A 53314-nucleotide genomic window follows, 5' to 3' on the forward strand; every position below is an offset into this window, starting at 1 on the left:
GCGAACAGATCGAGCCCGCGACGGCTCGCGCGCGACAGCCCGTCCGCGCCGGCGGCCGCGGGCGCCGGCTCGACGGTCGGCTCGCGCAGCCGGACCGGACGGGCGCGGACCTCGTGGTCGAGCCTCGCCTGGCGCTGCGCCTCGCGGGGGGGGATGACGCGGCGGTCCTTCGGTCGCGCCACCGTCACTTATCGGGCACCTTCTCGGCGGCCGGCTTGTCCGCGGGCTTCGCGGCAGGCGCGGGCGCGGGCGGCGCCGGCACGGCGGCAGGCGCCGGTGCGGCCGTGGGGGCGGGCGCGGGCTGGGCGGCGGCCGGTGCCGTCGCCTGCTCGCCGTCCGGGCCGGGGCTCGCCGGGCCGAGGACCACGATCGGCTCGCCGGCCTTGTACTCGGGCGAGACGCGGACCTGATTGCGGCTCAGCTGCAACGACAGCCGCCCGACCTTGCCGTCGGAGGTGAAGCGGAGCGCCCGCCAGTCGACCGCGATCTTGCGCGAGCCGACGCCGAGGAAGCCGCCGAAATCGATGATCGCCGCGCGCGGGCGCCCCTCCTTGTCGATGATCAGGTCGATCACCCGGCCGAGCTCGTCGCCGTTGGCGCTGCGCACGCTCTTTCCCAGCACGCTCTCGTAATCCTGGGTGTCGAGGACGGTGGCGGGGGTGCCCTGCTGGGCCTGCGGCGGCGCGGTCGGGGCGACCGGGGGCGGCGCGGCCGGTGTCGCCGGCGCGGTCTCGCTGCCGGCCGGCGGGGTCTGCGGCGCGGGCGTCTGCGCCATCGGCGCCTGAGCCATGACGGACGCGCTCCCGAGGAGGGCGGTCCAGAGGGTGATCGTCGCGGTCGCGATCATCCGGATCGGTGTGGTCACGCAAGGTCCTCAAGTGCTGGCGTCGGCGCGGCGCGGCCGTGGCGACGCGCGGGTGTCTCCGCCGCATCGTCACGGGTTACGAGAGCACGACCTTCGCATGCCGTTCGACCAAGGCGAAGTTGTGAATCGCGTCCGGTCGCCCGACCCGCACGTTTTGGTGTGCAGGTTTCGCGCCGCACGTTTCGGGCCGCGTGCATCCGCTCCGATGCTCCCGATCGGTCGGCGAAGGCCTCGCGCCGCGTCCCGGGATGGACGCGGCGGCGTCTGGTTTTCGCCCAAACTGCATCGTAGAGAGACCGTCAACGACATGACGGCGGCCCGGTCCCACCTTGGCCGCCACGAGAAGACAGGACTTCACCGCCCATGGCCGCCTCGCCTCTGCCTGCCTCGCCTTCGACCGCCGCGGGTCGCCTCCGCCGCCCGCTCGCGCTGACGGCCACCGCCCTCTGCCTCGGCGCGGCCCTGGCCGGATGCCAGGCGCTCGGCGGGGCGCTGGGCGGCGGCGGCGGCGTGATGCCGGCGGCCGAGGTCGGGCCGCCGCCGTCGCTGCGCGGCGCCCTTCCGGGCCGCGAGGCGCGCATGGCCAACGTCGATTCCGACGGGCGCCCGCTGGCGACGGCGCCGACCCGGACACTCGACCTGCCCAAGGACAAGCGCAACGACGCGCGCGCCGCGAACGACGGCGCGCGCCGCATCCGCCGCGAGGAGATCGACGGCGAGCCCACCAGCGGCGGGTCGTCGGGCGGCATGACGCCGTCCCTGACGCCCGGCGGCAGCGTCGGCCTCGGCGGCAAGTTCTGATCGTCAGGCCGCTTTCGGGCCGCGACCGTAATAGTCGTCGAGCCGGCCGCCATAGGCCGGATCGGCGAAGCCGTCCTCGCCGGCGCCGTGGCTCGGCGCGCCGGCGAGCGTCGCCGCGTCGATATCCACCACGTAGCCGCCGAGCGCGACGCTGTAGGTCAGCGCCTTCCACGGCAGCGGGTGGTGGTTCTCGCCGAGCCCCAGGAACCCGCCGAAGGCGAGCACCGCGTAGGCGACCTGGCCCGAGACCTTGTCGACCATGAAGTTGTGCACCGCGCCGAGGTGCTTGCCGGCGGCATCGTAGACCGCCGTGCCCTCGACCTTGTTGGAGGCGATCAGCCGGACGGTCTCGTCGATGGCGACACCCTCGGCCGAGGGGTCGAGCTCCATCGAGCCGGCCTTGCGGATGCTGCGCTCGTTGGGAAGATCTGTCGGCATCGCGATACCCTTTCGCAGGACTGCACGGACCCGGCATCCCGGGCGTTCGCAGGGGAAAGCTCGGACCCGCGATGGGTTCCGCGGGCCCCTTCAGCCTTCCGGGCCGGCTTCCGCCTCAGCGCGCCGCAGGGCGACACGGTTGCGCACGCCGCGGCTCGCGAACAGCATCTCGGTCCCGAAGGCGACCAGCGCCAGGAGCGTGCACAGGATCGCCGTGCCGAACAACGCGAACAGCACGCCGGCCACGGTGGCGTCGCGCAGCGCGCCGACGAACAGCGTCAGGACGGCGCCGCAGGTCGAGACCCCCGAAAGCGCCGCGAGCACCACCGCCGCGTCGAGCAGCAGCGCCCGCAGCCGCAGGCGGTCGAGCCGGTGGCCGAGGCGGCGGCGCTCCGCCTCGCTCGCGCCCGCGAGCAGGCTCGACGCCCGCTCCGCCTGATCCGACACGCGGGCGAGGCGCGCGCCGAAGACGTTAAGCAGGGTCGCCACCCCGGACAGCAGGAACACCGGCGTCAGCGCCACCTGGATGATGTGCGCGATGCCGTCGAGGGTGTTCGGCTCGAGGCTCGACATGGGCAGAGGTTTCCGCGGCGCGAGGAGGAAGGCGGGAGGGCCGTCCTCCGACGCCGCCAACGTCCGGGCGGCCGGACGGTTCGCGAGGATCCGGCGTCCGCTCCGGCCTTCGCGCCCTCAGATCAATCCGCCGCCATGCGGGTGATCGCAAGCATTCGGCTCGGCGGCGATGCCGATGCCGAGCCCGAGGACCAGGGCGAACGCGGAGACGAAAGCGAGGGCGAGGGCGGTGCTGACCATGCCCGGATCTGTCCTCCGGTTGGGTGAAGAAAGGGTTTCGCGGCGCGAAAACCGGTGCCGAAGCCGCCCGCCGGCGCCACACCCTGTGGATGATGAAGGGAACTGTTCCAGTTTTCCCTTGGAACGGCTGCGCTAGCCCTTAGTTCTTGCTGCTATGCTCACCCCTGCTGCGGGGATGTCACGTTCACGCTCGCAGCGAGAACCGGAGGAACCCCATGGCAACCAAGACGACGGAAAAGGCCGCCCCGAAGGCTGCGAAGGAGACCAAGGACGCCAAGCCCGCGAAGGCTGCAGCCCCCAAGGCGACCAAGGCCGCCGCCGGCGCCAAGCCGAACGCCCTGCAGCAGCCGCTGAAGCCCTCGGCCGATCTCGGCGCCATCGTCGGCACCAGCCCCATCCCGCGCGGTGAGGTCGTCAGCAAGGTCTGGGAATACATCAAGAAGCACAACCTCCAGAACCCGGAGAACAAGCGCGAGATTCTCGCCGACGACAAGCTCAAGAAGGTGTTCGGCAAGGACAAGTGCAGCATGTTCGAGATGAACAAGCACCTCGCCGCCCACCTCAAGGCCTGAGCCGCGCCGGACCCGTCGTCGGGTCGATCCGGAGACGCGGTTCCCGGATCGTCCTGCTTCGACGGTGCGCTCGAACGGGGCGGCGCCACGCCGCCCCGCGCGACCCGATCAGGCGTCAGGCGATGTTGCGCAGGACGCCGCCATCCACCCGAAGCGCCGCGCCGCTGGTCGCGCTCGCCGCCGGGCTGCAGACGTAGGCCACCATGTTGGCCACTTCCTCGACGCTGGCCAGCCGCCCGATCAGCGACGTCGGGCGGTGCTCGGCGACGAACTGGCGGCCGAGGGCGTCGAGATCGGCCTCGCCCGATCCGCCGGCCATCTGCTTCATGAAATCGGCGACGCCCTCCGACAGGGTCGGCCCCGGCAGCACGCTGTTGACCGTGACGCCGGTGCCCGAGACCGTCTCGGCGAGCCCGCGCGAGACCGCGAGCTGCGCCGTCTTCGTCATCCCGTAATGGACCATCTCGACCGGGATGTTGATGCCCGACTCGCTGGCGATGAAGACCACGCGGCCCCAGCCCCGCGCCACCATCCCCGGCGCGTAGGCGCGCGACAGCCGCACGCCGCTCATCACGTTGACGTCGAAGAAGCGCTGCCAGTCGCCATCGGGGATGTCGAAGAACGGCTTCGGCTCGAAGATCCCCGTGTTGTTGACCAGGATGTCGACGTCCGGCAGCGCCGCGACCAGCGCGGCGACCCCGTCGGCCGTCGCCACGTCGCCGACCGCCGCGAAGGCCTCGCCGGCCTGGGTCTTCCCGCGCAGGGCCGCGATGGCCGCCTCGACCCGTTCCGCGGTGCGCCCGTTGATGCCGACGCTGGCGCCGAGGTCGAGGAGCGCCTGGGCGATCCCGAAGCCGATGCCGCCGGTGGAGCCGGTGACGAGGGCGCGGCGGCCCTTCAGGTTCATGTCCATTTCGGTCGATCCCTGGTTGCCGCGATGTCTCGCGATGCCGATCAACGCGCCGGTCCGGCCCCGGGTGGCATGCAGCCTATCCGGCTCTGCCCCGCCGCAGAACGCTGGCGCAGCCGCCGAACACGGCGAGCGCTACCGCGGACCACAGCGCCAGCGACACCGCCCGCTCCGGCCCGGCGCCCTGGGTCATCCCGAAGATCACCGCCACCATCGCCGCGCCGAGGGACTGGCCGGTGAGCCGCGCCGTCGACTGCATGCCGCTCGCCCCGCCGCTGCGCTCGCGCGGGGCGGCGGTGATAATGACCTTGTTGTTCGGCGTCTGGAATAGGCCGAAGCCGAGGCCGCTCAGCGTCAGCCGCCAGACGATGTCGAGGGTCGCCGGGTGCGCCGGCAGCAGCGCCATCGCGGCGATGCCCGACGCCATCAGCGCGAGGCCGATGCCGCCGAGCAGCCCCGGCGGGTAGCGGTCGGCGAGCCGCCCGGCGACCGGCGCCATCGCCGCGATCGCGATCGGCCAGGGCGTCATCAGGAAGCCGGTCTGCGTGCCCGAGAGGTGCAGCACGTCCTGGAAATAGAAGGGCAGGGCGATGTAGGCGCTCATCTGCGCCGCGAACGAGGCGATCGAGGTCGCCATCGACAGCGCGAAGGCCGGGATCCGCAGGAGGTCCACCGGCAGCAGCGGAGCCCGCAGGCGCAGCTGGTACAGCACGAACACCGCGCCGACCGCGACGGCGCCCGCGATCTCGGCGAAGGCGATCGCCCGTCCGTCGGCGTCGCCGAGGCGGTCGACGCCGACGATCAGCAGGCCGAAGGTCAGCGCGTTCAGCACCGCGCTCAACGCGTCGAAACGCGCGCCGCTGCGCGGCGTCGCCGGCAGCGTCCGCGAGGCGACGAGGAAGGCGAGGCCGCCCACAGGCAGGTTGACCAGGAACAGCCACGGCCAGGACGCCACCGAGAGGATCGCGGCGGCGACAGTCGGGCCGGCCGCGGAGGCGACGGCGACGACGAGCGCCACGTTGCCGACGCCGCGGCCGATCATCCGGTGGGGATAGATGAAGCGCACCAGCGCGATGTTGACGCTCATCACGCCGGCGGCGCCGAGCCCCTGCGCCAGGCGCCCGGCGATCAGGAAGCCGAGGCTCGGCGCGAAGGCGCAGGCGAGCGAGGCCGCAACGAACGCCGCCAGCCCGGCGAGGTACACGCGCTTGTAGCCGAGGATGTCGCCGAGGGAGGCGAAGGGCAGGAGCGCCGCCGTCACCGCGATCTGGTAGCCGTTGACCACGAAGATCGCCGCGGCCGGATCGACCGCGAGGTCCTTGGCCATCACCGGCAGCGCCACGTTGACGATCGCCCCGTCGAGCACCGCCATGGTCATGGCGAGCGACACCGCCGCCATCGCCAGCAGGCGCTCGCGCGGGGGAAGCCCGTCGGCCGGCCTCGCGGCGGCCGGGCTCCCGTCGCCGAGGCCGCTTGCCGCCTGCGCTTCCTCCTCCGCCCCGCGGATCGCGCGTCGTCCGGACGATCCGGCCGTCTCGGTCATCGTCGAAAACCTCGTTCTGGGCCGACCCCGGCCGGGCCCGCCGCCGTGGGTTCGCCTGGCGCTTGCGCCCGCACATAGCGGCTTCACGCAGGCTTGAGCAGCGCGCCGGTGACATGGCCGCGGGATCCTTCGCCCGTGCGCCGCTTTTCCGCCTTCGCGACGCGCCATCGCGTCGTCGCCTCGATCCGACGGATGACGCCCCGATGCCGACGATGACGCGGACCACCGCCCTGCTGCTCGCCCTGTTGCCGCTGATGCCGATGGCGGCGCCGGCGCAGGAGGCACCGCCGCTCGGGATCGGGCTGGAAGGCTTCGGCTACCCGTATCCGGTGCGCTTCCTCGCGCTGTCGCGCGACGGCGAGGCCCAGCGCCTCGCCTACATGGACGTGGCGCCGACCGGCACGGCCAACGGCCGCACGGCATTGCTGCTGCACGGCCGCAACTTCCCGGCGAGCTACTGGGCGCCGGTCGTCGCGGCGCTGACGGGCGCGGGCTACCGCGTGGTCGCGCCCGACCAGCTCGGCTTCGGCAAGTCCTCGAAGCCCATCGGCCCGTTCACCTTCGACGCGATGGCCGCCGACACCGTCGCGCTGCTCGATCACCTGGCCCTACGCCGGGTCGACGTGGTCGCCCACTCGATGGGCGGGATGCTGGCCGTGCGGTTGGCACGCAACGCCCCCGACCGGGTCAACAGCCTCGTCCTCGAGGCGCCGCTCGGCCTGGAGGATTACCGCTTCAGCGTGCCGCCGGTCGCCAACGACACCCTGCTCAAGCGCGAGGGCGAGCTCACGGCGGCCGCCTACCGCCGGCAGCTGATGACCAGCTACGCGCTCTCGCTGCCGGAATCGGCGATCGAGCCGTTCGTCGAGGTGCGCGAGCGGGTGAAGGGAGCGGGCGAGTATCCGCGCTGGCTGCAATCGTTCGTGAACTCCTACACCATGATCTGGGGCCAGCCGGTGGTGCACGAGATCCCGCTGCTCCCGATGCCGACCCTGTTCGTCATGGGCGGCGCCGACCACAACGCGCCGGGCAAGCCCTACGCCCCGCCGGACCTCGCTGCGAGGATGGGCCGCAACGCCGACAACGCGACGGCGCTGGCCGCGAGGATGCCGAACGGCCGGGCGATCGTGTTCGCGGGCATCGGCCACCTCGTCCACATGGAGGCGACCGACCGCTTCGACGCCGCGATGCTGGAGTTCCTCGACGGGCATTGACCACCCGGTGTCGCGGCGAGGGCCCGCGAACGGAGGAAGGCCGGGCACGATGCCCGGCCTCGGAGCCGCCCCGGAAAGCCCGGCGGCTCAGGCGGCACGAACGGTGGCGAGGAAGCGGGTGACCTCCGAGCCCAGATGCTCCGACTGACGCGACAGTTCGGACGCCGAGGCCAGCACCTGCGCGGCCGCGGCGCCGGTCTCCTCCGAAGCCTGCGCGACGCCGGCGATGTTGCCGGTGACCTCGCTCGTGCCGGCGGAGGCCTGCGCGACGTTGCGCACGATCTCCTGGGTCGCCGCACCCTGCTCCTCCACCGCCGCCGCGATCGACGCGGCGACCGCGTCGATCTCGCGGATGCGCGTCGAGATGGTCCCGATCGCCTGCACCGCCCCTTGCGTCGAGGTCTGGATCTGCGCGATCTGGCTTCCGATCTCGGCGGTGGCGCCGGCCGTCTGGTTGGCAAGCTCCTTCACCTCGGCGGCGACCACCGCGAAGCCGCGGCCGGCCTCTCCGGCGCGCGCCGCCTCGATGGTGGCGTTGAGTGCCAGCAGGTTGGTCTGCCCGGCGATGTTCGAGATCAGCCCCACCACGTCGCCGATCTTGGCGGCCGCCTGGCTCAGTTCGTGAACCAGGCGTCCGGTCTGCTCCGCTTCGGAGACCGCCGTCTGCGCGAGGTCGGCCGAGCCGGAGACCTGCCGCCCGATCTCCTGGACCGACGAGCCGAGCTCTTCCGCCGCCGCCGCCACGGTATTCACGTTGGAGGCCGCCTCCTCGGCGGCGGCCGCCACGGTGGACGATTGGCTGGCCGTCTCCCGTGCGGTCGCGGTCATCGTCTGGGCGGTGGCCTGCAGCCCGGTGGCGGAGGAGGACACCATGCCGACGATGCCGCCGACCGCCCGTTCGAACCCGTCGGCCAGCTCCGTCATGACGCGCTTGCGCTCGGAGGCCGCCGCCGCGTCAGCGATGCCCTTGATCTCCGCCTGCTCGGCGGCCTTCCGGGCAACCATGGCCGTGATGCCTTCGACGGCCCGGCCGACGGAGCCGACCTCGTCGCCGCGGCGCGCCTCGGCGATCTGCGCATCGATCTCGCCGTTTTCCATACGTTGGAGGACGACGACCAGCCGACCCAGCGGACGCGTGATGCCGACGATCGACACCAGGGTCGCGGCGACGAGGCCGACCAGGAGGCCGAGAGCGGCCAGCGCCATCAGGGTGTAGCGCGTCGCATTCGTCTGATCAGTCAGGACGTCGGATTGATGCTCCATATAGGCGGCAATGTCGTGCGCGAGCCTGCTGCCTTCGTCCGTCATGGTGGCGAAGGTCGGATCGATGGCGCTGTGCACGAGGGCTATGGCGTCCGCGTTCTCGTTCGCGGTCCCGAGCCTGCGCACCTCGGTCACGTCCTTGAGGAACCGGTCGACCCGGGCGTTCTGCGCCTCGACGCGCGCGCCGAAGGCAGGCGCCTGCTCACGGAGGGCGGCCAGCGCCTGCCGCATGTTGGGCAGCACCGCCTCGAAGCCCGCATTGGCGCTCCTGATCTGGGCCTCGTCGGTCTCGGCGATGATGCGGTAGACCCAGTAGTTGAGCTCGAACATCAGGCCGTTTGCCCGGCGCACGCTCGCGACGCCTTTCGCCTCGTGGACGATCAGGAGGCTGTAGGCGTCGTCGATCGTGGTCATGCGCGCCTGCGCATACCAGACGCACCCACCGACGACGACGGCGATCGATGCGATCACGGCAATGAGCTTCGGCAGGATTTTGATGTTTGAAAGACGGAGCATCGATCTATCCGATCACGTTGGACAGCCGAAGATCGCCCGAGATCGCTTAAATCGCGGTTAACCAATACCTCTGCAGATCTTGAGGCGGGCTTACGAATGCTCACGGGTTCGTGAGAAGATGCACGATCGACGCGATCGATGTCCGCCTCGGCTCGATGCCGCCCGGCGCGGTCGACCGATCAGCCGGCTCCGAGGCGGCCCCGCCTGAGCAGGAACACCCCCTGCGCGCCGATCAGGTTCCAGAACCACCACGGCATCGAGAAGCGCATCGGCCGTCCGCGCGCGTCGAGCGCCGCCGCCTTCTCGATGTGGGCGTCGACCGCCCGGCACAGCTCGACGAAGTCGCGCATGGTGCAGTGGTGGATGTTCGGCGTCTCGTACCAGGCTTCCGGCAGGATCTCGGTGATCGGCATCCGCCCGCGGAAGGCAAGCTCGGCCCGCACCCGCCAATGACCGAAGTTCGGGAACGAGATCACCACCTGCCGGCCGATGCGAAGCAGGTGCTCCAGCACGATGCGCGGGTTGCGCGTCGCCTGGATGGTCTGGGACAGGACCACCACGTCGAACGCGTCGTCGGGGTAGTTCTCGAGGTCGGTGTCGGCGTCGCCCTGGATCACCGGCAGGCCGCGCGCGAGGCAGGCGTTCACGCCCTCGCGCGACAGCTCGATGCCGCGTCCGTCAACGCCGCGCCGGTCTCGCAGCAGCGCCAGCAGCGAGCCGTCGCCGCAGCCGATGTCGAGGACGCGCGCGCCGGGCGGCACCAGCCCGAGGACCACGAGGTGGTCGACGCGGGCGCCGCCGGATTCGGGCGTGCGCGGCAGGTCGTCCGCCGCCTCCCAGGGCGTGCCGGAGGCGGCGTCGCCGAAGGACAGGTCCTCGCGCCCGCTCACAGCCCGCGCGCCCGGGCGGCCGCGTCGATGAACCCGCGGGCCGCCGAGAACAGCGTCGGCTCGTCGAGGAGGAACGCGTCGTGGCCCTTGTCGCTCTCGACCTCGACGAAGGCGACCGGGGCCGAGGCGGCGTTCAGCGCGTGCACGATCGCCCGGGAATCGGCCGTGGGGAACAGCCAGTCGGAGGTGAACGAGATCACGCAGAACCGCGTCTTCGTGCCCTTGAAGGCGTTGGCGAGCACGCCGCCGTGGTCGGCGGCGAGGTCGAAGTAGTCCATCGCCCGCGTCAGGTAGAGGTAGGCGTTGGCGTCGAACCGCTCGACGAAGCTCAGGCCCTGGTGGCGCAGGTAGCTCTCGATCTGGAAGTCGGCGTTGAACGAGAAGGTCGGCGCCGAGCCGCCCTGGAAGCGCCGCCCGAACTTCCGGTGCAAAGCCGGCTCGGACAGGTAGGTGATGTGCGCGCCCATCCGCGCGACGCCGAGGCCCTTCGAGGGGCGAGTGCCGGCCTCGAGATAGCGACCGTCGGCCCAGGCGGGGTCGGCCATGATCGCCTGCCGGCCGACCTCGTGAAAGGCGATGTTCTGCGCCGAATGGCGCGCGCCCGTGGCGATCGGCATCGCCGCGAACACGCGCTGAGGGTAGAGCGAGGCCCATTGCAGCACCTGCATCCCGCCCATCGAGCCGCCGATGCACAGGAACAGGTCCGCGATGCCGAGATGGTCGAGCAGCATCGCCTGGGCGCGGACCATGTCGCGGATCGTGACCAGCGGGAAGTCGAGCCCGTAGGCCGAGCCCGTCGCGGGGTCGATCGAGGCCGGGCCGGTCGAGCCCATGCACGAGCCGATCACGTTGGAGCAGACGACGAAGTAGCGGTCGGTGTCGATCGGCTTGCCCGGGCCGACCAGCGTCGTCCACCAGCCGGGCTTGCCGGTGACGGGATGGGGGTGGGCGAAGTGCTGGTCGCCGGTGAGCGCGTGGCAGATCAGCACCGCGTTGGTGCGCGCGGCGTTGAGGGTGCCGGCGGTCTGGTAGGCGACCTGGAACGGCGCGAGCGCGGCGCCCGAATCCATGGTCAGCGGCTGCCCGGCCTCGAACCGCGCGACGAGCCCCGCCGGGTCGCGCGCCTGCGACGGCTCGCGGCTGCGGATCTCGGGCTCCGTCGCGGAGGCGGCCGTGACGGCCGTATCGAGGGGATTGTCCATGAGGCGTCTGGAAACGGCTTCTCGCGCGCCGAAGGGGCCGAAGGAATCGCGAGGCCGCCCGCTTCCCGCGCCCGCCGCTGCACCGGACGTAGTGTGCCCGCCGCCGAGCGTCAACGAAAGGGGCCGCCGGAAGGCCGTTCATCCGCCCTCCGTTGTCGATCGCACGGCCCTGCTGCGCTGGCCCTTCGGCGCGGCGGGCCGTAAACACGCGCGAGCAGCCCCGTCCTCAGCTTGTCGAACCATGCGCTTCCCCAAACGAGCCGCGCCGCCGATGGAAGACCTCGCCGCCCTCCGGGCCGAGATCGATCGGATCGACGCCGAGATGCACGCGCTGCTGATCCAGCGCGGCGGGATCATCGACCGGCTGATCGCGGTGAAGGGCACGTCGGCCTCGGGCTCCGCCTTCCGTCCCGGTCGCGAGGCCGCGATGATGCGGCGCGTCGCCGAGCGCCACCGCGGGCTGCTGCCGCTCGACACCGTCGAGGGGATCTGGCGGGTCATCATCGCGACGTTCACCTACGTCCAGGCGCCGTTCTCGGTGCATGCCGACATCTCCGCCGGCGATCCGGCGATGCGCGACTCCGCCCGCTTCCACTTCGGCTTCACCGTGCCCTACCGGCCCCACCCGACCTGCGCGGCGGTGATCGAGGCGGTGGCGGCCTCGCGCGGCGACCTCGGCATCTTCCGCTTCGACCCGCGCGCCGCCCAGGTGCCCGCGAAGGGGTCGGCGAAGGGAGAGGCCTGGTGGGAGGGCCTGATCGGCGCAGGCCGGCCGAAGGTGATCGCCCGGCTGCCCTTCATCGAGCGGCCGGCCCACCCGGCCGGCACGCCGGTCTTCGTGGTGGCCAAGCCCCTCGACGATCCGGCGGCGGCGCAGCGCGACTGGGTGCTGTGGGCGGTGCGCTGCGGCGCCTGGACGGAGGAGGCCGAGCGCGCCGTGCAGGGGCTCTACGGCGAGGTGGTGGCGCGGGCCAAGCCCAAGGGCGAGGTCGAGCGCCTGCTGCTGGCGGTGCCGGGCGGCGTCGGCACGCGCCAGCTCGCCGAGGCCCTGGACGGGGCGGGCGCGGCGGTATCGAGCCTCGACGAGACCGGCAGCCACGCGGCGCGGTTCCGGGTGTGAGGGCCGCCGGGCGGCCGATCCGGTCGCGCCCCGCTTCATCGCGGCGCGAAATGCTGTAGACGGGCGCCACCCGCGTTTCTTCTGCAGGCTGCGAACACCAATGTCCGCCTCTCCCCGTCTCCGCCCGGTGCCCCGTCCGGGCGTCCTGGCGATCGACCCCTACGTGCCCGGCAAGAGCGGGGCGCCGGGTCACGCCAAGATCCACAAGCTGTCGTCGAACGAGACGCCGCTCGGCCCGAGCCCGGCGGCGATGGCGGCGATGCAGGCGGCCACGGCCAAGCTCGAGAACTATCCCGACGGCACCTCCACGCTGCTGCGGACTGCCATCGCGGCGCGCTACGGCATCGACGCGGGCCGCGTCGTCTGCGGCGCGGGCTCGGACGAGCTGCTCTCGCTGCTCGCCTACGCCTATATCGGCCCCGGCGACGAGGGCGTCTTCTGCGAGCACGGGTTCCTGGTCTACCGCATCGCCATCCTGGCGGCGGGCGGCACCGCCGTGGTCGCTCCCGAGCGCGACCTCACCGCCGACGTCGACGCGATCCTCGCCGCCGTGACCCCGCGGACGAAGATCGTCTACGTCGCCAACCCCAACAACCCGACCGGCACCTACCTGCCGCTGGCCGAGGTGCGGCGCCTGCATGCCGGCCTGCCGGGCGACGTGCTGCTGGTCCTCGACGGCGCCTACGCCGAGTACGTCCAGGCGGACGACTACGCGGCCGGGCTCGAGCTCGCGCGCGACGCCGACAACGTCGTGATGACCCGCACCTTCTCGAAGATCCACGGGCTCGCCGCCCTGCGCGTCGGCTGGATGGTCGGGCCGGCCCACGTGATGGACGCGGTCAACCGCATCCGCGGGCCGTTCAACCTGTCCACCGCCGGCATGGCGGCCGGGGCGGCGGCGCTCGCCGACGAGGCGCACGCCGCGACGGCCGCCGCCCACAACGCCGAATGGCTGCCGCGGATGATCGCGGGCGCCCGCGCGCTCGGCCTGACCGTGACGCCGAGCGTGGCGAACTTCATGCTCGTGCACTTTCCCGACGTGCCCGGCCGCACGGCGGCCGACGCCGACGCCTTCCTGACCGGGCGCGGGGTGATCGTGCGCCGGGTGGCGGCGTACGGGTTGCCGAATGCGCTCCGCGTGACGATCGGCAGCGTCGAGAGCAACGAGGCCTTCCTCGGCGCACTCGGCGCCTTCGTCCGAGGCGACCATGCCTGAGGCCGCGCCGCTCGGCTGCCTCGCCATCGTCGGCCTCGGCCTGATCGGCTCGTCGATCGCCCGCGGCGCCCGCCGCTACGGGCTGGCCGAGCGCATCGTCGCGATCGACGCGGACGCCGCCGTCCGCGCGCGGGTGCTCGATCTCGGCATCGCCGACGACGTCACCGGCGATGCCGCCGCAGGCGCGGCGCAGGCCGACCTCGTGATCCTGTGCGTGCCCGTCGGCGCCATCGGCCCGGTCGCCGCCGCGATGGCGCCGCACCTGAAGCCGGGTGCCGTCGTCTCGGACGTCGGCTCGGTGAAGGCGTCGGTCGTCGCGGCCGTCACCCCGCACCTGCCCGACGGCATCGTGTTCGTGCCCGGCCATCCGGTGGCCGGCACCGAGTATTCCGGGCCGGATGCCGGGTTCTCGACGCTGTTCTCCGGCCGCTGGTGCATCCTGACCCCGCCGGAGGACGCGCCCGAGGCCGCCGTCGCGCGGGTGCGCGCGCTGTGGCAGGGGCTCGGCGCCGTCGTCGAGACGATGACGCCGGAGCACCACGACCTCGTGCTCGCCATCACCAGCCACGTGCCGCACCTGATCGCCTACAACATCGTCGGCACCGCCGCCGACCTCGAGCAGGTGACGCAGTCCGAGGTGATGAAGTTCTCGGCCGGCGGCTTCCGCGACTTCACCCGCATCGCCTCCTCGGACCCGACGATGTGGCGCGACATCTTCCTGAGCAACCGCGAGGCGGTGCTGGAGATGCTCGGGCGCTTCAGCGAGGACCTCTCGGTGCTGACCCGCGCGATCCGCTACGGCGACGGCGCGGCCCTGCACGACCTGTTCACCCGCACCCGCGCGATCCGCCGTGGCATCGTCGCGCAGGGGCAGGAGACGGCCGAGGCCGATTTCGGCCGCGCGCGCGCGGCCGAGGGCATTCCCAAGGCGGGGTGACCCGCGATCCCGGTCGCCGCCTTGCCGCCGGCGCACCGCCATGCTGGAACGGCCGTCATGACCGCGATGACGCTTGCCGAGACCCGCGACTTCCTCGACCGGGAGTTCCCGCAGATGCAGGCGGGCGGGCGCGCCTACCACCTGGAGGCCGTCGGCCCGCTGACCGCGCGGATGCGGCTCGACGGCGACGCGCGCTTCCTGCGCCCGGGCGGCACGCTGTCCGGCCCGTCGATGATGGCGCTGGCCGACTATGCGCTCTACGCGGCCATCCTCGCCCAGATCGGCCCGGTGGCGCTCGCGGTGACCACGAGCCTGACCTTCAACTTCCTGCGCAAGCCCGCGGGGCTGGTGCTGATCGCCGACGTGACGCTGCTGAAGCTCGGCCGGCGCCTCGCCGTCGGCGAGGTGCGGATCACGGCGCCGGGCTCGGACGACCTCGTCGCCCAGGCGAACGGCACGTACTCGATCCCGCCGCGGTGAGGGCCTACCGCTCCGCGTAGCGGGACCACAGCATGACGCCGAAGCCGACGGCGACCGCCATCAGCGGCGCGACGACGAAGGCCACGATCTGAATGTCGGCCATGGCTGCAGCCTTCCACGAATGATGCGCGCGCACCCGTGGAGGGCGATGCTCGCAAGGAAGAAGATCGCGATGCCTCCCGACAGCGTCAACGCCGACAGGTTGGACCGTCCCGAAACCCCGAAGACGGTCGCAACGAGCGCCGCGACCACGCCCGCGGTGAACAGGCCGCCCGCGGCGGTGTTCAGGTAGGCGGCGGAGAGCTTGATCCGCTCGTTCGGAACGAGGCTTACGCCGCGCTCCCGCGGCCCTCCGCGAGCCGCGCCGCGTAGCGCGCGATCAGGTCGACCTCGAGGTTCAGCCGGTCGCCGGCGCGGCGCTCGCCCCAGGTGGTGACCTCCAGCGTGTGCGGGATCAGCAGGACCGAGAAGGTGTCGCCCTCGACCGCGTTGACGGTCAGCGACGTGCCGTCGAGGCAGACCGAGCCCTTCTTGGCGATGAAGTGGGCGACCCCGGCGGGCGCCCGCAGGGTGAACCGTTCGCTCGCGCCCCAGGCGCCGGCGGTGACGGTCTCGCGGGCGAGGATCTCGGCGACGCCGTCGACGTGGCCGGTGACGAGGTGGCCGCCGAGCTCGTCGCCGATCTTCAGCGAGCGCTCCAGGTTGATTCGGGTGCCGGCCTCCCACCCGCCGACCGTGGTCAGCGCCAGTGTCTCGGCGGCGGCGTCCACTGCGAAGACGCAGCCGTCCTCGGCCGGCTCGATCGACACCGCCGTGAGGCAGGGGCCGGAGCAGGCGATCGAGGCGCCGAGCGCGATCGTGGCCGCATCGTAGGCGGCGCGGATCGTGAGGCGGCGCATCCGCGCATCGCCCGAGACCGAGAGCACCGTTCCGACGTCGCTGACGAGACCCGTGAACATCGCTTAAGCCTCACTCCGTTCGTAGGTCACGGCCCGGTCCGCCCCGAGGTCGAGGGACTGGGCGATCCGGAACCGTCCGCTCTCCAGCGCCTGCCCGAGATGCGGGCCGACCGCCGGCAGGCCGCCCTGCGGACCGCAGGTGCCGGGCCCGGTGATCAGGGTGCAGGAATCCACGAGATCGGCCTCGGCCAGCGCGTCGGCAAGGTGAGGGCCGCCCTCGCTGCAGAGCCGCGTCAATCCGCGCTCGCCGAGCATCGCCAGCGCCGCGTGCAGGTCGACCCGCCCGCGCGCATCGGCGGCGACGCGCACCACTGCGACGCCGAGCGATTCAAGCATCCGCTTGGCATGGGCCGGGGCGATCCGCGTCGTCACGACCAGCGTCGGGACGTCGTGGGCGCCGCGCACGAGCACGCTCGACGGCGACAGCCGCAGCTGCGAATCCAGCACCACCCGCAGCGGCGAGCGACCGCCGAGGCCGGGCAGGCGCACGGTGAGCGAAGGGTCGTCGGCGCGCGCCGTGCCGATGCCGATCAGGATCGCGTCGGCATGGGCCCGCCACAGGTGCACCGCGCCGTCGGCGATCGCGCCGGTGATGCGCAGGCGCGCCGTGTCGGAGGCGGCGGCGAACCCGTCCCGCGTCCGGGCGAGCTTGAGGTGGAGGTGGGGCCGCCCGTGGGTGATCCGCGCCACGTGCCCGGCATGGTCGCGCCGGGCCTCGGTGCCCAGCAGCCCGGTCTCGACCCGGATGCCGGCCGCCCGCAGGAGCGCGTGGCCGCGGCCGGAGACCCGCGTGTCGGGATCCTCCATCGCGCTGACGACCCGCGCGATGCCTGCCGCGACGATCGCGTCGGTGCAGGGCGGCGTGCGGCCGTGATGCGAGCACGGCTCCAGCGTGACGTAGAGGGTCGCGCCCCGGGCCGCCGCGCCGGCATCGGCGAGCGCCAGGGGCTCGCCGTGCGGGCGGCCGCCGGGGGCGGTGACGCCCTGGCCGACGATCCGCTCGGCGCCCGGCCCGCCCGCGACCACCACGGCGCCGACCGAGGGGTTCGGCCAGGTCCGCCCGAGGTTGCGCTGCCCGAGCGCGAGGGCGAGGCGCATGAAGCGCGCGTCGGCCGTCACGAGCGCGACCGTGCCGTGCGCGGCTTGCCCGCCGCGACGCCCTCGGGCGGCTCGACGCCGGCCTCCGCCAAGGTGCCGAGCAGGTCCTCGAAGTCCTTGGCCTCGCGGAAGTTCTTGTAGACGGAGGCGAAGCGCACGTAGGCGACGTCGTCGAGGCCCTTCAGGCCCTCCATCACCAGCTCGCCGATCGCCTCCGAGGTGATCTCGGCCTCGCCGCCGCTCTCGAGCTGGCGGGTGATGCCGCTGACCAGCCGCTCGATCCGCTCGGGGTCGACCGCGCGCTTGCGCAGGGCCACGCCGATCGAGCGCTGCAGCTTGTCGCGCTCGAACGGCACGCGCTTGCCCGAGCGCTTGAGCACCACGAGCTCGCGCAGCTGCACGCGCTCGAAGGTGGTGAAGCGGCCGGCGCAGTCCGGGCAGACCCGGCGGCGGCGGATCGCGGCGCCGTCCTCGCTCGGCCGCGAATCCTTCACCTGCGTGTCGGAGCCGCCGCAATAGGGACACCGCATCGGGCGGACCTTCTCATCGAGCCGGAAAGACGGCGGCCTCTCGGGAAACGAGAACGGCCGCGGATCGAGGCGATCCGCGGCCGTCTCTATCGTGTTGCAGTGCACGCCGGAAGGCTTCCCTTCCGGCGGCGTCCGGATCAGCCGTAGATCGGGAACCGGTCGGTGAGGGCGTGGACGCGGGTCTTGACCGAGGCCTCGACCGCGGAATCCCCGGCCTCGCCGTTCGCCACGAGCCCGTCGAGCACCTCGACGATGAAGCCGCCGATCTGCTTGAACTCGGCGACGCCGAAGCCGCGCGAGGTGCCGGCCGGCGTGCCCAGGCGGATGCCCGAGGTGATCGTCGGCTTCTGCGTGTCGAAGGGGACGCCGTTCTTGTTGCAGGTGATGTCGGCCCGCGAAAGCGCGGCTTCCGCCGCCTTGCCGGTGAGGCCCTTCCGCTGCAGGTCGACCAGCATCAGGTGGTTGTCGGTGCCGCCCGAGGTGATGTCGTAGCCGCCCGACATCAGGGTGTCGGCCAGCGCCTTGGCGTTCTCGATCACCTGGCGGGCGTAGATCTTGAACTCGGGCTTCAGGGCCTCGCCGAAGGCCACGGCCTTGCCGGCGATGACGTGCATGAGCGGGCCGCCCTGCAGGCCGGGGAAGATCGCCGAGTTGAACTTCTTGGCGAGCGCCTCGTCGTTCGTCAGGATCATGCCGCCGCGCGGGCCGCGGAGCGTCTTGTGGGTCGTCGTGGTGGCGACGTGGGCGTGCGGGAACGGCGACGGGTGCACGCCGGCGGCGACGAGGCCGGCGAAGTGCGCCATGTCGACGAAGAAGTACGCGCCGACCGCGTCGGCGATCTCACGGAACTTGGCGAAGTCCCAATGGCGCGGATAGCCCGAGCCGCCGGCGATGATCACCTTCGGCTTGTGCTCGTGGGCCAGCGCTTCGACCTGCTCCATGTCGATGCGCTGGTCGTCGCGGCGCACGGTGTAGGAGACCGGCTTGAACCACTTGCCCGAGACGTTCGGGGGCGCGCCGTGGGTGAGGTGGCCGCCGGCGGCGAGGTCGAGGCCGAGGAAGGTGTCGCCCGGCTGCATCAGGGCCATGAACACGCCCTGGTTCGCCTGGCTGCCGGAGTTCGGCTGCACGTTGGCGAAGCCGACGCCGAACAGGCGCTTGGCGCGCTCGATGGCGAGGTTCTCGGCGATGTCCACGAACTGGCAGCCGCCGTAGTAGCGACGGCCGGGATAGCCCTCCGCGTACTTGTTGGTCAGCACCGAGCCCTGCGCCTCGAGCACGGCGCGCGAGACGATGTTCTCGGAGGCGATCAGCTCGATCTCGTGCTGCTGCCGGCCGAGCTCCTGCTCGACGGCCTTGGCGATCTCCGGATCCGCGTCGCTCAGCGGGGCCGCGAAGAAGGAGTTCGAGAAATGCTTGTCGGAAGCGGTACCGGCGCTCATGGATGGCCTCTGTTCTTGTATGCGGGCGAAATCGGCGCGCTCGTCCCGTCAGCGTGCACGGGCGAGCCTTCGTAGCGCTACTCTCTACACGCGTGCGTGGAAGCCGCCAACACAGGCCTTTTTGCCGCGGGGGCAAGAAAAGTTGAGGCCGGGCGCCCGGCAGCGTCAACTGCACGCTGATAGCACGGCTGGGCGATCGGCCGTGCCTCGCTCCGCAGCGCTATAGGAAAATTGACTTTATTAGGAATATATGGCAAGGCCTCTTCGGGGGAGCTTTGGCATGAACGAACGTCGAGACCAGCTTCGATTCGCGCACAGAGTTGCAGAGATCCGCCTGCGGATTGCGATGCTGTCCGTGCTCAGCCATTCCCTCAAAGCCGGCTTTCGCCCGGATCAACCCCGAGGCCCGGATGGTCGCTGGACCGGCGGCGCCGGTCAGATCGTGCGCAGCCAGATAGAGAAAACCGGGAATGCAAGGATCGACGCGAAGACCGAGCTTCTTGTGGATGTCGTCAAGGAGGCAATCTCGATCTCGGGAGATGTCCGTGTGCTGGCCTACGGCGTCCGACTGCATGCTGCGACCGCTCGATTGATTCACAATCTGGATATTCCAGGTATCGGCCGGCACGGCGTCGAGCAAAGCTTCAGCCTGGGCGATAGTGTTCGTTATGGGCTGGAGGGAAGCGTACGAACCGACGTGGTCTTGCGCGATGGAAGAACATCCTCGGCCCCGATATTGGCGGTATGGGACTTCAAGACGGGAAATGCGCGTCTGACACCAGCGCGCGTCCGGGAGATCCGTGAAGGTCTCGGGGTCGGCTCCGATGTGCCGGTGATCGAAATCCATGTTCGACGCGGTGTCGCGGTCAAATCACATGCCGCCACGACGAAGATAAGCGTTTTTGCCGACATCCACTGGTTTTGAGGGACAGAACATGACGATGGAAGCCTACGCGTTCTGCGCCCGTCCGATCAAATCGATCGAAGACTGGCAAGCGTCGATCGATGCCCTCGGGTTTGATCTGAGATTGAGATCGACTCGCGATCTCGCGGATCATCGGGGGCACCTTCCGGCGCTTTGGCGTGGCCGAGAAGCCGGGTTCGAGTTCGGCGCTTGCGCGTTCGCGGAACTGGCGGAAACGTACGACGACATCGATCTCGGCGGGCCGTGGCCCTACGCCTACGCCTTCTATTTCGCGGCTTTGCCGAGTTGCGTCGGCACGTGGCTGGCGCTGGCCGCCTGCCTGACGCTGACCGACGGCGTGGCTTTCGACCCGCAAGAGGGAAGAATTCTTCGACCCGGAGAGGCCGCACGCTATGCGCAGGATACCGAGAACGAGGTCGATCGGATCGAGTCAGGGGAGGTCGGTCGCACGCCTTCATAGATGTCGAAGGTTGGAGGGGCCCGCCGACATGGGTCGCGTCGAACGACGGACCCATCCGCCGGCCTCACGCCGACACGTTGGTCTCCACCAGCACCGTCTCCGTCTCGAACTTCGCCGCGTGCCACGCCTCCGCGGGGAAGTGGAACACGCTGCCGGGGCCGAATGCCGCACGGCCCTGCTCGGTCTCCAGGATGCCTGAGCCGGAGAGCACCTGCACGAACTGCTCGTGCGCGTGGCTGTGCCGCGCCGCCGAGGTGCCCGCTGGGACGACGATCCGCACGAGGCTGGCGCCCGCGCCCGGGATCGTGCGCTTGGCGACGCCGTTCTCCGCGACGGTCTCGTCGCGTTCGTCCCAGGCGAGCAGGTGGTCGGTCATGGCGGCCTCGTGGTCAGCCCTCGAACATGATGCAGGCGCGGTCCCGGTCAACGCACGATGCGATCAGGGCCACACCTTGATCGCCACCGGCCGCCGCAGCAGGTCGCGGTCCGAGGTGATGGTGCAGCCCTCCGTCCGCAGCGTGACGTAGGTGAGGATCGCGGTGTCGCCGACGTCGTCGAAGTTCCGGCCCTCGGCCCTGGGGTCGAGGAGGGACGGGTAGGCAATCAGGCCGCCCGGCGCCGCGCAGGGGTCGTCATAGAGCGTCGCCCCGGCGACGAGCAGCCGCGGCACGTCCCAGGTCAGAAGGTCGCGCGAGCTCGTCCAGTAGAAGCCCGATTGCGCGAACCCGTCACCCGCCTTGGCCATGAACAGGGCGACGAAGGCGCCGGTGCCGCGATGGCGCACCACCGCCCCGACGGGCGTTGGGAACGGCGCCACCAGCTTGCAGGCCTCGGCCCGCGCGCCCTTGGTGCGATACGGATCCGGGAAGGACGCGGTGAAGCCGGTTCCGGTCCAGGCGCGCCAGCTCGCCGCATCGCCGGGCGTGGCGGTGCGGAACAGGCACACCCCGGCCTCCTGATCCCCGGGCCGGTCCCAGCCGGTGGTCGAGACGAAGACGTAGCGGAAGCGCCCGTCGGCGAAGACGTTCGACGGGTTGAAGAAGCCGCGGTGACGCCCCTGGCCGACCTCCTGCCGGAACGGGGCCGCCATCGCCACCGCGGGCGGGGTCGTGCGCAGGAAGCTGCGGCCGCCATCCGCGGAGGCGGCGGCGGTGATCGTGTTGTACCAGCAGGCCTCGTAGGTCTCGGCCGTGCAGCGGCCCGGATGCTCGTTCGCCTGGTACTCGTGGTGCACCAGCGCGGCGATTCGGGCGCCGTCCTCGGTCCAGGTGGCGGTGATCCAGGAGCGGTCGTCGTAGAGCGCCGGGTCGGCCTTCTCGCCCGAGTCGAGCACCACCGTGCAGTCGAGCTTGAGGTGGTCGAGGTCCGGCCCGCGCAGGGCCCGGTTGCGGTAGTGCATGCCGAACAGGGCGACCGCACCGGTGGCATCCCGGAACGCGCGGGCCGAGGCGTCGGGCACGTCGGCGCCGTCGCAGGCGTCGCGCCCGGCCTTGAACACGATGCTCGGCGGCCCGACCAGGGTCAGGCTCGACAGCGGCGGCTCGGCGGCCGCCTGCGCGAGCGCCGGCAGCGACAGGAGAAACAGCGCGAGGCGGAGCCGCATGGGACGAGACCGGTGGGTGCGCCGAAAGCGCACTTGGACGAGGAGCGCGCACGGACGGCGGTCGCGCGCCTGGACAAACCACGGGAGTTTCTGTTCAGAACCGTTACAGAATGGCTTCCCGCCGGTGCGGGGGCCCGATCCTCCCGAGCCGAGTCCCCATCCATGCTGATCCTGATCCTCGGGCTGGTGCTGTTCCTCGGCACCCACGCCTTCTCGATGCTGCGCGCCAAGCGCTCCGAGGTCGTCGGCCAAGTCGGCGAGGGCAAGTACAAGCTCGGCTACACCCTGCTCTCGGTCCTCGGCCTCGTGCTGATCGGTGTCGGCTTCCACAACTATCGCGTCGACGGGTACATCCCGGTCTGGGATCCGCCGGTCTGGACGCGCCACCTGTCCCTGGTGCTGGTGCTGCTCGCTTTCATCGTGCTGGCCTCGGCCTACCTGCCGGGCCACATCCGGGCGAAGGCCAAGCACCCGATGCTGCTCGCCGTGAAGATCTGGGCGACGGCGCACCTGCTCGCCAACGGCGACCTCGGCTCGATCCTGCTGTTCGGCTCGTTCCTGGCCTGGGCGGTGATCGCCCGGATCAGCGCCAAGCGCCGCGCGCTCACGGCGGGTCAGGTCGTCGCGCAGCACGGGGGCGCCGCGGCCCCTGCGGGCTGGCGCAACGACGCGATCGCGGTGGTCGTCGGCGTCGTCGCCTGGTTCGTGTTCGGCAAGTATCTCCACCCGATCCTGATCGGCGTCTACGCCTGGCCGGGCCAGGCGTAGACGCCGCCCGGTCGCCAAACCGGCGCCCGCGTGCTAGGCGCGGGGCCAATCGAGATGCTTCAGGTCGTCCGGCTCGCGCGCCGGACCGGGATACGATGGCTGAGAACAACGAGTTCATCCGCGAGGTCAACGAAGACTATCGCCGCGACAAGGTCGCCGAGATCTGGCGCCGCTACAGCGGCGTGATCATCGCAGTGGCGATCCTGGTGGTCGCCGGCGTCGGCGGCTGGCGCTACTGGCAGACGGCCCAGCGCAACGCGGCCGAGGCCGCCTCGCAGCAGTTCGACGAGGCCAACCGCCTGGCCCGCGACGGCAAGGTGGCGGAGGCCGACAAGGCGTTCGACGCCCTCGAGGCGCAGGGGCCGGCCGGCTACCGCCTGCTCGCCCAGTTCCGCTCGGCCGCCGAGACCGCCAAGCGCGACCCGGCCGCGGGCGCCGCAGCGTTCGAGGCGATCTCCGGCGACACGGCGCTCGGCGACGGCCTGCGCGACCTCGCGCGGCTCCGCGCGGCGCTGATCCGCCTCGACCTGCCCGATCCGGCGCCCGCGCTCGCCAGCCTGCAGAGCCTGGCCGCCGGCACGCCGTTCCGCTTCACCGCCCGCGAGATGCTCGGGCTGACCGCCCTGAAGAACGGCCAGTACGACGAGGCCGGGCGCTGGTTCGACCAGCTCAACATGGACCCCGAGACGCCGCAGAACCTGCGCCAGCGCATCGAGGTCTACGTCGCCCTGGTCGCCGGCGGTCCCGTGACGGTGACCGAGGCGAAGCCCGAGCCCGCCGCGCCCCCGCCGCCGATCACGCGCTGATCGCTCGACACGCCAGTCCAAAACCTCCGGCGCGACTGGCTCGCACCGGAGGTTTTGGGCATTCTCCGGACCTTCGCCGCCCGGCCAGCCCGGCGGCTCGACCGAACATAGAACGGACCACCCCATGGAACTGCCGACCGTCGCGATCGTCGGACGGCCGAATGTCGGCAAGTCGACCCTGTTCAACCGCCTCGTCGGCAAGAAGCTGGCGCTGGTCGACGACCGCCCGGGCGTCACCCGCGACCGCCGCGAGGGCGACATCGCCTTCGGCGGGCTGAACTTCCGCATCATCGATACCGCCGGTCTCGAGGAGGCCGATTCGGCCACCCTGCTCGGCCGGATGCGGATGCAGACCGAGGCCGCGATCCTCGAGGCGGACGTGGTGCTGTTCGTCATCGACGCGCGGGCCGGCATCCTGCCCGCCGACCAGCCCTTCGCCGAGCTGGTGCGCCGGGCCGGCTGCAAGGTGATCCTCATCGCCAACAAGGCCGAGGGCGGCGCCGGCATGGCCGGGGCCTACGAGTCGTTCCGGCTCGGGCTGGGCGACCCGATCCCGTTCTCGGCCGAGCACGGCGAGGGCATCGGCGAGCTGCACGAGGCGCTGAAGGAAGCCCTGCCCGAGACCGACGAGGACGAGGACGACGACGACCCGCGCGGCAAGCCGCTCAAGGTCGCCATCGTCGGCCGCCCCAACGCCGGCAAGTCGACCCTGATCAACCGGATGCTCGGCGAGGACCGCCTGCTCGTCGGCCCGGAGGCCGGCATCACCCGCGATTCGATCTCGCTCGACTGGGAATGGCGCGGGCGCCGAATCAAGCTGCACGACACCGCCGGGATGCGCCGCCGCGCCCGGATCGAGGACAAGCTCGAGAAGCTCGCGGTCTCGGACGGCATCCGCGCCGTGCGCTTCGCCGAGGTGGTGGTGGTGCTGCTCGACGCCACGATCCCGTTTGAGAAGCAGGACCTCACCATCGTCGACCTCGTCGAGAGCGAGGGGCGCTCGCTGGTGATCGCCCTCAACAAGTGGGACCTCGTCGCCGACCAGCCGGGCCTGCTCAAGTCGCTGCGCGAGGACTGCACCCGCCTGCTGCCGCAGGTCCGCGGCGTCGCGGTGGTGCCGCTCTCGGGGCTCGCCGGCGACGGCGTCGACAAGCTGATGCAGGCGGTGGTGCAGGCGGCCGAGGTCTGGGACACCCGCATCTCGACCTCGCGGATCAACGACTGGCTCTCCGAGGCGACGCAACGCAACCCGCCGCCGGCCGTATCGGGCCGGCGCATCAAGATCCGCTACGCGACGCAGGTGAAGAGCCGCCCGCCGCACTTCGCCCTGTTCGGCAACCAGCTCAACGCGATGCCGAAGAGCTACACCCGCTACCTCACGAACTCGCTGCGCGAGGCGTTCGCCCTGCCGGGCACCCCGATCCGGCTCTCCCTGCGCACCTCGTCGAACCCGTTCGACAAGGGCTGAGCACCGGCCCCGCGCGACGACGCCTCAGCCCCGGGTCGTCCGCGCCAGCCATTCCACCACCTTGTCCAGCGCCTGCCGGTTGCTGTGCCCCGCGTCCCGCGCGGTCTCGAACGCGGCGATCTGGCCGTCGGCGCTGGTGCCGCCCGAGACGATGGTCCGCGCATGCGCGACCTCGGCCGCGCAGCCGAGCGCCGCTGCATCCTCGGCGACGAAGTCGAGCACCGTCTCCAAGGCGTCGGCGAAGGGTAGGGCCGCCTCGCGGGCTTCGTCGATCAGCTCGGCGCCCACGCCGCTGCGCTGGGTGCGCCAGAGGTTCTCGTCGGCGAGTGCCCGGGAGACGCCATCGAGCCCGGCATTGAGGTCCGGCCGGCGCACCACGCAGCGCACGAGGCAGCGGAACAGCGCGGCGATGGTCAGCGCGTCGGCCAGCCGCGTGCAGCTGTCGGCGATGCGCAGCTCCAGCGTCGGGAACTTGATCGAGGGCCGGAGCGACCACCACAGGAAGCTCGCATCCTGGATCGAGCCGGCCTCCGTCATGATCCGCACGTAGCGCGCATAGGCGGCGGCATCGGCGAAGAGCTCGGGCAGGCCGGTGCGCGGCAGCTCGCCGAAGGCGCTCAGGCGGTAGGCGGTGAGCCCCGTCGGCTTGCCCTGCCAGAACGGCGAGGAGGCCGAGAGCGCGAACAGCAGCGGCTGGAACGGCAGCAGCCGGTTCATCAGGTCGACCCGCGCCTTCGGGTCCGGCACCTCGACGTGGACGTGCATGCCGCAGATCAGGCTGCGGCGCCCGGCGAGGCCGACGTCGCGCAGGATGCCGCGGTAGCGGTCGCCCTTGGTCGGCAGTTGCCGCGACCAGTCGGCCACCGGATGGGTGCCCGCGGCGAAGATCAGCAGCTCGTGCTCGGCGGCGAGGTCCGCGAGCGCGCCGCGCTGCCGGGCGAGCGAGTCGCGCGCCTCGGCGAAGGCGGTGACGGGCGGGGTGCAGACCTCGACCTGGCACTGCAGCAGCTCGCGCCCCGCCTCGGGCAGGCGCTCGGCCGCCTCGACGTGGAACGGCTTGACCGAGCGCCGCGGCGTGCCGCGCGTCTCCGCATCGGCCAGGAAATATTCTTCTTCGATGCCGAAGCGGTAGCTGTGGGCGGTCATTGCATCCCTTCGCGTTCGGCGCGTGCGCGGAAACGCAACAGGCGCGCGGAGGGGGCCGTTCCACCGAGCGATGTCTCGGCCCGGGGCTATTCGCGCAGGGCGCCCCCGACGAGCCAGGCCGGGTCGAACCAGCGGTCGGCCTCGCCGTCGTAGGGCAGGCGGGTGACGTCCCAGTTCTGGATGTACTTCGCGTAGACGTTCCAGACCGCGATGCCGCCGCCGACGAAGATGCGGCGACCGGGATAGCGGGCGAGCACCGCCTCCGGGTCCTCGTGCGACCGGATCACGTCGATGGTGCGGTCCTTGAACGCGAAGGCCGGCACCGAGGCCACCGTCTTCGGGCCGGCGATCAGCACATGGCCCATGGTTAGCGCGAAGAACCGCGTCACGTCCTCCACGAAGAGCGGGTCGGTGTTGCCCTCCCAGGGGAGCTGGCCGTTCAGCCCGAGCTGGCCGCGCTGGCCGATCGCGCAGATGCAGCGCACGTCGATCATCAGGATATCCGGAAAAGTGCGGGCTCGGCCCCGACCGCTCAGCGCGGCACTTGCGGGCTCACGGTGCGGTCGGTGGGGAAGTCGTAGATCAGCCCGGTTTCGCTCGAGGCGGGGCTCGCCAGCCGCACGAAATGCGGGGCGAGGTCTTCCGGCGTCCTCAGCGTCTCCGGGTCCTCGCCCGGCATCGCCGCGCGGCGCATGTCGGTGCGCAGGGGGCCGGGATTGAGGAGCATCGCTCGGACGTTGGTGGTCTCGTTCTCGGCGGCGTAGGTCCGCACCAGCGCCTCGAGCGCCGCCTTCGACACCGAGTAGGGCCCCCAGTAGGCCCGGCACTTGCCCGCCGCCCCGGAGGTGACGAAGATCGCCCGGCCGGCATCCGACATCCGCAGCAGCGGGTCGAACGAGCGGATCAGCCGCCAGTTCGCGGTGACGTTGACGTCCATCACCTGGCCCCAGACCTTCGGGGTGATGTGCCCGATCGGCATGAGATTGCCGAGGATGCCGGCATTGCCGACGACGATGTCGAGGCGCTTCCAGCGCTCGTTGATCGCCGCGCCGAGCCGGTCGATGCCGTCGTAGTCGGTCAGGTCGAGGGGCACGAGGGTCGCGCTCGAGCCGACCCTGCGGATCGCGTCGTCGAGCTCCTCCAGCGCGCCCTGCGTGCGCGCCACGGCGATGACGTGCGCGCCGGCCTCCGCCAGGGCCAGCGCGGCGGCCCGGCCGATCCCGCGGGACGCGCCGGTGACGACGGCGACGCGTCCGTCGAGTGAGGTCTTCGTATCGGTCATGCGCGAGGGGTCAGTCCGCTTCGGCGAGCATCGCGAGGCGCTTCGGCCCGGCAATGGCGAGGTCCGTCAGACCGGTCGGGTAGTCGCCGGTGAAGCAATGGTCGGTGTATTGCGGGCAGGCCTCGATCCGCTCCGCCTCGCCCATCGCCCGGTAGAGCCCCGGGATCGAGAGGAAGGCCAGCGAATCCGCGCCGATGTAGCGGCGCATGCCTTCGAGGTCGTGGGTGGCGGCGAGCAGCTTCTCGCGCTCCGGCGTGTCGATGCCGTAGAAGTCGGGATAGGTGATCGGCGGGCTCGCGATGCGGAAGTGCACCTCCGCCGCGCCGGCCTCGCGCATCATCCGCACGATCTTCACCGAGGTGGTGCCGCGCACCAGGCTGTCGTCGACCAGCACGATGCGCTTGCCCTCGATCGCCGCCCGGTTGGCCGAATGCTTCATCCGCACGCCGAGCTCGCGCACCGACTGGGTCGGCTGGATGAAGGTGCGGCCGACATAGTGGTTGCGGATGATTCCCATCTCGAACGGGATGCCGGTCTGCTGTGCGAAGCCGAGCGCGGCCGGCACGCCGGAATCGGGCACCGGCACCACCACGTCGGCCGGCACCGCAGCCTCGCGGGCCAGCTCGACGCCGATGTTCTTGCGCACGGCGTAGACGCTCTTGCCGTTCACCACCGAATCCGGCCGGGCGAAGTAGATGTACTCGAAGATGCACGGCCGCATCGGCACCTTGTCGGCGAAGCGGATCGACTCGATGCCGTCCTCCGAGATCACCACGACCTCGCCGTTCTCAACGTCGCGCACGAACTTCGCGCCGATGATGTCGAGCGCGCAGGTCTCCGAGGCCAGCATGTAGCAGCCGTCGAGCTCGCCGAGCACCAGCGGGCGGATGCCGAGCGGGTCGCGGGCGCCGATCAGCTTCTTGTTCGTGAGCGCGACGATGGCGTAGGCGCCCTGGATCGCCTGCAGCGCGTCGATGAAGCGCTCGACGATCCGCGGCTTTCGCGAGCGCGCGGCCAGGTGCAGGATCACCTCCGTGTCGGAGGTCGACTGGGTGATCGCGCCGTCGCGCACGAGATCGCGTCGGATCGAGAGCGCGTTGGTGAGGTTGCCGTTATGCGCCACCGCCAGGCCGCCGCCGGCCAGCTCGGCGAAGAGCGGCTGGACGTTGCGCAGGATGGTGCCGCCGGTGGTCGAGTAGCGCACATGGCCGATCGCGGCGCGGCCCTTCAGCCGGGCGATTGTGCCGCCGTCCGAGAACGAGTCGCCGACGAGGCCGGGGCGCCGCTCGGAATGGAAGACCTCGCCGTCGAAGGCGACGATGCCCGCCGCCTCCTGGCCGCGGTGCTGCAGGGCGTGCAGCCCGAGCGCGACGATCGCCGAGGCGTCGGGATGCCCGAAGATGCCGAAGACGCCGCATTCCTCGCGGAGCGTATCGCCGTCGGTCTCGGGGTCGAACACGGAATCCACGGTTGCGGCGCGGTGTGACATGGCCTGAGGTCGATCCCTGGTTGCCGTCCGCCCGCAAGCTGCCCGGACCGCGTCCGCGCGGCCGGCCCCGCGGCGCCGTCGTCAAGGCGTTATCTGAGGCCTCGCGGCATCGCAACCAAGCCGGACCGGACGCAGGTCAGGGTCACCGCGGCAACATATGCTGAGCCGGCCTTCCTTCCCAGACGAGCGGCGCCCTCAGCGCCGCGGCGCGGGCACGACGGGCGTGGTCTGGCGCGGGGGCACCTCGGTCTCGGCCGGTGCATCCACAGGTTCGTTCTGCGGGGTGTCGACCTTCGGCTTCTTGAACTGCTTCAGGAAGCCTTCCGGGTTCTCGGGCAGCTGCGCCACCAGCGCGTCGCCGGACTTCTCCAGCATCGGCCGGGTGCGCGCCTCGGCGGCCCAGGTCGGGACCTTGCCCTGCACCAGCCAGGATAGGAACACCCAGCCGATCACGCAGATCAGGAAGCCGCGGGCGGCGCCGAACAGGAAGCCGAGGGAGCGGTCGATCGCGCCGATGCGCGAATCGAGCACCACGTCGGAGATCTTCACCGTGATGATCGAGACGACGATCAGCGTACCGAGGAAGATCGCCGCGATCGAGGCGACGAGGGCGACGGTGTCGCTGGTCACGTGCTGCTTCACCGTTGGCAGCAGCATCGGATAGAGCGACCACGCCACCGCGGCGGCGGCGACCCAGGCGATGATCGCCAACACCTCCCGCGTGACGCCGCGGACGGCCGCCAGCAGGGCGGACACCACGACGATGCCGAGCACCACGAGATCGAGGACGGAAAACGGCATCTGCGGGTTCGGATCGGATGGGGAGATGCCACGACGAAAGCGATGCGGTCTGCGGCTCCCCTGGACCGCGGGCGCCTTATATCGCGGTCAAACTCGGCCGTCACCCTCGGTGGCGACTGCCGGCCGCCGGAACCCGCCGGTTGCAGACGGGCTTTCACCGCCCTTCCCAAGCCGCCGGCGCGGCACAGGTCGTCCTGAGAACCGCGCTCAGCCGGTCGCCTAATCCGCATCCTCGTCGTGGGCCGCATGGCGGCGCTTGCCCGAGGCGACCCGGCGCGGCCCGTTCGCGGCGATGCCGGCCACGAGGTCGGCGATGTGGCGCAGCGACTCCGTGGCGAGCGCGCGGTCGGTGGTCTCGCCGCGCCCTTGCGGCGTCATCGCCTTGGCGAAGCCGAGCTTCTGCGCCTCCTTGAGGCGCGCGCCGGCCTGCGCCACCGGCCGGATCGCGCCGGACAGGCCGATCTCGCCGAAATACACGGTCTCCGGCGGCAGCACCGCGCCCGACAGCGACGAGACCAGGGCGGCGGCCACCGCCAGATCCGCCGCGGGCTCGGAGATGCGCAGGCCGCCCGCGACGTTGAGATAGACGTCGTGCGTGCCCAGGCGGATGCCGCCATGGGCTTCGAGCACCGCGAGCACCATCGAGAGCCGGTTCGGGTCCCAGCCGACCACGGCCCGGCGCGGCATGCCGAGCGACGAGGGCGCGACCAGCGCCTGGATCTCCACCAGCAGGGGCCGCGTGCCCTCCATGCCGGCGAAGACCGCGGTGCCGGCGGCCTGGTGGTCGCGTCCCGCCAGGAACAGCGCCGAGGGGTTCGGCACCTCGGCCAGCCCCATGTCGGTCATCTCGAACACGCCGATCTCGTCGGTCGGCCCGAAGCGGTTCTTCACCGCCCGCAGGATGCGGAAATGGTGGCCCTGGTCGCCCTCGAACGAGGCCACCGCGTCGACCATGTGCTCGACCACCCGCGGGCCGGCGATCTGCCCGTCCTTGGTGACGTGGCCGACGAGGATCACCGCCGTGCCCGTGGTCTTGGCGAAGCGGATCAGGGACTGGGCGGAGGAGCGCACCTGCGTGACCGTGCCGGGCGCCGATTCGACGGTCTCGGTCCACATGGTCTGGATCGAATCGATGATCGCCAGCGCCGGCGGGCGCCCCTGCGACAGGGTCTCGACGATGTCCTCGACGTTGGTCTCGGCCGCCAGCTCCACCGGGTGGCCCGACAGCCCGAGGCGCTCGGCGCGCAGGCGCACCTGCCCCACCGCCTCCTCGCCGGAGATGTAGGCGACGCGCTCGCCGGTCTTCGCCATCGCGGCCGAGGCCTGCATCAGCAGGGTCGACTTGCCGATGCCGGGATCGCCGCCGAGCAGGATCACCGAGCCGCGCACGAAGCCGCCGCCGGTGACGCGGTCGAGCTCGCCGATGCCGGAGGGGATGCGCGGCGCTTCCCGCGCCTCGCCGGTCAGGCCCTCGAGGGGGAACACCCGCCCGCGGGCCCGGCCGGGCCGGGTCGCGGCCGGGCCCGATTGCGGCCCGGAGCCCCCGGGCGTCTCCTCGACGATCGTGTTCCAGCCATTGCAGGCCTCGCAGCGCCCGCGCCAGCGGTTGTAGACCGCGCCGCAGGCCTGGCAGATGAAGGTCTGGTGGATCTTTGCCATGCGCTCGCAGCGGGTTCGGGGCCGGATCCGCTCGGGGCGGACGGCGTCACGCCCCGATATACGTGCGAACGTAACGAGAACCCAGCCCCGTCAGGATCTCGTAGCCGATCGTGCCGGCGGCGCGTCCCACCGTGTCGACGTCCAGCCCATCGCCGATCAGCGTGGCGACGGTGCCGCGCTCGGCCTCGGGCGCATCGGTGACGTCGAGGATGATCAGGTCCATCGAGACGAGGCCGAGGATCGGGCAGGACATGCCGGCGACGAGCCCGTGGCCGTGCCCGCTCGCGGCCCGGGGATAGCCGTCGGCGTAGCCGAGCGACAGGGTCGCGAGGCGCCGGGGCGCGGGTGCGGTCCAGCGCCCGTTGTAGCCGGCCTGCGCGCCGGCGGCGACGTGCCGGATCTGCAGGATCGTCGCCTCCAGTCGCACCACCGGCCGCATCGGGTTGGCATGGCGCGTGGGGGTCGGGTTGCCGCCGAACAGGGCGTAGCCGGGCCGCAGCAGGTCGTGGTGCGTCGCCCCGTCGAGGAAGATGCCCGACGAGTTGGCGAGCGAGCCGGGAATGCCGGGAAACGCCGCCCGCACCGTCGCGAAGTCGGCGATCTGCCGGGCGTTGATCGCCTCGTCGGGCAGCTCGGCGCTGACGAGGTGGCTCATCACGAGGTCGATGCCGGCGGCCCCGATCCGTGGATCGCCGGCGAGCGCCAGCGCCTCCGGGACGGCGAGCCCGAGGCGGTTCATGCCGGTGTCGACGTGGAGCGCGGCCGCACGCATCCCGCGCGAGGCCGCCGCCCAGTCCGACACCTCCTCGACCGAGCCGAGGACGGGGCGCAGGTCCATCGCCAAATAGGCCGGGGCGGAGCCGGGCGAGAGCCCGTTCAGGACGTAGATCGTGGCCTCGGGCAGCGCGCCCCGCACGCGTGCGGCCTCGCCGAGATGCGCGACGAAGAACGTGCGGCAGCCCGCTGCCCAGAGCGCCCGGGCGACCGGCTCGGCGCCGCAGCCATAGGCGTCGGCCTTCACCACCGCGGCGCAGGCGCGGCCCGGTGCCTCCGCCGAGAGGCGGCGCCAGTTCTCCGCGATGGCGCCGAGATCGACGATGAGGCGGGCGCCGTGCCCGATGGCGTCGGTCGCGACGGTGCTGTCTCGGGAAATCGTCGGGCTCCGATGTTCCGCCGCGCGTGCGTCGCCGTCCGCGCAGCCTGACGGGTCAGGGCATGCCATTACCGCGCCAGCGGCCGGAAGGCACGAGGCCTGCAACGCAAGACCTGCAACACGGGGCTTGCGGCGCGCGCAGCCTTCCGAGGAGACAGCCAATGGCGTTCGCCTGCACGATCCCGGCGATTCCCACCGTCCAGCAGGACGACGCGACGCTTCGCATCACCCGCTGGGATTTCGCCCCCGGCGCCGTAACCGGATGGCACGAGCACGGCTGGCCCTACTTCGTGGTGATGCTGGTGGCCGGAACGCTCCGGGTCCATGACGGCGAGCAGGTCGGCGAGATTGCGCTCGCCGCGGGGCAGGCCTACAGCCGCCCGGCGGGCATCCGCCACGACGTGATGAACGGCTCGGACCACCCGATCGCCTTCGTCGAGATCGAGGTCAAGCAGCCCGGCGCGCTGGTGACGCTGTAGCGTGGGCGCCGAGCCCGCCTCCGGCTCGAGCGGCCAGGCGATCGCGCGGGTCATGATCGCCTCGTGGGAATAGGGGCAGGCATCGGGGAAGATCGATTCGTCGAGGCCGGTCTCGCCCGCGGCCTCGATCCGAGCGTCGTCGTAGGCTTCCCGGGTGGCACCGGACAGGCGGCTCGTGAGGCCGGGGTTGCGTTCGAGAAGCTTCGCTGCGGCCCGGCGCCCGGTCCGGATCGACAGCGCCCAGCTTCGCGTCCGCTTCTCGGGCTGAAAATCCCATGTCAGCAGATGGATCAGCGTGATGCGGAGCGCGCTTTCCAGACGGTTGTAGATCTCGGTGCCCGAGTCCTCGATCTCCTCGGCCAGGTTGAGTGCGTCGAGGGACGAGAACTGTCCGCGCCGGAGACGCTGGGCCTGCGCGAAGGCCCATGCGTAGACGTCGCGGAGATAGGGGTCGGGGCGGTCGCGGATGTCGGCCGCGGCAGCGAGACGCCGCGCGAGCGGTTCGGCCTCCGATGCCGCAGGCGCGCCCGCGATCCGCGCCGCGAGATAGGCCTCGGCCGGCGTTCCGTCCGGCCCCACGTCGGCGACCCGCGGCAGCACGGCCGCGAGGGTGATCGCCTCGCCGGCCGCCACGAGGGCGCCCGCGACCTCGAACACGCCGCGATGGAGCGGATGGGTCCAATCCTCATCGCGGAGGATCTGGGCCATCACTCCGTAGGTGGCAGGGTCGGCGAGGATCAGCCCGACGAGGCCGCGCTAGGCCTCGAACACGTCAGTCAGGGTGGTCGTCTCGCGGGGCCGAGCCTGCTTCGCCAGCGCCATGGGGCGTCTCCGATCGGGCGGAGCTCGCACCCTATCACATCTGCTCGGGCAGCCGGTCGCTCTGCGCGAGGTTCGAGAACCGGGTGATGTTGGCGTCGAACTGCAACTCCACCGTGCCGGTCGGGCCGTGGCGCTGCTTGCCGAGGATCACCTCGGCCTTGCCGTGGACGCGGTTCATCTCCGCCTCCCAGGCGAAGAACTCCTCCGTCCCCTCGCGGGGCTTCTTGTTGTTGACGTAGTATTCCTCGCGGAACACGAACATCACCACGTCAGCGTCCTGCTCGATCGAGCCCGATTCGCGCAGGTCCGAGAGCTGCGGGCGCTTGTCGTCGCGGTTCTCGACCTGACGCGACAGCTGCGACAGGGCGATGATCGGAACCGAGAGCTCCTTGGCCAGCGCCTTCATGCCGGTGGTGATCTCGGTCATCTCCTGCACGCGGTTGTCCGAGCGCTTGCCCGAGCCCGCCAGCAGCTGGAGGTAGTCGACGATCAGCACGTCGAGGCCCTTCTGGCGCTTGAGGCGCCGGGCGCGGGCGGCGAGCTGCGCGATCGAGATGCCGCCCGACTGGTCGATGTAGAACGGGATCGTCTGCATGTCGCGGGCGGCGTCGGTGATCTTGTAGAAGTCCTCCGGCCGGATGTCGCCGCGGCGGATCTTATAGGAGGGCACGCCCGACTGCTCGGCGATGATGCGGGTGGCGAGCTGCTCGGCCGACATCTCGAGCGAGAAGAACCCGACGATGCCGCCGTTCTTGGTCTTAATCGTGCCGTCGGCCTGCTTCTCGCCCTGGTAGGCCTTCGCGATGTTGAAGGCGATGTTGGTGACGAGCGAAGTCTTGCCCATGGCCGGGCGGCCGGCGAGGATGATCAGATCCGAGGATTGCAGGCCGCCCATCTTGGCGTCGAGGTCGGAGAGCCCCGTGGCCAGCCCCGAGAGCTTGCCCTCGCGCTGATACGCCTTGGCCGCCATGTCGACGGCGGCGGTGAGCGCGTCCGAGAACTTCTGGAAGCCGCCGCTGTACTTGCCGGCCTCGGCGAGCTCGTAGAGCCGGCGCTCGGTGTCCTCGATCTGGTCGCGCGGGGCCTGCTCGACCGGGGCCTCGTAGGCGCCGTTGACGAGGTCCTCGCCGATGGTGATCAGCCGGCGGCGGATCGCGAGGTCGTAGATCGTGCGGCCATACTCACCGGCGTTGATGACGGTGGTGGCGTCGGCCGCCAGCCGCGCGAGGTACTGCATCACCGTCTGGCCGCCGAAATCGGCGTCGCCGAGATAGGTCTTCAGGGTGATCGGGGTCGCGAGCTTGCCCGCCTTGATCAGCGAGGTCGCCACCTGGAAGATCTGCTGGTGGGCGTCCTCCATGAAGTGCTCGGGCAGCAGGAAGTCCGAGACGCGGTAGTAGGCGTCGTTGTTCACCAGCATCGCGCCGAGCAGCGCCTGCTCCGCGTCGATGTTGTGCGGCGCGACGCGGTACTCCGCCTGCACGGCTTCGAGCTTGGCCGCTAGGGCATTGGGCAGGGCCATCGGCGGTCGCTCCGAATCGATGCGGGCCGGGCCGGCGCCGCATCCCAGACATGATCCGACGACCATGGCACCAGTCGGGTTGACCGATGCTTAGCCGCCGGCGTCCGCGTCACCGTGCCCGGAACGCGAGGACGCCCGCCCCTCGGTGCGAGGAACGGGCGCCCATCTTGGAACAAACGAGGAACGCGTCAACCCTCCCGGGCCGCCTTCCCCGCTGTCACCGCCATTCACAGCCCGCCCCTCCCGCGTGGGGAGGGGGCAGGGCGATGCGATCAGCCGCGGTCGTCGGCGCCTTCGCCGGCCTCGGCCAGCGCCATGCCGACCTCCAGGCCGAGGTCGTCGAGGTTGAACGCCTCGCGCTCGGTGACCGACTCGCCGCGGGCCTGACGCTCGGCCTCTTCCGGGCTGCGGGCGACGTTGACGGTGACCTTCACGTCGACCTCGGGGTGGAGCACCACCGGGATCACGTGCAGGCCGAGCGTCTTGATCGGCTGGTTCAGGGTGAACTGGCCGCGCTCGACGGTGAAGCCTTCCTTGGTCACGACCTCGGCGAGGTCGCGGGTCGAGACCGAGCCGTAGAGCACGCCCGACTCGCCCGACTGGCGGATGAGCACGAAGGTCTGGCCGTCGAGCTTCTCGGCGACCGCCTCGGCGTCCTTCTTGCGGTCGAGGTTCTTCGCCTCGAGCTGCGCGCGCTGGGTCTCGAAGTGCTTCTTGTTGCCTTCCGTCGCGCGCAGCGCCTTGCCGCGGGCGAGGAGGAAGTTGCGGGCGAAGCCCGGCTTGACGTTCACGGTCTCGCCCATCTGGCCGAGCTTGGCGACGCGCTCCAGCAGGATCACTTCCATGGTCTTCGTCCTTCTTCAGGTAAGGCCGCCGATGAGGGCCGGCCGGGGTCTCAAGGGGTCGCGCCGTTGGGGCGACGGCGCCGGTTGAGCGCGGTGTCGGCAAGGCCGAACAGGGTGAGCACGATCAGGGCGATGCCCTGCGTGAAGAACAGGATCAGGTAGAGGCCGAACAGCATCATGCCGCGCGCCGGCCGGCCGCGGCTGCGGTCGTGGAAGGCGGCGAGCCCCTGCAGCGCGAAGACCGCGCTCACCGAGCCGACCAGGGCCGTGCCGAGCACGCCCGCGTAGCCCGGCGCGAAGGCGAGGATCACGGCGAGGCCGAGCAGCCCGAGCATGGCGCGCGGCATCACGGTCGACGGGATGTCCGGCCAGGGCCGCGGCAGGCGGCCCGAGAGCTGGACGATGCGGGCGGAGGCCCAGAGGTAAAAGGTCAGGAGCAGGGCGAGCCCGTTGGCGGCGAAGGCGGGCACGGTGCGCGCCAGCGCATCGACCAGGTCGTCGTGCGCCTCGGATCCCGCAGGCGCGGCATCGGCCGCGTCGCTGGGCTTTTCGGGGGCCGCCGGCTTTTCACCGACGGGCTTGTCAGCGACGGGCTCGTTCGCGTCCGGTCGGGCGGCATCGGGCTTGGCCGGCGCGCTCGGCAGGCCGCGCATCTGGGCGCGGACGATGGTACCGGCCAGACTCTTCAGCTGTCCCTCGAACGCCTCGTGGCTCGGCGCGGACAGGACGGCGATGGCGATGAAGGCCAGCGCCGCGGTCGCGCCGGTCCAGCCGAGGAGGCGGCCTGTCGGATACCATTCGAGGCTGCCGTCGGCGTTCGGCCGGCCGAGCAGGGCGAGATAGGCGAGCCACCACGCCGGCACGGCGAGGTAGGCGGCGAATCCGAGGCCAAGATAGGGGGAGACGACGAGGGCGAGCGCGAGGCTGCCGGAAGCCGCCGCCGCGAGCGCGGCGCGGGAATTCCAGCCGAGTCCCACGATGAGGATCGGCAGGGGCGCCAGGAGATAGAGGACGATCGCGAGCGGGGTGGCCTTCAGCAGCATCCCGAACAGGAGTGCCGAGACGAGGCCCGCGCCGATGCCGATGCCGAGGTTCTGAACCATGAGATCCGCTGTCCCGCCGCCGCGCAGGAGTGCGGGCGGGGTTAGAGGCGAGGCGCCCCAACGATCGGGCGGCGGAGACCGTCGCCTGAAGGATGGTGGCCGACCCTGGCGGACCAGGGCCGGCAGGTTTCCGAAGAGCCTACTTGATGACGTAGGGGAGCAGGCCGAGGAAGCGCGAGCGCTTGATCGCCTGGGCGAGCTCGCGCTGCTTCTTGGCCGAGACCGCGGTGATGCGGGACGGAACGATCTTGCCGCGCTCCGAGACGTAGCGGGACAGCAGCTTCACGTCCTTGTAGTCGATCTTCGGCGCGTTGGCGCCGGAGAAGGGGCAGGTCTTGCGACGACGGAAGAACGGACGACGGCCACCGCCGCCGGCGGCTCCACCAGCACTTGCACCGAATGCCATGGCTTAGTTCTCCCCGCCGAAGTTGCGCTCGGGCCGGTCGCCGCGGTCGCCACGATCCCCACGGTCGCGGTCGCCGCCGAAGCCGCCGCCACCACCGAAGCCCTCGTCGTCGCGACGACGGCCGCGCTCGCGATCCTTGCGGTCGTCGCGGTCGCGCTTCTGCATCATCGCGGACGGCTCGTGCTCGAGCTCCTCCACGCGGATGGTCATGAAGCGCAGCACGTCTTCCGAGATCTGCATCTGGCGCTCCATCTCTGCCATGGCGGCCGGGGGGGCGTCGATGTTGAGCAGGGTGAAGTGCGCCTTGCGGTTCTTCTTGATCCGGTAGGCGAGGGACTTGACGCCCCACATCTCGATCTTCTCGAAACGTCCGCCGTTCTGTTCGATGACGCCCTTGTAGGTCTCGATCATCGTCTCGACCTGCTGGGACGTCACGTCCTGGCGTGCCAGGAATACGTGCTCGTAGAGAGGCATTACGGGCCCTTCAGCTTGAATGAGGCCCGGACATGCAGATGCACGATGAGTTCCGGGCCGGTTCGGTTCGCGAGATCGCCCGGCGCCAAGCCCTCCGAGCCGTTTCAACGGGCCCGAGCGGTTGATCGAAGGCGGAGACACGGGACGACGGCTCGTTCGATCGTCGCCAGGCGACGCGGAAAAAAGCCTGTGCCGCGAACGGCACCGTCCGTTCAGCCCCCAGCCGGAGCGAACGCGAGTGGCGGCGGATAGTCGGTTTCGGGGAAAATCGCAAGGCTGCATCGCACGGCCGGGCACGTCGGGCCGTCCCGTCGCCTGCGTGCCGGCGATCGAACGCCGCGATGCGCTTCCGGAGGGCGGCGACGATTTCCGTTCCCCGGAAAGCGCAACGGGACCAGGCCCCTGGGCGCGGCTCGCACGCACCGGGAGGTCGGCCGCGCGAAGTTTCTCCGAACCATCCCCGGGCCGCGACGTTCCTCCTCCCACACCGACCACACGAAGGATCCGTCCCATGCGTAAGACACTCATCTCCGCCACGGCTCTCGTGCTCGCACTCTCGGGTGCGGCGTTCGCGCAGTCCGCGACCGGCAACATGAACAATCCCGGCAGCGTGAAGAGCCCGTCCGAGAAGACGATGGAGAAGGGCGGCACGATGCGGGGCGACATGCCGGCCACAACCGGCACCGCTCCGGGCGCCGCCAACGCGATGCCGGCCGGCCGCGAGGACGGCGCCCGCACGGTTCCGGGCAACGCCGGCGCCAACCCGGTCCGCTGAGCACCAACGACGGACGAGCCTTCGGGCTTCGTCGAAGGGAGGCCGGGCCGTCGTGCCGGGCCTTTTCGCGTTCGAGGGCCCTTCGCAGGAGGCCGCGACCATCCGACCCGCGCCGCGTCGCCTTCGAAACAGCACGGGTCGGGAGATTTCTCGTGGCGGCGAGGCGCCAGGGCGGCCCGATCTGGGCTAAGCACGACGCGATCACCTCGAAGCCACGCGAAAAGATCGGCGCATGTCGGCACATCCTCTCCGCCTCGGCGTGAACATCGACCACGTCGCCACCGTCCGGAACGCCCGCGGCGGCAGCTATCCCGACCCGGTGCGGGCGGCGCTGCTGGCGGTCGAGGCCGGTGCCGACGGGATCACGGCCCACCTGCGCGAGGACCGGCGGCACATCCGCGACGCCGACATGGCCGCGCTCGCCCGGACGCTGACCGTGCCGCTCAACTTCGAGATGGCGGCCACCGACGAGATGGTGGCGCTCGCCCGCACGCTGAAGCCGCATGCCGCCTGCCTCGTCCCCGAGAAGCGCGAGGAGCGCACCACGGAGGGCGGCCTCGACATCGTCGGCGGGCGCGATCACCTCGCGCCTCGCATCCGCGCGCTGGCCGAGGCCGGCATCCGGGTGTCGCTGTTCGTCGAGCCGGACGCGGCGGTGATGGAGGCGGCCCACGCGCTCGGCGCTCCGGTCGTGGAGCTTCATACCGGCAGCTACTGCGAGGCCACGGTCGCGGGCGATGCGGCCGCGACCGCGCACGAGCTCGCCCGGATCGTCCGTGCCGCCGAGCACGGGCAGGGGCTCGGGCTGGAGATCCACGCCGGCCACGGGCTGACCACCGACAGCGTCGGGCCGATCGCGCGGATCCCGGAGATCCGCGAGCTCAACATCGGCCACGCGCTCATCGCCGACGCGATCTTCGTCGGGCTGCCCCGTGCGATCCGCGACATGCGCGCGGCGATGGAGGCGGCCCGGGCGGGGAGCCGGGGCCGATGATCCTCGGGATCGGCTCCGACCTCTGCGACATCCGCCGGATCGAGCGCTCGCTCGCGCGCTTCGGCGAGCGCTTCACGCACCGGGTGTTCACCGACGGCGAGCGGGCCCGGTGCGACCGCAAGGCGGCCCGCGCGCCGTCCTACGCAAGGCGCTTCGCCGCCAAGGAGGCCTGCGCCAAGGCGCTCGGCACCGGCCTCGCGCACGGGGTGTTCTGGCGCGACATGGAGGTCGTGAACCTGCCCGGCGGGCAGCCGACGCTGCATCTCACCGGCGGAGCCCTGGACCGGCTGGCCGCGATGCTGCCGGCCGGGCACGCGGCGCGGTTGCACGTCACCCTCACCGACGACCCGCCGATGGCACAAGCTTTCGTGATCATCGAGGCCGTGCCGGAGGGCACCGGGCGGGGTTGACGCCACCTCCCGCCGCGTTGCGGGGGAACCCGGCTTGGTCTAGACCGCCGCGACGCAACGGACACGGTGGGGCGCCGCGGGCAGCGCCCGCGCGGGCCGTCGGCCTCGTCCCAGACGGATCGACAGATGGAACGCGCGCGCTTGGATCGGGACGGCAAACACGAGGTCCGGGCGCAACCGGGGACCTGGGCCAGCATCCGCGAGACCCTGAAGGTCGGGATCCAGGCGCTGCTCATCGCGCTGGTGGTGCGCACGCTGCTGTTCCAGCCGTTCAACATCCCCTCGGGATCGTTGATCCCGACGCTGCTGATCGGCGACTACCTGTTCGTGTCGAAATATTCCTACGGCTACTCGAAGTACTCGCTGCCCTTGAGCGAATACCTGCCGACCAAGGCGGAGGGGCGCATCTGGGCCGCCGAGCCGAAGCGCGGCGACATCGCGGTGTTCAAGCTGCCCAAGGACAACGCCACCGACTACATCAAGCGGGTGATCGGCCTGCCCGGCGACAAGATCCAGATGATCGACGGCGTGCTCAACATCAACGGCAAGCCGGTCAAGCGCGAGCGCATCGCCGATTACGAGACCATCGACCCGTACGGCCAGGCGACCAAGGTGCCGCAGTACAACGAGACGCTGCCGAACGGCGTCGTGCACCACACGATCGAGCGCGACGGCGACAACGGGTTCTGGGACAAGACCGAGCTCTACACCGTGCCGCCGGGGCACTTCTTCATGATGGGCGACAACCGCGACAACTCCACCGACTCGCGCGACCTCGCCAACGTCGGCTACGTCCCGTTCGAGAACTTCGTCGGCCGCGCCGAGATGATCTTCTTCTCGATCGACGAGGGCACGCCCGCCTGGCAGATCTGGAACTGGCCGGCCCACGTGCGCTGGGGCCGCCTGTTCTCGACGATCCACTGACCCCCGCCTTGCCCGACGAGGCGCGCCCCTCCGCCCGCGCACGGCGCATCACCCGCCCGAAGCCCGACCTGTCGGTGTTGGAGGCGCGCATCGGCCACAGCTTCGCCGATCCGTCGCTGCTCGCCCGCGCGGTGACGCATGTGAGCAAGGCGGCGGGCCGCGCCGGCAGCTATCAGCGCCTCGAATTCCTCGGCGACCGCGTCCTCGGCCTCGCCATCGCCGACCGGCTCTACGCCGCCTTTCCGCAGGCCGACGAGGGCGACCTCTCGCGCCGGCTGGCGGGGCTGGTCCGGCGCGAGACCTGCGCCGCCGTCGCCACCGCCTGGGACGTCGGCCCGCACCTCGTCCTCGGGCAGGGCGAGGTCCTGGGCGGCGGCCGCCGCAACCAGACCATCCTGGCCGACGTCTGCGAGGCGATCCTCGGCGCGGTCTACATGGATGCCGGCTACGAGGCCGCCCGGGCGCTGATCGAATCCGCCTTCCGCCCGGCCGAGCCGACCGGCGCGCCGCGCGGCCGCGACGCGAAGTCGGCGCTGCAGGAATGGGCGATGGGCCGCGGCCTCGCGATTCCGGCCTACGACGTCGTCGAGCGCTCCGGCCCCGACCACGCGCCGCATTTCCGCATCGCCGCCCGCGTCGAAGGGCTCGAGCCGGGGGTCGGCGAGGGGCCGTCGAAGCGCCTCGCCGAGCAGGACGCCGCCCGCACCGTGCTGGCGCGCGAGGGCATCGGCGACGGCGCCGGCCCGGGCGGAGACGGGGCAGGGCGGGATGCCGGCCAGGGGGCCGGCGAGCGGCCGAGCGAGGACCGGACATGAGCGCGATGCCCCACGACGAACCCGAGGACGGCCCGCGGGACGAATTCGAGGCGGTGCCGGAGCGCGCCCCCCCGAGCCTGCTGCCGGGCACCCCGGCCGATGCCAAGGCCGGCTTCGTCGCGCTGATCGGCGTGCCGAACGCCGGCAAGTCGACGCTCCTGAACAGCCTCGTCGGCACCAAGGTCTCGATCGTCTCGCGCAAGGTCCAGACCACGCGGGCGCTGGTGCGCGGCATCCTGATCGAGGGCTCGGCCCAGGTGGTGCTGGTCGACACCCCCGGCATCTTCCAGCCCAAGCGCCGGCTCGACCGGGCGATGGTCCACTCCGCCTGGAGCGGGGCGGCCGACGCCGACGCGGTCTGCCTGCTGGTCGACGCGCGCAAGGGGATCGACGAGGAGCTGGAGACGATCCTGGCGCGCCTGCCGGACGTGCGCCGCCACAAGATCCTGATCCTCAACAAGATCGACCTGATCCTGCGCGAGAAGCTGCTCGCGCTCGCCGAGGACTTGAACAAGCGCATCCCGTTCGCCGACACCTTCATGATCTCGGCGCTGAACGGCGACGGCATCGCCACGCTCAAGCAGGCGCTCGCCAAGCTGATGCCCTCCGGCCCCTGGCTCTACCCGGAGGACCAGGTCTCGGACGCCCCCATCCGCATGCTCGCCTCCGAGATCACGCGCGAAAAGCTCTACGATCGGCTGCACGAGGAGCTGCCCTACCGCTCCACCGTCGAGACCGACCAGTGGCAGGTGCGCAAGGACGGCTCGGTGCGGATCGAGCAGACCATCTTCGTCGAGCGCGAGAGCCAGCGCTCGATCGTGCTCGGCAAGGACGGCCAGACCATCAAGGCGATCGGCACGGCGGCCCGCCGCGAGATCGCCGAGGTCGCCGAGACCACGGTCCACCTGTTCCTGCACGTGAAGGTGCGCGAGAACTGGGCCGACGACCCGGCCCGCTACCGCGAGATGGGCCTGGAATTCCCGCGCGGCTGATCCGTTTCGGTTTCCGGCTTCTCGAATCGCGCGAAACCGCGTGTTGATGCGCCGGGCTCCCCGTGCCGATCCGGCCGCCCCCCGAACCGCTCGCGCGGGGTCGCCCAAGGCGCGGCGTTTCCCCATTTTCCAAGGCCGCTTCGGCGGCCCGGTCCCGAAATTCCCTCACCCATGCCCGAAACCGCCATCTCCGACGCCGTCTACGGCCTGCCGCCGGCCGAGCTCGCCGAGATTCCGCCGGATGCCGTCCAGCTCTCGCCCCTCGTTCCCGGGTCCGCCCGGCTGGAGGATTGCGCGGATGCGAGCCTCGCGCAGGTTCGGATGCTGGCGCCGCCCGGCACCGTGGAACGCCGCTTCGTGCTGGCGCAGGCGCTGCGGGCGCTGCGGCCCGGCGGCGAGCTCCTGACGATGGCCCCGAAGGATCGGGGCGGCGCGCGGCTGGCGCGCGAGCTGACGGATCTCGGCTGCACCAGCGCCGAGGAGGCCCGTCGCCATCACCGGATCTGCCGCGTCGTCCGGCCCGAGGGCGACCTGCCGCTGGCCGCCGCGCTGGAGGAGGGGGCACCGCGCCACATCGACAACCTTTCCTTGTGCACGCAGCCCGGCATCTTCTCGTGGGACCGGCTCGATCCCGGCAGCGCGCTTCTGCTCGCGACCCTGCCGGCGCTGAAGGGCGGCGGCGCCGATTTCGGCTGCGGCCTCGGCATCCTGGCGCGCGCGGTGCTGGCCTCGCCCGCCGTCACCGCGCTGACGCTGATCGACATCGACCGCCGCGCCGTCGAGATGGCGCGCCGCAACGTCGGCGACCCGCGCAGCACCATCCGCTGGGCCGACATCCGCGCGGCGGATCCCGGCCTGACGCGCCTCGACTTCGTGGTGACCAACCCGCCGTTCCACGACGGCGGCGCCGAGGACCAGAAGCTCGGGCAGGTCTTCATCCGCCGTGCCGCGGAGGCCTTGCGCCCCGGCGGCAGCCTGTGGCTGACGGCCAACGCGCACCTGCCCTACGAGCGCGTGCTCGCCGAGGCCTTCAAGGCCGTGACGGTGAAGGCGTCCGCCCACGGCTACAAGGTGTTCGAGGCGCGCAAATGAGCGCCAAGGCCCCGACCGCCCGGCTCGACAAGCTGCTGGCCAACCTCGGCTACGGCTCGCGCCGCGAGATCGCCGCCCTGGCGCGGGCCGGACGCATCGTTCTGGACGGCGCGGCCCTCGCCGACGCGGGCGCCCGCATCGCCGTGACGCCGGACCTGCCCACGCGTCTGGCCGTCGACGGCGCGGGCATCGACCCGCCCCCCGGCCTCGCGCTGATGCTGCACAAGCCGCTCGGCGTCACCTGCTCGCACAAGGAGGCCGGCCCGCTGGTCTACGGGCTCCTGCCCGAGCGCTGGCGCCGCCGCGACCCGGCGCTTTCCACCGTCGGCCGCCTCGACAAGGAGACCTCGGGCCTGCTGCTGCTCACCGACGACGGTGCGCTGCTGCATCGGATCATCGCGCCCAAGGCCAACGTGGCCAAGCGCTACCACGTGACGCTCGACCGTCCGCTGAGGGGCGACGAGGGCGCAATCCTCGCCGCCGGCACCCTGGTGCTGGAGGACGACGACAAGCCGCTCCTGCCGGTGGGCTTCTCCGCCGAGGACGCGACGCATGCCACCGTGACCCTGCACGAGGGCCGCTATCATCAGGTCCGCCGCATGTTCGCGGCGATGGGCAACCACGTCACCGCGCTCCATCGCGACCGGATCGGCGGCCTCGCCCTGCCGGCGGACCTGCCGGCGGGGGCGTATCGGGTGATGGACGCGGCGGACGTGGCGAACGTCTTTTCCGCCGCCTGATCCCGGCCTCGAGTCCGCTGCCTGGGGTTTCCGGCGCCCCGGCGATACCGTTGCCCTGGCGGCCAACCTCTGCTAAGGCCCCGCCCATTCCACACGCGGAGCCGGCCCCATGCCTGAATGGGGCGTTTCCGGTGATCGGCCGATCCGTCGGCCGGTCGCTACCTCCGCGGCGGCATAACCGGAAAGAAAGCGAAAGACTCATGGCCGTCGATTTCACCATGCGCCAGCTCCTCGAGGCCGGCGCCCATTTCGGGCACCAGTCGCACCGCTGGAACCCGAAGATGCAGCCCTACATCTTCGGCACCCGCAACAACATCCACATCATCGACCTCGCCCAGACGGTGCCGGCGCTGCACACCGCACTGCAGGCGGTGAGCGACACGGTCGCCAAGGGCGGCCGCGTGCTGTTCGTCGGCACCAAGCGCCAGGCGGCCGACACGATCGCCGAGGCCGCCAAGCGTTCGGCCCAGTACTACGTCAACTCCCGCTGGCTCGGCGGCATGCTGACCAACTGGAAGACCATCTCCGGCTCGATCTCGCGCCTGCGCAAGGTCGACGAGACCCTCGACACCGGCGGCCCGGGCCTCACCAAGAAGGAGCGCCTGATGCTGTCCCGTGAGAAGGACAAGCTCGAGAAGGCGCTCGGCGGCATCAAGGACATGGGCGGCGTGCCCGACCTGCTGTTCGTGATCGACACCAACAAGGAGCAGCTCGCGATCAAGGAGGCCCAGCGCCTCGGGATCCCGGTGGCCGCGATCGTCGACACCAACTGCAACCCGGACGGCATCACCTACGTCGTCCCGGCCAACGACGACGCTGGCCGCGCCATCGCGCTCTACTGCGACCTGATCGCCCGCGCCGCCATCGACGGCATCTCGCGCGGCCAGGGCTCGTCGGGCGTCGACCTCGGCGCCTCCGAGGAGCCGATGGCCGAGGAGCTTCCGTCGGACGAGGCCGCCGCCGTCTCGGTGGAGTCGGGGGCCCTCGATCCGGCCGACGTCGCGATGCTCGCCGAGTCGACCGAGCATTTCGAGCTGCTCGCCGCCCCCCGCGGCGCGCCGGACGACCTGTCCAAGCTCCACGGCGCCGGCCCGCAGATCGTGCAGAAGCTCAACGACGCCGGCATCTACCACTACTGGCAGATCGCCGCGATGAGCCCGGAAGACGTCGCCAAGGTCGACGCCGACCTGAAGCTCAACGACCGCTTCGGCCGCGACGGCTGGGTCGCCCAGGCCCGCGGCTTCGTCGAGGCCCAGGCCGCCGCCTGATCGCCCGCCGGGATCGCGGCGGCCCCATCCGGGGCGCCGTGATCCGCACCACCACATTCGGGCCCGGCGTTCACCCCTGGACGTCGGGCTCCTCTCATCTGAGATGACGAAAGGACCGGCCATGGCCAACATCACCGCCGCGATGGTGAAGGAACTCCGCGAGAAGACCGGCGCGGGCATGATGGACTGCAAGGGCGCGCTCAACGAGACGCAGGGCGACCTCGAGGCCGCCGTCGACTGGCTCCGCACCAAGGGCCTCGCCAAGGCCGCCAAGAAGGCCGGCCGCGTCGCCGCCGAGGGCCTCGTCGCCGTGGAGTCCTCCGGACACCACGCCGCCATCGTCGAGGTGAATTCCGAGACCGACTTCGTCGCCCGCAACGACGCCTTCCAGGCCTTCGCCCGCGAAGCCGCCAAGATGGCGCTCGATTCCGACGGCACCCTGGACAGCCTCCAGGCCGCGCACTTCCCCGGCGGCAGCGAGACCGTCTCGGAGAAGCTGCAGAACCTCATCGCCACCATCGGCGAGAACATGAACCTGCGCCGCGTCGCCAAGCTCGACGTGCCCAAGGGCGTGATCGCGAGCTACGTCCACGGCCAGATCTCCGAAGGCCTCGGCAAGATCGGCGTGCTGGTCGCGCTCGAGTCGGAGGGCGACGTCGAATACCTGTCGACGCTCGGCCGCCAGATCGCGATGCACGTCGCCGCCACCAACCCGGTGGCGCTCGACGCCTCCGGCGTCGACGCCGCCACGTTGGAGCGCGAGTCGAACATCCTGCGCGAGAAGAACGCCGGCAAGCCCGACCACGTGATGGCGAAGATCGTCGAGAGCGGCCTGAAGAGCTACTACAAGGAGGTCACCCTCCTGGAGCAGCCCTTCGTGCACGACGGCTCGAAGACGATCACCCAGGTGATCAAGGAGGCCGCCGGCAAGGCCGGCGCCCCGGTCGCGCTCACTGGCTTCGTGCGCTACGCGCTCGGCGATGGCATCGAGAAGGAAGAGGGCCCCGACTTCGCCTCCGAAGTCGCCGCCATGTCGCGCTGAGCCAAGTTGCGCTGAGTCATGTCGCGCTGAGCGACATGATAGGTTCTTCCGAGGAGCCTCGGCCGCAAGGCCGGGGCTCTTCGCGTTCCGGCCCCCGACGAAGCCGCCGGCGTCTCGCTCAAGCCATGGCTGCGGCGACCATGTCCGGATGCCGGGCGATGACGCGAACGTAGGCGACCGCGAAATCGGGAGGCGTGGTCCGAGCCTGTTCCCAATCGCGCAGGGTTCCGAGCGGGACACGGAACCTGAGGGCGAACGCGGCTTGCGAAAGGCCCAGCGTCGTGCGCGCCATCCGGATCAGCCGGGCCTTCTGCGCCCGATCCAAAGCCGTCGCGGGGACATCGAAATCCTCCGGGTCGCTGGTCTCAGAGGCCAGGATCGTAGGCTCGTCCTTCACCGGCATTGCTTCGCCTCACAGAGATGAACCGTGGCCGCCCGTTTCGCCAGGTGAACACGGCCGCGTGGAGTTTGCCCTCGACCAGACCAATGGCCTTGAAACGTTCCTCGCCGTCCTGCGGCCGGACGGAGGGAATGATCGGGTGGGCCTCGTCCGCCATGATCCTGTCGCCGAACGCGAGCGACAGGCCGTGCCGTTCGCGGTTGATCGCATCCTTGCCGGGATCGAACGGCTCGCTCATCGTACCAATGATACGGAAATCCCGTACCTCCAAAAAGGCGACATCCGAGGCCGGCAACCGATTTTTCGCAGCCGCTCCGCGGAGAGCGGTCTCCGGGGCCTCGACGGTCCCGGGCGGCCTGACGTAGAAGCCCCTCGGTTCTGGATCAGGTTCGGCCGTGTCGCCGGACCCTATGAGGTGGACGATGCCGGAGACGACGCCGTTTCGCCGGGTGCTGGTGAAACTCTCGGGCGAGGCGCTGGCCGCCCCCGACGGGTACTGGCTCCATCCGCCGACGCTGGCGGGCCTCGCCGAGGACATCGCCCGCGCCATCGAGGCCGGGATCGAGGTCGCGCTGGTGGTCGGCGGCGGCAACATGATCCGCGGCGCGCGGATCTCGCAGGCCGGGTTCATCGACAGGGCCACCGGCGACTCGCTCGGCATGATGGCCACGGTGATGAACTCGCTCGCGCTCGAGACCGCGCTCAACGCGGCCGGCGTCCCCGCGCGCACGATGTCGGCGGTCTCGATGCCGACGATCTGCGAGACCTACGCGCGCCAGCCGGCCCTGCACCACCTCGACAAGGGCCAGGTGGTCGTGCTCGCCGGCGGCACCGGCAACCCGTTCTTCACCACCGACACCGCCGCCGTGCTGCGCGCGGCCGAGCTCCGCTGCGACGCGGTCCTGAAGGCGACGCAGGTCGACGGCGTCTACTCGGCCGACCCGAAGACCCATCCGGAGGCGACCCGCTACGACCGCATCACCCACGACGAGGCGATCGCCCGCGACCTCAAGATCATGGACACCGCCGCCTTCGCGCTCGCCCGCGAGAGCCGGCTGTCGATCGTGGTCGGCTCGGTGCACCCGCCCTCCTCGATCACCGCGATCCTCACCGGGGACGCGCCCTCGACCCTGGTCGTGCCCTGAGGACGGCGGGCGTCCCTGAGGGGCGTTGCGGTTTGCGGCCTCACGGGATTTCGTTCATTGAGGCGCCGACGCGCTCCGGCCCGGCGGGCCGGCTCGACCGACGAACAGTGAAGACGTTTCGGGAACTCTGAGACAATGGCTACACCGGACTTCGACCTCGCCGACATCAAGCGCCGCATGCAGGGCGCGGTCACGGCGCTCTCCAAGGATCTCGGCTCGCTGCGCACCGGCCGCGCGACGCCGAGCATCCTCGACCCGATCCAGGTCGACGCCTACGGCGCATCGATGCCGATGGCGCAGGTCGCCACCGTGAGCGTGCCCGAGCCGCGCCTGCTGTCGATCTCGGTGTGGGACCGCGGCATGGTCACGGCCGTCGAGAAGGCGATCCGCGAATCCGATCTCGGGCTCAATCCGCAGACGGAAGGCCAGACCATCCGCCTGCGCATCCCCGAGATGAACGAGCAGCGCCGCAAGGAGATGGTCAAGGTCGCGCACAAGTACACCGAGGAGGCCCGCGTCGCGGTCCGCCACGTGCGCCGCGACGGGCTCGACCACCTCAAGAAGCTGCTCAAGGACAGCGCCATCTCCGAGGACGACGAGAAGCGCCAGGCCACGGAAGTGCAGAAGGTCACAGACCAGCACATCGCCGAGGTCGACGGGGTGCTGGCGTCCAAGGAAAAGGAAATCATGCAGGTGTGAGGCGGCCTTGGCCCCGCTCCCGAGGGGAGGGGGCGTGACGGTGCCTGCGCCGACCTGTGAGGAAACGCTAGACCGGGCCGGCTGCCCCGGGGCCGGCGACGTGACGGAGAGGGGACGCGTGGACGGGAAGCACTCTGCGCGCCTTGCATCCGCGCGGACCGACGGTTCGAGGGCGCGGTGATGGCCGCCGACGACAGGGCGGTCGGCGCGCGGAAGAACCCGTTCGCGAACCGCGAGTTCGGCCTGCGCGTGGTCTCCGGGCTCGTGCTGGCGGCGATCGTCGTGGCGGCCCTGGTGGTCGGCGGCTGGGCCTTCGCCGTGATCTGGCTCGCCGCCGGGATCGTCGGCGCCGCCGAATGGATCGGCATGAGCCGGACGACGCCGCGGCGCGCGCTGCTGGCCATCGTCGCCGGCACGCTGATCCTGGCGGCGGCATGCTTCGAGGGCGACGCGCCGACCTACGCGGTGCCGGTGCTCCTAGCGCTCGGCGCCGTGCTGTGCGTGGTGGTGGCGGAGGGGGCGGCCGGGCGCCTGCGGGCGCTCGGCGCCCTGTTCGGCGGCGCGGTCGTCGCCCTGGTGCCGGTGGCGCTCCGCGACGCGCCGGCGATCGGCATCCTCGGGCCGGCCTGGATGTTCGCCGTGGTGTGGTCGACCGACGTGGTGGCCTACTTCACCGGCCGGACGCTCGGCGGGCCGAAGCTGATGCCGCGGGTGTCGCCGAAGAAGACGTGGTCCGGCGCGCTCGGCGGGCTCGCGGGCGCGGTGGCCGCCGGTCTCGCGGTCGTCGCGCTCGCCCGGGCGCAGGGCTGGAGCCCGCTCGCCGAGACCGGCCTCGTCTGGGTCGGGCTCGCCAGCGCCGTCGCCTCGGTCCTGAGCCAGGGGGGCGACCTCGTCGAATCGGCCCTGAAGCGCCGCTACGGCGTCAAGGATTCCGGCAAGTCCATTCCCGGCCATGGCGGGGTGATGGACCGGCTCGACGGGTTCTTCGCGGTCGCGTTGCTCGCCGGCCTGTACCTGATCCTGCGCCGCCTCGCGGCCTGACGGAGTTTTTCGCCGTGACCCACACCGTCACCATCCTGGGCGCCACGGGCTCGATCGGCCGCTCGACCACCGACCTCCTCGCCCAGCACCCGGATCGCTTCCGGGTGGGCGCCGTGGTCGGCGGCCGCGATGCGGCGGCCCTGGCCAAGGTCGCGCGCGAGACCGGCGCGCGCTTCGCCGCGCTCGCCGATCCGGCCGCCGGCGCGGCGCTCGCCGAGGCGCTGTCGGGCTCCGGCATCCCGTCCGGGGCGGGCGAGGCGGCGGTGCTCGACGCGGTGGCGCAGGAGGCCGACATCGTCGTCGCGGCGATCAGCGGGGCCGCCGGCCTGAAGCCGACCCACGAGGCGCTCCGCCTCGGGCGGCAGGTCGCGCTCGCCAACAAGGAGAGCCTGGTCTGCGCCGGCGACGCCTTCATGCGCGACGCCAAGCGCTACGGCGCGACCATCCTGCCGATGGATTCCGAGCACGACGCGCTCAGCCAGGCGATGGCCGGCCGGCCGCTGGAAGATGTGCGCACCATGATGATCACCGCCTCCGGCGGCCCGTTCCGGACCTGGACGCGCGAGCGCATCGCCGCCGCCTCGCCGGCGGAGGCCGCCGCCCACCCGACCTGGTCGATGGGGATGAAGATCAACATCGATTCCGCCTCCCTGATGAACAAGGGGCTGGAGCTGATCGAGGCGCACCACCTGTTCGGCATCGAGCCGGGCCGCCTCGACGTGGTGGTGCATCCGCAATCGGTGATCCACGGGATGATCTACTGGCTCGACGGCGCCGTCACCGCCGAGCTGGCGCTGCCCGACATGCGCGTGCCGATCTCGCACTGCCTCGGCCTCGGCGACCGCCTGACCATCGCCCGCGGCCGGTCCCTCGACCTCGTGGCTTTGGGCAGCCTCACCTTCGAGGCCGCCGACGAGGCGCGCTTCCCGTGCCTGCGGATCGCCCGCGCGGCGCTCGCCGAGGGCGGCGCGGCGCCGACGGTGATGAACGCGGCCAACGAGATCGCGGTGGCGGCCTTCATCGCCGGCGCGATCCCGTTCTACGGAATCGCCGACCTCGTCGAGCGCGCGATCGCGCATTTCGCGGGGATCCACCGCACCGCCCCCGACGGCGTCGAGGAGGCCCTGGCGATCGACGCCGAGGTGCGGGCCTGGAGCACGGCCGCTTTGCCGCGGATGCGCGCGGCCGGCTGAGCGCGACGGATTTTCCGATCCGCACCGCGCCTTCCCTCCCCCCTTTGAGCGGGGGAGGGAAGGGTGCTCCGAGTCGAGGCCTGGCCGCATCCGCACGTCGTCGGGAGCGAAGGGCGTGCCTCAGCGCCCCGGGCCGTAGCCCGCGAAGAACACCCGCACGGCCTCGCGGATGCGATAGTCGATCTCCTCCCGCGTCACCGGATCGCCGGCGTGGAACAGCAGGCGCGTCAGCAGGCCGGCCTGGCAGAGATGCAGGAAGTGCTTGGCGGCGAGGTTCGTGTCCGCCGCGTTCAGGCGCCCGGCCGCCACCTGCGCGTCGAGGTAGGCGGTGAGCCGCGTCACGCCCATCGCCGGGCCGGCCTCGAAGAAGGCCTGCCCGAAGCGCGGGAACTTCTCGCAGGCGCCGATCACCATGCGGATCACCGCCACGTGCTCGGGCCGCACCATCTCGATGAGGTAGGTGGTGCCGAGCCGCGTCAGCACCGCGGCGACGTCGGGGTCGTCGGCATCCAGCAGGAACAGGGCCTCGGCCAAGCCCCGCTTCTCCTCCAGGGTCAGCGCCTCGAACAGCGCCTCCTTGCTGTCGAAGTAGACGTAGAGCGTGCCCTTCGAGACGCCGGCCGTGCGAGCGATCTCGCCCATGCTCGCGCCGTCGAAGCCCGCGCCCATGAAGACCTGGCGCGCGCCGTCGAGGATCTGGCGGCGCTTGTCGCTCTCGGGCGTGACGGCGTCTCGTTCCAGCGTCGCGGAGGTCGCGGGCATCTTGGCGATCCTGATTGACCGAACCGTTCGGTCAATGATATCTACTGCGTCGGAGCGACGGACGTCAATCGTCCTGGTCGATGACCGAACCGTTCGGTCAGCAAGTTTCAAGCTGGGATTTCGGGCATGTCGTTGCGCGAGGATGGCGACCGGATCGATGCGGCCGAAGCGGCCGACGCCGTGCGGGACGAGCGCGCCGAGGCGCCGCGCGCCACGCCGAAGGCGGCCGCGGCCTCGCCCCACGTCCCGGCTCCCGCCGAGGCCCCGGTGGTCGGGAAGCGCTCGCGCAAGACGCTCGTCCTGGCCGGCCTGCTCTGCGCGGCGTTGGCCGGGGGCGGCTACCAGGGCTGGCAGTACTGGACCGTCGGGCGGTTCTTCGTCTCGACCGACGACGCCTACGTGCAGGCGGACATCTCGGTGCTCGCCGCCAAGATCTCCGGCTACCTCGAAGCCGTCCCGGTGGTGAACGGGCAGTCGGTCAAGAAGGGCGACGTGATCGCCCGGCTCGACGACGGCGACTACCGGCTCGCGCAGCAGGCGGCGCAGGACAAGCTCGCGACCCAGGAGAGCACCATCGTGCGGATCGGCCGGCAGGCCGAGGCGGCGCAGGCGCAGGTCGTGCAGATGGCCGCCCAGATCGACGCGACCAAGGCCGACGCGGTGCGGGCGCTCGCCGACTACAACCGCGCGACCCAGATGCAGGCCGACTACGTCGCGAAATCCCGCCTCGACCAGGCCAAGGCCGACCGCGACCGCACCGATGCCGCGGTCAAGGGCGCCGAGGCCGGTCTGATCGCGGCCAAGGCCAACGTCGAGGTTCTGCACGCCCAGCAGCGCGAGGCCGAGAGCCTCGCGGCCGAGCTGCGCACGGCCGTCGACCGCGCCAAGCGCGACGTCGCCTTCTCGACGATCCGGGCGCCGTTCGACGGGGTCGTCGGCAACAAGGCGGTGGAGGCCGGCGCCTACGTCGCGCCGGGCTCGCGCGTCGCCGCCCTGGTGCCG

The 53314-nt window shown here is 71.4% G+C and carries 59 protein-coding genes and 1 pseudogene (1 of these 60 cut by a window edge); 28 read left to right on the top strand and 32 right to left on the bottom strand.

The genetic code is table 11. The annotated features are described in order from the left end of the window. Positions 1-182, bottom strand: a 182-nt coding sequence (locus tag MKK68_RS07285; RefSeq protein WP_244029564.1) for a hypothetical protein, incomplete at its 3' end; no start/stop codon positions are given. A gap of 2 nt (positions 183-184) precedes the next feature. After that, the gene (locus MKK68_RS07290; RefSeq protein WP_405043835.1) at positions 185-865 is read right to left on the bottom strand and encodes a PRC-barrel domain-containing protein; all 681 of its coding nucleotides are present in this window, start codon (positions 863-865) and stop codon (positions 185-187) included. Between the two features lie 363 nt (positions 866-1228). On the opposite strand from MKK68_RS07290, the gene MKK68_RS07295 reads away from it, so the two are divergent. After that, on the top strand, positions 1229-1666 hold the full coding sequence (locus MKK68_RS07295; protein ID WP_243983963.1) for a hypothetical protein: 438 nt from the start codon (positions 1229-1231) through the stop codon (positions 1664-1666). A gap of 3 nt (positions 1667-1669) precedes the next feature. On the opposite strand, the gene MKK68_RS07300 is transcribed toward MKK68_RS07295, so the two are convergent. From MKK68_RS07300 to MKK68_RS29415, 3 genes are all read right to left on the bottom strand, one after another. Further along, positions 1670-2104, bottom strand: coding sequence for a PRC-barrel domain-containing protein (locus tag MKK68_RS07300; RefSeq protein ID WP_243932293.1), 435 nt, complete (start codon positions 2102-2104; stop codon positions 1670-1672). Positions 2105-2194: 90 nt separating this feature from the next. Further along, positions 2195-2677 carry a DUF2721 domain-containing protein gene (locus MKK68_RS07305; protein WP_147841307.1) on the bottom strand — a complete coding sequence of 161 codons (483 nt, stop codon included), beginning with the start codon at positions 2675-2677 and terminating at the stop codon, positions 2195-2197. 117 nt (positions 2678-2794) lie between these two features. Continuing rightward, on the bottom strand, positions 2795-2917 hold the full coding sequence (locus MKK68_RS29415) for a hypothetical protein (RefSeq protein WP_279593021.1): 123 nt from the start codon (positions 2915-2917) through the stop codon (positions 2795-2797). Positions 2918-3132: 215 nt separating this feature from the next. On the opposite strand from MKK68_RS29415, the gene MKK68_RS07310 reads away from it, so the two are divergent. After that, on the top strand, positions 3133-3489 hold the full coding sequence (locus MKK68_RS07310) for an SWIB/MDM2 domain-containing protein (protein WP_147727136.1): 357 nt from the start codon (positions 3133-3135) through the stop codon (positions 3487-3489). A 115-nt stretch (positions 3490-3604) separates the two neighbouring features. Here the strand turns inward: MKK68_RS07310 and MKK68_RS07315 are convergent, their stop codons facing one another. Beyond that, positions 3605-4402, bottom strand: a complete 798-nt coding sequence (locus MKK68_RS07315) for an SDR family NAD(P)-dependent oxidoreductase (RefSeq protein ID WP_147858299.1) — start codon at positions 4400-4402, stop codon at positions 3605-3607. 76 nt (positions 4403-4478) lie between these two features. Further along, the gene (locus MKK68_RS07320) at positions 4479-5798 is read right to left on the bottom strand and encodes an MFS transporter (protein WP_243932323.1); all 1320 of its coding nucleotides are present in this window, start codon (positions 5796-5798) and stop codon (positions 4479-4481) included. Between the two features lie 347 nt (positions 5799-6145). Here MKK68_RS07320 and MKK68_RS07325 point away from each other — a divergent pair, with 347 nt between their 5' ends. Beyond that, positions 6146-7156, top strand: coding sequence for an alpha/beta fold hydrolase (locus MKK68_RS07325; RefSeq protein WP_409567193.1), 1011 nt, complete (start codon positions 6146-6148; stop codon positions 7154-7156). An 87-nt stretch (positions 7157-7243) separates the two neighbouring features. Here the strand turns inward: MKK68_RS07325 and MKK68_RS07330 are convergent, their stop codons facing one another. From MKK68_RS07330 to MKK68_RS07340, 3 genes are all read right to left on the bottom strand, one after another. Next, positions 7244-8935, bottom strand: a complete 1692-nt coding sequence (locus MKK68_RS07330) for a methyl-accepting chemotaxis protein (protein ID WP_244029566.1) — start codon at positions 8933-8935, stop codon at positions 7244-7246. A gap of 179 nt (positions 8936-9114) precedes the next feature. Further along, positions 9115-9825 carry a methionine biosynthesis protein MetW gene (metW, locus tag MKK68_RS07335; protein WP_147727140.1) on the bottom strand — a complete coding sequence of 237 codons (711 nt, stop codon included), beginning with the start codon at positions 9823-9825 and terminating at the stop codon, positions 9115-9117. Continuing rightward, positions 9822-11027: a homoserine O-acetyltransferase gene (locus MKK68_RS07340; protein ID WP_279596203.1), complete on the bottom strand. Its 1206-nt coding sequence runs from the start codon at positions 11025-11027 to the stop codon at positions 9822-9824. Before MKK68_RS07340 ends, metW begins: the two co-directional genes overlap by 4 nt. A gap of 241 nt (positions 11028-11268) precedes the next feature. Between MKK68_RS07340 and MKK68_RS07345 the strand changes: the two genes are divergently transcribed. From MKK68_RS07345 to MKK68_RS07360, 4 genes are all read left to right on the top strand, one after another. Next, complete coding sequence (locus MKK68_RS07345) at positions 11269-12147, top strand: chorismate mutase (protein WP_243935865.1); 879 nt, start codon at positions 11269-11271, stop codon at positions 12145-12147. A gap of 100 nt (positions 12148-12247) precedes the next feature. Beyond that, entirely contained in the window at positions 12248-13363 is a 1116-nt protein-coding gene (locus MKK68_RS07350; protein ID WP_243935863.1) for a pyridoxal phosphate-dependent aminotransferase, read from the top strand. Beyond that, positions 13356-14300: a prephenate/arogenate dehydrogenase family protein gene (locus MKK68_RS07355; protein WP_244029569.1), complete on the top strand. Its 945-nt coding sequence runs from the start codon at positions 13356-13358 to the stop codon at positions 14298-14300. The genes MKK68_RS07350 and MKK68_RS07355 overlap by 8 nt, the downstream gene beginning before the upstream one ends. 57 nt (positions 14301-14357) lie before the next feature. Then, positions 14358-14780 carry a PaaI family thioesterase gene (locus tag MKK68_RS07360; RefSeq protein WP_147729261.1) on the top strand — a complete coding sequence of 141 codons (423 nt, stop codon included), beginning with the start codon at positions 14358-14360 and terminating at the stop codon, positions 14778-14780. 329 nt (positions 14781-15109) lie between these two features. Here the strand turns inward: MKK68_RS07360 and MKK68_RS07365 are convergent, their stop codons facing one another. The 4 genes from MKK68_RS07365 to glyA all read right to left on the bottom strand — a co-directional run bounded on the left by MKK68_RS07365 (position 15110) and on the right by glyA (position 18809). After that, entirely contained in the window at positions 15110-15739 is a 630-nt protein-coding gene (locus tag MKK68_RS07365; protein WP_244029571.1) for a riboflavin synthase, read from the bottom strand. Positions 15740-15742: 3 nt separating this feature from the next. Further along, a complete protein-coding gene (gene ribD, locus MKK68_RS07370; RefSeq protein ID WP_409567194.1) occupies positions 15743-16858 on the bottom strand; it encodes a bifunctional diaminohydroxyphosphoribosylaminopyrimidine deaminase/5-amino-6-(5-phosphoribosylamino)uracil reductase RibD in 1116 nt (371 codons plus the stop codon). Further along, positions 16855-17367, bottom strand: coding sequence for a transcriptional regulator NrdR (gene nrdR, locus MKK68_RS07375; protein WP_147858293.1), 513 nt, complete (start codon positions 17365-17367; stop codon positions 16855-16857). Before nrdR ends, ribD begins: the two co-directional genes overlap by 4 nt. A 137-nt stretch (positions 17368-17504) precedes the next feature. After that, positions 17505-18809 (bottom strand): serine hydroxymethyltransferase, encoded by a 1305-nt coding sequence (glyA, locus tag MKK68_RS07380; RefSeq protein ID WP_243932298.1) that lies wholly within the window; start codon positions 18807-18809, stop codon positions 17505-17507. Between the two features lie 280 nt (positions 18810-19089). Between glyA and MKK68_RS07385 the strand changes: the two genes are divergently transcribed. Together MKK68_RS07385 and MKK68_RS07390 are read left to right on the top strand one after the other, a co-directional pair. Further along, entirely contained in the window at positions 19090-19734 is a 645-nt protein-coding gene (locus MKK68_RS07385; RefSeq protein WP_244029572.1) for a hypothetical protein, read from the top strand. A 10-nt stretch (positions 19735-19744) separates the two neighbouring features. Next, positions 19745-20194: a hypothetical protein gene (locus MKK68_RS07390; protein ID WP_243983972.1), complete on the top strand. Its 450-nt coding sequence runs from the start codon at positions 19745-19747 to the stop codon at positions 20192-20194. Positions 20195-20258: 64 nt separating this feature from the next. Here MKK68_RS07390 and MKK68_RS07395 read toward each other — a convergent pair whose 3' ends face one another. Both MKK68_RS07395 and MKK68_RS07400 read right to left on the bottom strand, forming a co-directional pair. Further along, positions 20259-20570, bottom strand: coding sequence for a cupin domain-containing protein (locus MKK68_RS07395; protein WP_244029574.1), 312 nt, complete (start codon positions 20568-20570; stop codon positions 20259-20261). 63 nt (positions 20571-20633) lie between these two features. After that, positions 20634-21797: a hypothetical protein gene (locus MKK68_RS07400; protein WP_244029576.1), complete on the bottom strand. Its 1164-nt coding sequence runs from the start codon at positions 21795-21797 to the stop codon at positions 20634-20636. A gap of 162 nt (positions 21798-21959) precedes the next feature. Between MKK68_RS07400 and MKK68_RS07405 the strand changes: the two genes are divergently transcribed. The 3 genes from MKK68_RS07405 to der all read left to right on the top strand — a co-directional run bounded on the left by MKK68_RS07405 (position 21960) and on the right by der (position 24839). Beyond that, positions 21960-22565, top strand: coding sequence for an NnrU family protein (locus MKK68_RS07405; protein ID WP_147728307.1), 606 nt, complete (start codon positions 21960-21962; stop codon positions 22563-22565). A 95-nt stretch (positions 22566-22660) separates the two neighbouring features. Continuing rightward, positions 22661-23371, top strand: coding sequence for a tetratricopeptide repeat protein (locus MKK68_RS07410; protein WP_243935847.1), 711 nt, complete (start codon positions 22661-22663; stop codon positions 23369-23371). Between the two features lie 124 nt (positions 23372-23495). Then, the gene (der, locus tag MKK68_RS07415; protein WP_244029578.1) at positions 23496-24839 is read left to right on the top strand and encodes a ribosome biogenesis GTPase Der; all 1344 of its coding nucleotides are present in this window, start codon (positions 23496-23498) and stop codon (positions 24837-24839) included. Positions 24840-24863: 24 nt separating this feature from the next. Here the strand turns inward: der and MKK68_RS07420 are convergent, their stop codons facing one another. The 7 genes from MKK68_RS07420 to alr all read right to left on the bottom strand — a co-directional run bounded on the left by MKK68_RS07420 (position 24864) and on the right by alr (position 32438). Then, positions 24864-25985, bottom strand: a complete 1122-nt coding sequence (locus MKK68_RS07420) for a carboxylate-amine ligase (protein WP_244029580.1) — start codon at positions 25983-25985, stop codon at positions 24864-24866. A gap of 86 nt (positions 25986-26071) precedes the next feature. Then, positions 26072-26479: a dihydrofolate reductase gene (locus MKK68_RS07425; protein WP_243932303.1), complete on the bottom strand. Its 408-nt coding sequence runs from the start codon at positions 26477-26479 to the stop codon at positions 26072-26074. Between the two features lie 38 nt (positions 26480-26517). After that, on the bottom strand, positions 26518-27267 hold the full coding sequence (locus MKK68_RS07430) for an SDR family NAD(P)-dependent oxidoreductase (RefSeq protein WP_244029582.1): 750 nt from the start codon (positions 27265-27267) through the stop codon (positions 26518-26520). A gap of 10 nt (positions 27268-27277) precedes the next feature. Continuing rightward, positions 27278-28756, bottom strand: coding sequence for an amidophosphoribosyltransferase (gene purF / locus MKK68_RS07435; protein ID WP_244029584.1), 1479 nt, complete (start codon positions 28754-28756; stop codon positions 27278-27280). A gap of 195 nt (positions 28757-28951) precedes the next feature. Next, the gene (locus MKK68_RS07440) at positions 28952-29557 is read right to left on the bottom strand and encodes a CvpA family protein (protein ID WP_244029586.1); all 606 of its coding nucleotides are present in this window, start codon (positions 29555-29557) and stop codon (positions 28952-28954) included. Between the two features lie 219 nt (positions 29558-29776). Beyond that, positions 29777-31216 (bottom strand): DNA repair protein RadA, encoded by a 1440-nt coding sequence (gene radA, locus MKK68_RS07445; RefSeq protein WP_147725726.1) that lies wholly within the window; start codon positions 31214-31216, stop codon positions 29777-29779. Between the two features lie 46 nt (positions 31217-31262). Beyond that, complete coding sequence (gene alr / locus MKK68_RS07450; protein ID WP_244029587.1) at positions 31263-32438, bottom strand: alanine racemase; 1176 nt, start codon at positions 32436-32438, stop codon at positions 31263-31265. 92 nt (positions 32439-32530) lie between these two features. Here alr and MKK68_RS07455 point away from each other — a divergent pair, with 92 nt between their 5' ends. Next, the gene (locus MKK68_RS07455) at positions 32531-32848 is read left to right on the top strand and encodes a cupin domain-containing protein (protein WP_244029630.1); all 318 of its coding nucleotides are present in this window, start codon (positions 32531-32533) and stop codon (positions 32846-32848) included. 60 nt (positions 32849-32908) lie between these two features. Here MKK68_RS07455 and MKK68_RS07460 read toward each other — a convergent pair. The 6 genes and pseudogenes from MKK68_RS07460 to rpsF all read right to left on the bottom strand — a co-directional run. Beyond that, positions 32909-33589, bottom strand: a pseudogene (locus MKK68_RS07460) (DUF29 family protein); the annotation flags it as partial. Positions 33590-33704: 115 nt separating this feature from the next. Continuing rightward, complete coding sequence (locus tag MKK68_RS07465; RefSeq protein ID WP_147725730.1) at positions 33705-35192, bottom strand: replicative DNA helicase; 1488 nt, start codon at positions 35190-35192, stop codon at positions 33705-33707. A gap of 272 nt (positions 35193-35464) precedes the next feature. Continuing rightward, a complete protein-coding gene (gene rplI, locus MKK68_RS07470; RefSeq protein WP_147725731.1) occupies positions 35465-36037 on the bottom strand; it encodes a 50S ribosomal protein L9 in 573 nt (190 codons plus the stop codon). A gap of 50 nt (positions 36038-36087) precedes the next feature. Then, positions 36088-37140: a hypothetical protein gene (locus tag MKK68_RS07475; RefSeq protein ID WP_244029589.1), complete on the bottom strand. Its 1053-nt coding sequence runs from the start codon at positions 37138-37140 to the stop codon at positions 36088-36090. Between the two features lie 139 nt (positions 37141-37279). Continuing rightward, positions 37280-37546 carry a 30S ribosomal protein S18 gene (gene rpsR / locus MKK68_RS07480; RefSeq protein WP_147725733.1) on the bottom strand — a complete coding sequence of 89 codons (267 nt, stop codon included), beginning with the start codon at positions 37544-37546 and terminating at the stop codon, positions 37280-37282. A 3-nt stretch (positions 37547-37549) separates the two neighbouring features. After that, entirely contained in the window at positions 37550-38020 is a 471-nt protein-coding gene (gene rpsF, locus MKK68_RS07485; RefSeq protein WP_147725734.1) for a 30S ribosomal protein S6, read from the bottom strand. A 511-nt stretch (positions 38021-38531) separates the two neighbouring features. Here rpsF and MKK68_RS07490 point away from each other — a divergent pair. The 10 genes from MKK68_RS07490 to tsf all read left to right on the top strand — a co-directional run bounded on the left by MKK68_RS07490 (position 38532) and on the right by tsf (position 47072). Beyond that, positions 38532-38795, top strand: coding sequence for a hypothetical protein (locus MKK68_RS07490; protein ID WP_147725735.1), 264 nt, complete (start codon positions 38532-38534; stop codon positions 38793-38795). A gap of 232 nt (positions 38796-39027) precedes the next feature. Continuing rightward, complete coding sequence (locus tag MKK68_RS07495; protein WP_244029591.1) at positions 39028-39789, top strand: pyridoxine 5'-phosphate synthase; 762 nt, start codon at positions 39028-39030, stop codon at positions 39787-39789. Beyond that, positions 39786-40199, top strand: coding sequence for a holo-ACP synthase (gene acpS / locus MKK68_RS07500; protein WP_147725737.1), 414 nt, complete (start codon positions 39786-39788; stop codon positions 40197-40199). Before MKK68_RS07495 ends, acpS begins: the two co-directional genes overlap by 4 nt. Before the next feature lie 126 nt (positions 40200-40325). Beyond that, positions 40326-41123 (top strand): signal peptidase I, encoded by a 798-nt coding sequence (gene lepB, locus MKK68_RS07505; protein WP_243932310.1) that lies wholly within the window; start codon positions 40326-40328, stop codon positions 41121-41123. A gap of 8 nt (positions 41124-41131) precedes the next feature. Beyond that, the gene (gene rnc / locus MKK68_RS07510; RefSeq protein ID WP_147841982.1) at positions 41132-41938 is read left to right on the top strand and encodes a ribonuclease III; all 807 of its coding nucleotides are present in this window, start codon (positions 41132-41134) and stop codon (positions 41936-41938) included. Further along, on the top strand, positions 41935-42930 hold the full coding sequence (era, locus tag MKK68_RS07515) for a GTPase Era (RefSeq protein WP_147841983.1): 996 nt from the start codon (positions 41935-41937) through the stop codon (positions 42928-42930). The genes rnc and era overlap by 4 nt, the downstream gene beginning before the upstream one ends. A gap of 171 nt (positions 42931-43101) precedes the next feature. After that, complete coding sequence (locus MKK68_RS07520; protein ID WP_244029593.1) at positions 43102-44022, top strand: class I SAM-dependent methyltransferase; 921 nt, start codon at positions 43102-43104, stop codon at positions 44020-44022. Beyond that, positions 44019-44762, top strand: coding sequence for a pseudouridine synthase (locus tag MKK68_RS07525; RefSeq protein WP_244029595.1), 744 nt, complete (start codon positions 44019-44021; stop codon positions 44760-44762). Before MKK68_RS07520 ends, MKK68_RS07525 begins: the two co-directional genes overlap by 4 nt. Before the next feature lie 200 nt (positions 44763-44962). After that, entirely contained in the window at positions 44963-46030 is a 1068-nt protein-coding gene (locus MKK68_RS07530; RefSeq protein ID WP_147727746.1) for a 30S ribosomal protein S2, read from the top strand. A 121-nt stretch (positions 46031-46151) separates the two neighbouring features. Beyond that, positions 46152-47072 carry a translation elongation factor Ts gene (gene tsf / locus MKK68_RS07535; RefSeq protein ID WP_244029597.1) on the top strand — a complete coding sequence of 307 codons (921 nt, stop codon included), beginning with the start codon at positions 46152-46154 and terminating at the stop codon, positions 47070-47072. A gap of 118 nt (positions 47073-47190) precedes the next feature. Here tsf and MKK68_RS07540 read toward each other — a convergent pair whose 3' ends face one another. Both MKK68_RS07540 and MKK68_RS07545 read right to left on the bottom strand, forming a co-directional pair. Then, complete coding sequence (locus tag MKK68_RS07540) at positions 47191-47475, bottom strand: helix-turn-helix domain-containing protein (RefSeq protein WP_244029599.1); 285 nt, start codon at positions 47473-47475, stop codon at positions 47191-47193. Further along, complete coding sequence (locus tag MKK68_RS07545; protein ID WP_243947558.1) at positions 47438-47710, bottom strand: BrnT family toxin; 273 nt, start codon at positions 47708-47710, stop codon at positions 47438-47440. Before MKK68_RS07545 ends, MKK68_RS07540 begins: the two co-directional genes overlap by 38 nt. Positions 47711-47894: 184 nt before the next feature. On the opposite strand from MKK68_RS07545, the gene pyrH reads away from it, so the two are divergent. The 4 genes from pyrH to dxr all read left to right on the top strand — a co-directional run bounded on the left by pyrH (position 47895) and on the right by dxr (position 51550). After that, positions 47895-48617, top strand: coding sequence for a UMP kinase (gene pyrH, locus MKK68_RS07550; protein ID WP_244029601.1), 723 nt, complete (start codon positions 47895-47897; stop codon positions 48615-48617). 135 nt (positions 48618-48752) lie between these two features. Next, positions 48753-49316, top strand: coding sequence for a ribosome recycling factor (frr, locus tag MKK68_RS07555; RefSeq protein ID WP_147727743.1), 564 nt, complete (start codon positions 48753-48755; stop codon positions 49314-49316). A 180-nt stretch (positions 49317-49496) separates the two neighbouring features. Then, entirely contained in the window at positions 49497-50357 is an 861-nt protein-coding gene (locus MKK68_RS07560) for a phosphatidate cytidylyltransferase (protein ID WP_244029603.1), read from the top strand. Between the two features lie 14 nt (positions 50358-50371). After that, the gene (dxr, locus tag MKK68_RS07565) at positions 50372-51550 is read left to right on the top strand and encodes a 1-deoxy-D-xylulose-5-phosphate reductoisomerase (protein ID WP_244029605.1); all 1179 of its coding nucleotides are present in this window, start codon (positions 50372-50374) and stop codon (positions 51548-51550) included. Positions 51551-51670: 120 nt separating this feature from the next. On the opposite strand, the gene MKK68_RS07570 is transcribed toward dxr, so the two are convergent. Beyond that, on the bottom strand, positions 51671-52312 hold the full coding sequence (locus MKK68_RS07570) for a TetR/AcrR family transcriptional regulator (RefSeq protein ID WP_243932315.1): 642 nt from the start codon (positions 52310-52312) through the stop codon (positions 51671-51673). Between the two features lie 126 nt (positions 52313-52438). On the opposite strand from MKK68_RS07570, the gene MKK68_RS07575 reads away from it, so the two are divergent. Continuing rightward, positions 52439-53314: the 5' portion of an HlyD family secretion protein gene (locus MKK68_RS07575; protein ID WP_244029607.1), read on the top strand. The gene runs 345 nt beyond the window's last position; the window shows 876 of its 1221 coding nt (coding positions 1-876); it begins with the start codon at positions 52439-52441; the stop codon falls past the right edge of the window.

Origin of the sequence: Methylobacterium sp. E-016 (genome assembly GCF_022829745.1) — a bacterium.
Taxonomy (GTDB): Bacteria; Pseudomonadota; Alphaproteobacteria; order Rhizobiales; family Beijerinckiaceae; genus Methylobacterium.

What these genes read in the sequence shown, in the direction of transcription:
- MKK68_RS07530 (WP_147727746.1), top strand. Translation starts at nt 44,963, where the DNA reads ATGGCCGTCGATTTCACCATGCGCCAGCTCCTCGAGGCCGGCGCCCAT.
- MKK68_RS07315 (WP_147858299.1), bottom strand. Translation starts at nt 4,402, where the DNA reads ATGGACATGAACCTGAAGGGCCGCCGCGCCCTCGTCACCGGCTCCACC.
- MKK68_RS07295 (WP_243983963.1), top strand. Translation starts at nt 1,229, where the DNA reads ATGGCCGCCTCGCCTCTGCCTGCCTCGCCTTCGACCGCCGCGGGTCGC.
- MKK68_RS07545 (WP_243947558.1), bottom strand. Translation starts at nt 47,710, where the DNA reads ATGAGCGAGCCGTTCGATCCCGGCAAGGATGCGATCAACCGCGAACGG.
- MKK68_RS07385 (WP_244029572.1), top strand. Translation starts at nt 19,090, where the DNA reads ATGAACGAACGTCGAGACCAGCTTCGATTCGCGCACAGAGTTGCAGAG.
- MKK68_RS07365 (WP_244029571.1), bottom strand. Translation starts at nt 15,739, where the DNA reads ATGTTCACGGGTCTCGTCAGCGACGTCGGAACGGTGCTCTCGGTCTCG.
- glyA (WP_243932298.1), bottom strand. Translation starts at nt 18,809, where the DNA reads ATGAGCGCCGGTACCGCTTCCGACAAGCATTTCTCGAACTCCTTCTTC.
- der (WP_244029578.1), top strand. Translation starts at nt 23,496, where the DNA reads ATGGAACTGCCGACCGTCGCGATCGTCGGACGGCCGAATGTCGGCAAG.
- MKK68_RS07440 (WP_244029586.1), bottom strand. Translation starts at nt 29,557, where the DNA reads ATGCCGTTTTCCGTCCTCGATCTCGTGGTGCTCGGCATCGTCGTGGTG.
- MKK68_RS07490 (WP_147725735.1), top strand. Translation starts at nt 38,532, where the DNA reads ATGCGTAAGACACTCATCTCCGCCACGGCTCTCGTGCTCGCACTCTCG.
- MKK68_RS07475 (WP_244029589.1), bottom strand. Translation starts at nt 37,140, where the DNA reads ATGGTTCAGAACCTCGGCATCGGCATCGGCGCGGGCCTCGTCTCGGCA.
- MKK68_RS07495 (WP_244029591.1), top strand. Translation starts at nt 39,028, where the DNA reads ATGTCGGCACATCCTCTCCGCCTCGGCGTGAACATCGACCACGTCGCC.
- MKK68_RS07405 (WP_147728307.1), top strand. Translation starts at nt 21,960, where the DNA reads ATGCTGATCCTGATCCTCGGGCTGGTGCTGTTCCTCGGCACCCACGCC.
- MKK68_RS07345 (WP_243935865.1), top strand. Translation starts at nt 11,269, where the DNA reads ATGCGCTTCCCCAAACGAGCCGCGCCGCCGATGGAAGACCTCGCCGCC.
- alr (WP_244029587.1), bottom strand. Translation starts at nt 32,438, where the DNA reads ATGGCATGCCCTGACCCGTCAGGCTGCGCGGACGGCGACGCACGCGCG.
- MKK68_RS07410 (WP_243935847.1), top strand. Translation starts at nt 22,661, where the DNA reads ATGGCTGAGAACAACGAGTTCATCCGCGAGGTCAACGAAGACTATCGC.
- lepB (WP_243932310.1), top strand. Translation starts at nt 40,326, where the DNA reads ATGGAACGCGCGCGCTTGGATCGGGACGGCAAACACGAGGTCCGGGCG.
- rpsR (WP_147725733.1), bottom strand. Translation starts at nt 37,546, where the DNA reads ATGGCATTCGGTGCAAGTGCTGGTGGAGCCGCCGGCGGCGGTGGCCGT.
- frr (WP_147727743.1), top strand. Translation starts at nt 48,753, where the DNA reads ATGGCTACACCGGACTTCGACCTCGCCGACATCAAGCGCCGCATGCAG.
- MKK68_RS07570 (WP_243932315.1), bottom strand. Translation starts at nt 52,312, where the DNA reads ATGCCCGCGACCTCCGCGACGCTGGAACGAGACGCCGTCACGCCCGAG.
- MKK68_RS07395 (WP_244029574.1), bottom strand. Translation starts at nt 20,570, where the DNA reads ATGACCGACCACCTGCTCGCCTGGGACGAACGCGACGAGACCGTCGCG.
- acpS (WP_147725737.1), top strand. Translation starts at nt 39,786, where the DNA reads ATGATCCTCGGGATCGGCTCCGACCTCTGCGACATCCGCCGGATCGAG.
- radA (WP_147725726.1), bottom strand. Translation starts at nt 31,216, where the DNA reads ATGGCAAAGATCCACCAGACCTTCATCTGCCAGGCCTGCGGCGCGGTC.
- MKK68_RS07540 (WP_244029599.1), bottom strand. Translation starts at nt 47,475, where the DNA reads ATGCCGGTGAAGGACGAGCCTACGATCCTGGCCTCTGAGACCAGCGAC.
- rpsF (WP_147725734.1), bottom strand. Translation starts at nt 38,020, where the DNA reads ATGCCTCTCTACGAGCACGTATTCCTGGCACGCCAGGACGTGACGTCC.
- MKK68_RS07305 (WP_147841307.1), bottom strand. Translation starts at nt 2,677, where the DNA reads ATGTCGAGCCTCGAGCCGAACACCCTCGACGGCATCGCGCACATCATC.
- MKK68_RS07360 (WP_147729261.1), top strand. Translation starts at nt 14,358, where the DNA reads ATGACCGCGATGACGCTTGCCGAGACCCGCGACTTCCTCGACCGGGAG.
- MKK68_RS07560 (WP_244029603.1), top strand. Translation starts at nt 49,497, where the DNA reads ATGGCCGCCGACGACAGGGCGGTCGGCGCGCGGAAGAACCCGTTCGCG.
- MKK68_RS07320 (WP_243932323.1), bottom strand. Translation starts at nt 5,798, where the DNA reads ATGGCGGCGGTGTCGCTCGCCATGACCATGGCGGTGCTCGACGGGGCG.
- MKK68_RS07325 (WP_409567193.1), top strand. Translation starts at nt 6,146, where the DNA reads ATGCCGACGATGACGCGGACCACCGCCCTGCTGCTCGCCCTGTTGCCG.
- MKK68_RS07525 (WP_244029595.1), top strand. Translation starts at nt 44,019, where the DNA reads ATGAGCGCCAAGGCCCCGACCGCCCGGCTCGACAAGCTGCTGGCCAAC.
- MKK68_RS07330 (WP_244029566.1), bottom strand. Translation starts at nt 8,935, where the DNA reads ATGCTCCGTCTTTCAAACATCAAAATCCTGCCGAAGCTCATTGCCGTG.
- rplI (WP_147725731.1), bottom strand. Translation starts at nt 36,037, where the DNA reads ATGGAAGTGATCCTGCTGGAGCGCGTCGCCAAGCTCGGCCAGATGGGC.
- tsf (WP_244029597.1), top strand. Translation starts at nt 46,152, where the DNA reads ATGGCCAACATCACCGCCGCGATGGTGAAGGAACTCCGCGAGAAGACC.
- MKK68_RS07355 (WP_244029569.1), top strand. Translation starts at nt 13,356, where the DNA reads ATGCCTGAGGCCGCGCCGCTCGGCTGCCTCGCCATCGTCGGCCTCGGC.
- MKK68_RS07420 (WP_244029580.1), bottom strand. Translation starts at nt 25,985, where the DNA reads ATGACCGCCCACAGCTACCGCTTCGGCATCGAAGAAGAATATTTCCTG.
- MKK68_RS07300 (WP_243932293.1), bottom strand. Translation starts at nt 2,104, where the DNA reads ATGCCGACAGATCTTCCCAACGAGCGCAGCATCCGCAAGGCCGGCTCG.
- era (WP_147841983.1), top strand. Translation starts at nt 41,935, where the DNA reads ATGAGCGCGATGCCCCACGACGAACCCGAGGACGGCCCGCGGGACGAA.
- MKK68_RS07310 (WP_147727136.1), top strand. Translation starts at nt 3,133, where the DNA reads ATGGCAACCAAGACGACGGAAAAGGCCGCCCCGAAGGCTGCGAAGGAG.
- MKK68_RS07520 (WP_244029593.1), top strand. Translation starts at nt 43,102, where the DNA reads ATGCCCGAAACCGCCATCTCCGACGCCGTCTACGGCCTGCCGCCGGCC.
- MKK68_RS07340 (WP_279596203.1), bottom strand. Translation starts at nt 11,027, where the DNA reads ATGGACAATCCCCTCGATACGGCCGTCACGGCCGCCTCCGCGACGGAG.
- MKK68_RS07425 (WP_243932303.1), bottom strand. Translation starts at nt 26,479, where the DNA reads ATGATCGACGTGCGCTGCATCTGCGCGATCGGCCAGCGCGGCCAGCTC.
- MKK68_RS07350 (WP_243935863.1), top strand. Translation starts at nt 12,248, where the DNA reads ATGTCCGCCTCTCCCCGTCTCCGCCCGGTGCCCCGTCCGGGCGTCCTG.
- MKK68_RS07465 (WP_147725730.1), bottom strand. Translation starts at nt 35,192, where the DNA reads ATGGCCCTGCCCAATGCCCTAGCGGCCAAGCTCGAAGCCGTGCAGGCG.
- MKK68_RS07455 (WP_244029630.1), top strand. Translation starts at nt 32,531, where the DNA reads ATGGCGTTCGCCTGCACGATCCCGGCGATTCCCACCGTCCAGCAGGAC.
- nrdR (WP_147858293.1), bottom strand. Translation starts at nt 17,367, where the DNA reads ATGCGGTGTCCCTATTGCGGCGGCTCCGACACGCAGGTGAAGGATTCG.
- purF (WP_244029584.1), bottom strand. Translation starts at nt 28,756, where the DNA reads ATGTCACACCGCGCCGCAACCGTGGATTCCGTGTTCGACCCCGAGACC.
- MKK68_RS29415 (WP_279593021.1), bottom strand. Translation starts at nt 2,917, where the DNA reads ATGGTCAGCACCGCCCTCGCCCTCGCTTTCGTCTCCGCGTTCGCCCTG.
- MKK68_RS07400 (WP_244029576.1), bottom strand. Translation starts at nt 21,797, where the DNA reads ATGCGGCTCCGCCTCGCGCTGTTTCTCCTGTCGCTGCCGGCGCTCGCG.
- pyrH (WP_244029601.1), top strand. Translation starts at nt 47,895, where the DNA reads ATGCCGGAGACGACGCCGTTTCGCCGGGTGCTGGTGAAACTCTCGGGC.
- MKK68_RS07430 (WP_244029582.1), bottom strand. Translation starts at nt 27,267, where the DNA reads ATGACCGATACGAAGACCTCACTCGACGGACGCGTCGCCGTCGTCACC.
- MKK68_RS07390 (WP_243983972.1), top strand. Translation starts at nt 19,745, where the DNA reads ATGACGATGGAAGCCTACGCGTTCTGCGCCCGTCCGATCAAATCGATC.